Here is a 57,671-nt window from a genome sequence, read left to right as displayed (position 1 = left end):
CCAGGCGTCGTCAGAGTCTTCGTCGGTCTTCGGATCCCGCGCCACGCCGTTGACGGCGTTGGTGAAGGCCTCCAGCCAGAGTCCGGGGGGCTGTTCCTTGCCGCTGTCGTTCCCCGGGCCGTGGCCGTTGGTGTGGCCGTTGCGCTGTCCTGCGGTGGGGTCGACAGCCTGTGCGGGGAGGTTGTGCGAGCCCAGGGGGGCGCGGCCGCGGCTGCGGCGTTGCGGGAGGCCGCCGGCGGTCCACTCGGTCACCACGGGGACGTCGTCCTCCATGGCCGCCGTGGGTGCGACCGGCCGGGTGACGGGTGCGGCCGGCCGGGTGGCGGGTGCAACCGGTCCGGTGGCGGGGCGCTGGGCCACGGGGGTGCGGGGCTTGCGTCGCGCCGGCACGACGTGCTTCATGGCCTCCTGGTCGATGTCGCTGGTGGGCCTCGACGTGGCGCCGATGCCGTGGGCGATGCCGGGAGCGGGTCCGGTGGTGATCATGGCGCGGGGCACGATGAGTACGGCGCGGACACCGCCGTACGCGGACTGCCGCAGCGAGACCTGGAGGTCGTACATCCGCGAGAGCCGTCCGACGACTGCCATGCCGAGTCGCGGGGACTCGCCGAGGTCGTTCATGCTGGAGCCGGCCTGGGCCCTGGCGAGCATGTTCTCGGCCCGCGCGCGGGCCTCCTCGCTGAGCGAGACGCCGCCGTCCTCGATCTCGATGGCGATGCCGGTCTGCACCTCGACGGCGGTGACGTGCACCCGGGTCTGCGGTGGCGAGTAGCGGGTGGCGTTGTCGAGGAGCTCCGCGCAGGCGTGGATGAGCGGTTCGACGGCCGTGCCGATGATGGCGACCTTGGCGATCGAGTGCAGATCGACGCGCGGGTACTCCAGGATCCGCGACATGGCGCCGCGCAGCACGCTGAACAGCGGTACGGGCTTGGGCCATTGGCGACTGGGTCGGGCGCCGCCGAGAACCGCGATGGAGTCGGCGAGACGGCCGATCAGCGCGGTGCCGTGGTCGATGCGGAGCAGGTCGTCGAAGACGTCGGGGTTGCGCCCGTGGTGCTCCTCCATCTCCCGCAGTTCACTCGCCTGGCGGTGGACGATCGCCTGGACGCGCCGGGCGACGTTGACGAAGGCGCGCTGCGCGGAGTCACGCATCGCCTCTTCGTTGTCGATGATGTTCAGCACCGTGTAGACGAGGGTGCGCTGGGCGTCCGGCAGGTCGCGGTGGAGCTCGTCCGCGTCGACGACGTCCCGGAGCACCTCTTCGGGCGAATTGCCCACGCGCAGCCGGTGGATGGCGGCCGGCAGGAGCTCCTTGCTGATCCGCACGGTCTCGTCGTCGTGGGTGGCGATGCGCCGCTCCAGGTCGGCGAAGCGCCGTTCGTACACCGCGCGCTGGGTACGCAGATCACGTGCCCGGCGGGCGAGTTGAACGGTGAGTGCGGTGACCACGACGGTGGCGAGCGCGCCGCACCAGACGAGTGGTATCCGCGCGGCCGCGGAAACCAGCGCCACCGCGGCGGCGGTTGCGCCGCCCATCAGGAGCACGGGCAGCAACATGGCGCGAACGACGGGGGTTTCTCGTTCGATCGGCGGTGATTCAACACGAACCATCTAAAACCTCTGGCGGTTGATTCGGGAGGTATACGCGCTTGTAGGACACTTGAGAACAAGCGCTCGAATTCATATCAACTCGGCTTCGCTGCGCGTGAGCTTAGTCAGATCGAATCAGCGCTTCGGCACATTCACCCAACCCTCTGCGCGAGCGCTCCCGCGGTAATACACTCACGAGTTTTTGCACGCACCGCCTTCGAACGTGCGCGGGGAGTAACGGGCGAGGGGGTTTCATGAGGCGTGACACCTTGCGTACCGCAGAGAAGGACGCTTTCAGCGAAGAAGCACGGTGGTTGCGGACGCGACCGAACGACTCGACCCCGGAAGTGATCCATTACGTCCCGCAGCAAGGGACAAGCGCACATGTGATCGAAGTGGATCGAAAGGAGCACATTCATGACTGAAGGGCTTCCGGACGATGAACGCCGTCGCCGTCCCGCCGACCGCGGCGAGCCGACGGGACCGGTTCGCCCTGATGGCATCGGCGCCCGCCGACCGCGGCGACGACGCGGCGCTCGTCCGTCGCGCCGAGGAACTGCGCCGGTCCGCGGCGCTGTTGGACACGGTCTGACGCCGGCCCCGTACCACCACCGCGGAGTCGCTGGTGCTGCTCTTCGTCACCACTACCAGGGGATGGCGCAGGCCGCCTGAGGGCCTGCGCCGGGGCTCAGTCCCAGAGTTCGGTGCTGTGGGCGCCGATGAGGGAGGCGATGTGGGCGAGGACGTCGCCGGCGGGCTGCGGATCGTGCCGGCGTCCGTCGCGCAGGCGCAGGGCGACATGGTCGTCGGCGGCCTCCCTGGCACCGATGACGGCTTGGTAGGGCACCAGGCGGGCTTCCCGGATGCGGGCGCCCAGGGTGCCGCGTTCCGGTCCGGCGATCTCGGACCGCAGCCCGAGGCCAGTGCACCGACGGGCGAGCGCCTCGGCATTCGGCAGCTCGGCTTCGGAGACCGGGAGGATCGCCAGCTGAGTGGGGGCGAGCCAGGCGGGGAACGCCCCACCGTGTTCCTCGATGAGGTGGGCGACGGCTCGCTCCACGCTCCCGATGATGCTGCGGTGGATCATGACCGGCCGGTGTTTCGCGCCGTCCGGGCCGATGTAGTGCAGGTCGAACCGGGCCGGCTGGTGGAAGTCGACCTGGACGGTGGACAGGGTGGACTCCCTGCCCGCACTGTCGGTGACCTGGACATCGATCTTGGGGCCGTAGAACGCGGCCTCTCCCTCGGCTGCCTCGTAGGGCAGGCCGGAGCGGCCGAGGACCTCGGTCAGCAGGGCGGTGGACCGCTGCCACATCTCGGGCGCGGCGACATACTTCCCGCCGGGGCCCGGGAGGGAGAGCCGGTAGCGGGCCGGGCTGATGCCCAGCGCCCGGTACGCCCGGCGGATCAGCTCCAGCGCGGCCTGCGCTTCCTCGGCAACCTGGTCCAGGGTGCAGAAGATGTGGGCGTCGTTCAGCTGGATGGCCCGCACGCGGGTCAGTCCGCCGAGCACTCCGGAGAGTTCGGAGCGGTACATGCCGCCCAGCTCGGCCATGCGCAGGGGCAGTTCGCGGTAGCTGTGGGAGCGGGAGCGGTAGATGACGGCGTGGTGCGGACACAGGCTGGGCCGCAGCACGACCTGCTCGCCGCCCAGGTCCATCGGCGGGAACATGTCGTCGCTGTAGTGCGACCAGTGCCCGGAGATCTCGTACAGCTCCCGCTTGCCGAGCACCGGCGAGTACACGTGCCGGTAGCCCGCCCGCCGTTCGGCGGTGCGGATGTACTCCTCCAGGGCGTGGCGCACGACTGCGCCGTCGGGCAGCCAGTACGGCAGTCCCGCGCCGATCAGCGGGTCGGTGTCGAACAGATCCAGCTCGCGGCCGAGCTTGCGGTGGTCATGCATGGCGGTCTCCTCGCGGTCGTCGGACGAGTGACCGCAAGGCGAAGCCCCGGGGCACTCGCCCCGGGGCTTCGGACTGAACAGCTGTCAGCGCGCCGGGACACTCTCCGGCGTCGTCGTCATGGCAGCGCGCTTCATGCGGCGGACGTTAGCAGCGACGTACCGATGTCCGCGCGGGATTTATTTCCGGTGCTGCCCGTCCTCCGGCCCTCCGGTGCCTGCCCCGGTTCACCGCCGGACGCCGCCGATCCGTCCCTCCAGCTGCACCAGCAACTCGCTGAGCTGGGCGCTGAGCCGGGTACGGGACTGCTCGTCGAGGCCGGACAGCACCGTGCGTTCGTACGCCAGCTGCCGGGGCAGCAGCCGGTCGACCAGGTCGCGGCCCTCCTCGGTGAGGCGGACATGGGCGACGCGGCGGTCGCGGGCGTCGCTGCGGCGGTCGACAAGACCGCGTTCCTGCAGGACCCGCAGGCGCTTGGTGACGGCGGCGCCGGAGGAGAACGTCTCCCTGGCCAGCTCGCCGGGGGTGAGTTCGCGGTCGGTACGGCGTACGGCACCGAGCAGGTCGAACTCGGCGCGGGTCAGGCCGGCGGCGCGCAGCGGGGCGTCCTCCGCCTGCTGGAGCAGGGCCGCGCAGCGGTTGATACGGCCGATGAGTTCCATCGGTCCGGTGTCCAGCTCCGGGTTGACGGCCTGCCACTGCCGTACCACCGAGGCGACGATGTCGTCGGTCACACCGCTCCGTTCTCCTGGGCGGGGGCGATCAGCCCCTGCCGTGTTGCTGTCGCCGCGAGCGTACGGTGTCCGGCCTGCTCGGCCGCGAGGACCTGCTCCTGGGGCAGGGCGCGCTGCCACCATTCGCCCGCTGCGGTGTCATCGGCCTCGCGCAGCTCGACAAGAGATCCGGTCAGCCTGCGGCGGGCGGCGTCGAGGGCGGCGGGCGTGGGCTGCGGGGCGGCGAGCGCGTGTACGGCGTGGGCGCGGGCCCGGTCGGTGGCGGCCAGTGCCTTTTCGAGGCGTCCGGCGGCCCGGCGGTTGGTCACCAGCATGGCGGCGAGGATGCCCACCCCGGCGCCGATCACGGTGTCCAGGACCCGGTCGCCGATGAGCTCACCGGCCGGGTGGGTGCCGCCGAACTCCATGACCAGCAGGGCCATCGGCGTGACGGCGATGGAGCCGAGCCAGTAGTTGCGGGTGATCAGGGCCTCGGCCGCGAAGCCGAAGAACAGGCAGAAGCCTATGAGGGCCAGCGGTCCGGTGCGGCTGACCGGGAGGACGGCGGCGAAGACGAGGACACCGAGGAGATTGCCGAGGGTGCGCTGGAGGGCCCGGTTCCAGGACAATGTCACATTGGCCTGGTAGAGGGAGGCGGCGGTGACGATCGCCCAGTAGGGGCGCCCGACGCCGGCCGCCTGGGAGACATATCCGGCCAGGGCGCAGCCGATGAGTGCGCGGGCGCCGATGGGGAGCAGCGGGGAGCCCGGGGCGAGGCTGCGCAGCAGTGCGCGACGGTGGTCGCGGCGGCTTCCGGTGCGCCGGGCGGCCCGTTCGGCGTCGATGCCGAACAGTTCCTCGGACGTTCCGGGGGCGGGCGGCGGGGTGGGGACGGGTCCGCGGGCACGGGTCTGCCGGGCCCAGGCGCGGAGCTGTTCGGGGCCGGAGGCGGGGGCGGCGTCGCAGGCGGCCGGGGAGGCGCCGAGGGCGAGGGCGGCTTCGGCATGGACGACGAGGCGTTCGAGCGCCTGGCGTACGGGGGTGGGGCGTCCGGCGGCGAGCAGGGCCTGCCAGGCCGCGTGCACGGCCGCGACCGCGGCGCGCCGGGTGCGGTGTCCGGGGTCGGCGACGTATGCCGCGGCTGCGTCGAGGGCGCGGGCGGTCGCCCGGCGTTCCGGGCCCTCCCTGCGAATCATCGCGGGGCCGACCGTGACCAGCCAGGAGATCACGCCCGCGGCCAGGGTCAGCGCGAGGTGACCGGGCACCTGCCCGAGGTGCTGCGGGGCGAAGAGCGCGGCCGAGGTGACGAACGTGAAGATCACCGGTCCGGGCGGGCCGATGCGGGTGGCGTCGCAGAGCGTCTTCTGCCCGGCGGCGAGCAGTGCGCCCACCGCGATCAGCACAGCGGTCGATCCGGTGAGCGAGGCCGCGACGAGGGATATCGCCATGCCGATGACCATGGAGATGACGACTCCGGCGACCGCTCGGGCGCGGCGGGCGTACGGCAGGTTGTGGCCGTACAGCGCACAGAGCGAACCGGCCATCGTGTACATCACGAGGTCGAGCCGGTCGACGGCGAACAGCAGCAGGTCCGGTACGGCGGTGGCGGCGACCACGCTCAGTGCCGGTTTGAACCACATGTCCGAGGGCCGGGCGAGGCGCAGGGGGGCCGCCAGCGGGAGTCTGCGGACGGAGGGCTGCCGGAATCGAATGGTTGTATCACTCACCCAAATACTTTAGCAGATGTTACACTCGTAAAACATTTTCCCCGCTGATGCCGCTGCTGCAGCACCGATGGCCGCCCCCTCCGCGAACCCATAGCGTTCAACTGCACGAGGCCAGACAGTCACGCGTCCATGCATCCACGAAGGAAACCGAAATGAAGCTCACCAAACCGGTGCCCGGCGGTCCCTGCTGGATCGAGCTGAGCACCCCCGACATCCCGGCTGCCAAGTCGTTCTACGCGGCACTCTTCGGCTGGCGCTCCGAGACCGATCCGCGTGAGGAGGCGGGCGGCTACACCATGGCGCACCTCGGAGATGCGCGTGTGGCCGCACTCAGCCCGGTCTATCAGCCTGGACAGCCACCCGCCTGGACGGTCTCGTTCGCCAGCGAGGACACGGACGCCACGGTCGAGAAGGTGAAGTCGGCGGGCGGCTCGCTCCTGGTCGGCCCGATGGACGTGTTCGACCAGGGCAGGTTCGCGGTGGTGGCGGATCCGTCCGGTGCGGTGTTCTCGCTGTGGCAGGGCCGCGCCTTCGCCGGCGCCGAGCGACTGAACGACCCGGGCGCTCTCGGCTGGGTCGAACTCGTCACCCGTGAGGCCGACCCGGCGCTCGCTTTCTATCCCGCGGTCTTCGGATGGACGGTGAACGACGCTTCGGAGAGCTACACGCAGTGGGGCGTGGCCGACGAGGACTTCGGCGGCATGCTGATCATGGACGACAGGTTCCCGCCGGAGGCGCCACCCAACTGGCTGCCGTACTTCGCCGTGACGGACGTCGACGCGACGGCGGCCATCGCGCAGGGGGCGGGCGGCGAACTGCTGATGCCGCCGACGAGCATTCCGGACGGCCCACGGATCGCGGTGGTACGGGATCCGCAGGGCGCGGTGTTCGGTATCCACCGGGCGGGCGACGAGGGCTAGGGTCCGTCGTCGGAGCCGGGTTTCGGACGAGGCGGAGGGGGTCCTCAGGGTTGCGGAGCCCCTCCGCCTCGTCCGACACCCGGCGCAGCAGGCCGAAGAAGGCCGCTGGACGCCGAGCGGCGGGCCACACTGATCGCGACACCCACGGACCCGCCTACCCACCGGTTCGACATCCGCCCGCGGGGGGACGACGAAACGGCCTTCCTGGAGTTCAGCTGATGTACGAGAGCGATGCCGGACTGCTCGCCCCCGGGCGGGCAGGCTCCCCCGCCGAGACGGCCACCGGCGACAGCGCCTTTCTGCAGGCGATGCTCGATGCCGAGACCGCGCTCACCCGCGCCCAGTCCGACTGCGGGCTCGCCCCCGCCGGGGCCGGGCGGGCGGTGACCGCGGCAGCGGCCGACGTGAGCCGATTCGATGTGCGGGATGTGGCGCTGCGCGCACGTGCGGGAGGCAATCCGGTCATCCCGCTGGTCGTCGACCTCGCCGCCGCGGTGGAGCCGGACGTCCGGCCGTATGTGCACCGGGGCGCCACCAGCCAGGACATCCTCGACACGGCCGCCATGCTGGTCGCCGCGCGGACCCTGGCACTGGTGCTCGACGATCTGGCGCGGGCCGCGGACTCAGTGGCACAGCTCGCCGCCGCACATCGCAACACCCCGATGGCCGGCCGTACGCTCACCCAGCACGCCGTGCCGACCACCTTCGGGCTGAAGGCGGCCGGGTGGCGGGCGCTGATCCTCGACGCACGGGACAGGCTGTCGGCCGTACGGGAATCGCTTCCCGCACAACTCGGCGGCGCGGCGGGAACGTTGGCCGCCTTCGAAGCCTTCGCGCCCACCGACAGGGCTGACGTCGAGGACACGGACGACGACGGACCGGGGCTGACCCTGCTCCAGGCGTTCGCGAACGAACTCGGCCTGGCCGAACCGCTGTTGCCGTGGCATTGCCTGCGCACCCCGATCGCCGATCTGGCGGGCGCGCTCGCTTTCACGGCAGGCGCGCTCGGCAAGTTGGCGGCCGATGTGCTCACCCTGTCCCGTACCGAGATCGGCGAGGTCACCGAGGGACAGGCCGGTGGTTCGTCCACCATGCCGCACAAGTCCAACCCGGTGCGGGCCACGCTGATCGCGGCGGCGGCCCGTCGCGCCCCCGGCCTGGCGGCGACGCTGTACGGCTCGCTCGTCGCCGAGGACGAGCGGCCGGCCGGGGCCTGGCACGCCGAGTGGGAGCCGCTGCGGGAGCTGCTGCGGCTCGTCGGCGGGGCCGCGTACGACGCCGCCGAACTCACCGGCGGACTGCGCGTCGTCCCGTACGCCATGCGGGAGAATCTCCAGCTCACCGACGGGCTGATCGTCTCGGAACGGCTGGCCGCCGTGTTCGCCGACCGGATCGGCCGCAACCGCGCCAGGGAGGTCCTGGTGAGCGCCGCCGCCCGGGCCCGTGCGGAGACCACGGATCTGGCCGACGTCCTCGGTGATGTGCTGGACGAGGAGCCCGAACTCGCCGGTCTCGATCTGGCCGAACTGACCGATCCCGCCCGGTACACCGGCTGCGCGGGCCCCCTCACCGACCGTGCACTGGACCGCGGATGACCGCCCTCCCCGATGGGCCGGCGGAACCGGCGTCCTCGGCGTCGTGATCATGCAGGTGGCGGCGAGCACGGCCGCCCGGCGCATGGTCAGCCGGGGACGTCGTCCCCACGGATCCGGGCATGAATGTGCATGTCGTGCCAGCCGTCGGCATGCAGATGGCCCCGGCGCCTGGTGCCCTCCAGGGCGAAGCCCGTTTTGACCGCCACCCGGCAGGAGGCCTCGTTCAGCACGGAGTGGGCGAGTTCGAGGCGCTCGAACCCGATCTCGTCGAAGGCCCAGCGCGCCAGCACCGAGACGGCTCGGGGCGCGACGCCGCGTCCGCGGGCGGCCGGCAGCATCCAGTAGGCGCATTCGGCCTGGCCGATGGCCGGCGTCAGAGAGCGGAGCGAGACCCGGCCGAGCACTTCCCCGGCTCCGTCAGCCGCGCTCCCGGGGCGGACGACGGCCCAGTGGGCTCCGGTCTCGGAGTACCAGGCGTTTCGCCACTGGTCGATCCAGTCGCGCGCCTCGTCCTCGGAGTCGGCCCGGCGCAGATGCCAGCGCTGGATGGCCGGGTCGGCGAAGGCGGCGAGGACGGCCGGCACGTCCGCGTACCGCCACGGCCGCAGGAGCAGGTCGTCGGCGACAGGCAGAGCGGGTTGCACGGAGTCCGCGAGGCGCCCCGGAGGGATAAGGGGCGGCACCAAGTACGGCATGGACGCATCTTCGCACGGGGACGGAACCGTTCCGGCGGTACGCGGGAGCCCCCTTGTGCGGAAGATCGCGCAAGGGGGCTCCCGCGTACCCGCGTCAGCCGAGGCCGCGGGCGTCCTGCTTGAGGGCGGTGTCCACGGTCAGCGCCGTCGCGACGACGAGGCTCAGCAGCGGCTCGGGCAGCTGGTAGTGGATCTGCAGCACGTAGTTGTCCGCCGTGGTGAACAGCGTCTTCGCGAGGCCTTCCCAGGTCTTGGTGATCCGGGCTATCTCGGCGTCGTTGTGGTCGACGATCGCGAAGTTCCAGGCGCGCCAGTTCTCCGCCTTGATCGCGCCGATCTGCTGACCGTCCACCATGATCGCGAAGTTGATCTTGCCGATGGCATTCTGCTGGACGATCTCACCGACCGGCTGCCCGTCGGGGCGCTGCACGATGACCTTGGACTTGATGAACTTCGCCGGGCGGGTCAGCAGAAGCTGCGGCTGACCGTACGCGTCACGGATTTCGAGGCGGTGGGTCAGGTACTGGTCGATGCTGGTCAGGAAGCGCAGCACCTTGCGCAGGGCACTCTGGCCGACCTGGACGACCGAGCCGACGGTGTTGCCGTGCTGGTCGAAGACGCTGTACTCGTTCGTCACCTCGATCAGCTTGGCCTTCTGGTTCACGACCAGGACCTGCTGGTTGAAGAGCGAGCCCGCGCCGGGAGCGCCGCCCTGCTGGGGCTGGACCGCCTGCTGCGGCGGAACCCCGGGCTGCTGATGGGCGACCTGCTGGGACGGAACCCCCGCCTGCTGATAGCCGGCCTGCTGCTGAGGAGCGACCTGCTGGTACTGCTGGGCGGCCTGCTGATACTGCTGCGCGGCCTGCTGCGGCGGTACCTGAGCCTGTGGCTGAGCGGGTGCCTGTGCCTGGGCGGGCATCGCCTGCGCCTGGGCCGCGACCTGGGGCTGCCGGCCGCCGGCCGGGTTGGTGTGCTCGGTCCACTGGGAGCCGTCCCAGTAGCGCAGCAACTGGGGCGCGCCGTGCGGATCCGGATACCAGCCCGCAGATACGTTCGAGTGCGTTGTCACCGGGGCACACTATCCCGCCCCTCCGACAACGGAGGCTCCATCGCGCACATCCACGGCATCCGCCCCTCATTGAAACTTCACACACCGCGTACGATGTCGGGGATGAACAGGCTGAGCGAACGGACGCACCGACGACGGCAGAGCGCCTACGCGTCGGCCGTTCTCGGCTGGCTGTTCGTACTGCTCGCCATGGTCTCGTGCTGCTCGATCGCGGCCCCGGGCTCGTCCGCGCACCGGTCCGGCGCCCACATCGCAGCCGCTGCCCGGGCCATGACACCCGCGCATCCCATGGTCGTACGGACCGTGGTGGCCGATGCCCCGGGGGAACGGGGCATCGGAAGTTCCTGCCACGGAACCTCCGAGCATGCGACACCCGTCGTACTGCCCGGCCAGAGCGGACCCGTGGCCCTTCCCGCTGCGACAGCCACAGCCCCCGTCGCCCCGCTCACCGGCGCCGCCGCGATCCGAGGTCCGTCCAACGACGCCGTGCGGGAAGTCGACCGTCTCCGTCTGCAGGTTCAACGGATCTAGAGGCAGGGCCCGTTCCTCGGGACACCGAGGACGTTCTCCCGCATGCCCTCAACTCCGTCAGTCTTGTTGAACCGAAGGACGACTCTCCATGGCTTCCGCCAAGAAGCAGAACACCCCTGCCACCGCACGCCGCGCCAAGCTGGAGGAGGCCCGCCGCAAGGAGCGTGCCCGCGAGCGGCGCAGTCGCATCATCACCCTCACCGCCTCCGTCGCCGTGATCGCCGCACTCGTCGCGGGCGGCGGCTATCTGATGTCCGCCGCCGACGACAAGGAAAAGGCCGAGGTCGAGGCCAAGTCCGCGCCCGTGCGGGGCGAGCGGACCTGGGACAAGCTCTCCCAGAACCATGTCGAGAAGAAGGTCGACTACCCGATGAACCCGCCGGTCGGCGGCGATCACAACCCGGTGTGGATGAACTGCGACGCCGATGTCTACACCAAGGCGATACCGAAGGAGAACGCCGTGCACTCCCTTGAGCACGGCGCGGTCTGGGTCACATACACGAGCAAGGCGAAGCCAGCGGACATCAAGAAGCTCGGCGAACGAATCGAGTCGACGCCCTACTCCCTGATGAGCCCGGTCGAGGACCAGGCCGCCCCGCTCATGCTCAGCGCCTGGGGCAAGCAGGTGACGGTGACGAGTGCCACCGACACACGCGTGGCGCAGTTCTTCACCAAGTACGTGCAGGGGCCGCAGACCCCGGAGCCGGGCGCGGCCTGCACCGGCGGGGTCGCCCAGTGATGTCCTCGGTCCGCTCCTCGCGCCCGATGGTGATGGCGGGCGGTGTGGTGCTGCTGCTGGCGCTGGGCCTGGTCGCGCTGATGCTCGTACAGCCGTCGTCCTCCGCGGGGTCCGCCGCTCCGGCGGCCGCGCCCTCGGACACGTCGGCCGATGTCGGGTTCGCACGCGACATGTCGATCCACCATCAGCAGGCGGTCGAGATGTCGTTCATCGTGCGGGACCGTACGTCCGACGTGGCGGTGCGCCGGCTCGCGTACGACATCATCAACACCCAGGCCAATCAGCGCGGCATGATGCTCGGCTGGCTGGAGATGTGGGGCCGGGCGAAGTCGTCCGGCGCTCCTCCCATGGAGTGGATGGGGCACACCGTCACGCCCAGGGGCGACGGTTCGCTGATGCCGGGCATGGCGACCGACACCGAACTCGACGCACTGCGGGCGGCGAAGGGCAAGGACGCCGAGGTGTTGTACCTGAAGCTGATGACCGCGCACCACCGTGCCGGTGCGGAGATGGCGCAGGCGGCAGCCACCGCGGCCGGGACCGAAGAGATCAGGAATCTTGCGGCGGGCATGGTCCGGGGCCAGCAGTCGGAGATCGCACTCATGGCGGACATGCTCAAGGAGCGCGGTTCGACGGCCTGAGCCCAGAGGTTTCCGGGCAGCCGTTGCCTGTGTGACTCCCCGGGCCGGTTCCGGCCGGGGGAGTCACGCGTTCAGCGGGTGTGCGAGGCGAGCCGGTCCGGGCTCAGCCGCACATGCGCGATGGTGCGGCGGTGGCGGGTGTATGCGATGTGCAGGGCCCCGTCGGGTGTCAGCGCGATCGTCGGGTAGGGGAGTTCGCGATTCAGCCCGTTGCGGGAATCGTTGCTGAGGCAGTACCCGTCACCCGACTCCAGATCGTGGCGCACGGGCCAGGTGCGCCCGCCGTCGGACGAGAACGCAAGGGTGAGCGGCGCCCGCGGGGCACCCCAGAACGCGGCGTGGTTCTGCACGGCCGGGGCGCAGAGCCGGGCCTCGGCGCGCCCCGGCAGGCCGGCCCGGGCGCGCACCACACCGTCCGCGGCTGCCTCCGGGCGCGCATCGCCCACGTCCGACACTGCCCGGGCACCGTGCACGGCGGACTCCGGCGCGGGCGTCATCCGGCGTCCTGAGCGCCGCGCGCGGCGCTCAGATGCTGGTTCGCCGCCTGTTCCAGGTGGACCAGGTCGCCGGAGACGGTTGCGAAGGTGTAGCCCTCGGCGAGCCGCTTGGCGGCGCTCTGGTGCGGGTACGCCTTCCAGCGGGTCTCCGGGCACGGAATGTGGACCTGGCAGAGCAGGGCGATGCCCTTCTCCCTGACCTCGGCCCGGGAGAGTCCGGGGTGGCGCAGACGAAGGGCGTCGCCCAGCTGACGTCCGACGGTGTGGACGGGGCTGAGCGCTGTCATCGGGTCCTGCGGTATCAGCGAGACGGTCCGGCCGCGCAACCCGCATACGGCCCCGGGTCGGCGACGACGTCCGTGCCGGCGATCCTGGCGCTGCCGGAGAGCACCGCGAGCCCTTCGGGCAGCAGCCGCAGAACACCCATCGCGGTGGTCGACTTGCCTGAGCCGGACTCGCCGATGAGAGTGACGGTCTCGCCACGGTGCACGGTGAAGCCGACGCCGTCCACAGCACGTACGACGCCGTGTGCGGTGATCAGTTCGATTGCAGGTCCTCGACCTGGAGCAGGGGTGCATCGGTCATGACTCAGGCTCCTTTCGCGGTACGCGCAAAAGTACGGGTACGGGTGCGGCCGCGGCTGCGGGTCCGGGCGGGACGCTGCGCCCGCTGAGCCAGGGCTTCGTCGGCCCGCTGACCGAGGCGGCACTGGAGCGGATGACCTACGACCGGGTCTTCCTCGGCACCGATGGGGTCTCCCCCGAATGCGGCATCTGCGAGGCGGACCTGCGGCAGACCCGGCTCAAGGAACTGATGGCCCGTCGCGCCGACCGGGTGTACGTACTGGCCCACGCGGGGAAGCTGGGGCGCAGCCCCTTCCACGCCTGGGCCATGTTGCCGGAGGGGTGGACCCTGGTCACGGACGACACCGCGGACGGCACCCTGGTGGCGGCGCTGCGGGCGGCGGGTACGGAGGTCGTGCTGACCCGGCCCGCGGGCGCGGGCGGGGCGGCGCAGGGCTGAAGCGGGGGGCCGGGTCCCGCTGCGCCGGTCCCGGTCGCAGCGGGACCGTACTGACGTACGGCATCGCATAGGCTCAGCACCGATATGAAGAGCAACCTCACACCGCTGGGGCCCAAGGCCGACAAGGACACCGTGCGCCGGAGCAACCTCAGTCTGGTGCTGCGGGCCGTCCGTGACGAGGGCGAGGCGACCAGGGCCGGGGTCGCCGCGCGGGTGGGGCTGACCCGGGCCGCGGTGTCCTCGCTCGTCGAGCAGCTCATCGACATCGGGTTCCTCACCGAGTCCGGCAAGACCTTCAGCGGGCAGGCGGGCCGCCCCGGGACCGCGCTCAAAGTGGCGCGCACGGGGCCTGCCGGGCTCGGTGTGGAGGTCAACATCGACTATGTGTCGGTGTGTGTCGTCGATCTGGCGGGCACCGGCCGGGTACGGCTCACCGAGCACCTCGACAACCGCGGCGCACCGCCCGCGGAGGTACTGGCGCGGGCGGCCGGGATCGCGGCGCGCACCCTGGAGTCGGCGCGCGAGCAGGAACTGTTCCCGGTCGGGGTGGCGCTCGCCCTGCCCGGTCTGGTCTCCGGCGGTGCGGTGCGCCAGGCGCCCAACCTGGGCTGGAACCAGGTTCCGGCCGAGGAACTCTTCGCCGCTTCGCTCGCCGCCGAGCGACCCGGTCGCGAGGCGCTTCCGGTGGGTTCGGAGAACGAGGCCAATCTGGCGGCGCTGGCCGAGCTCTGGTTCGGCGGACTCGACGCGGTCCGCAGTTTCCTCTATCTGACGGGCGAGATCGGCGTCGGTGGTGCCCTGGTCATCGACGGTGAGCTCCTGCGCGGTGCGCACGGGTTCGCCGGGGAGATCGGGCATGTGGTGGTGGACGCGGAGGGACCGCAGTGCCGGTGCGGCTCGCGCGGCTGTCTGGAGCAGTACGCGGGACAGGCGGCGCTCCTGCGGGCGGCCGGGATCGAGGAATCCGGCAGCGGCGTCGGGGTGGCCGAGCTGGAGCGGCGCATCCGGGCCGGGGACGAGCGGGCGGTGGCCGCCGTCGCCGAGGCCGGCCGGATGCTGGGGCGGGTGCTGTCGGGGGCGGTGAATCTGCTCGACCCGGACGCGGTGGTGCTCGGCGGGATATACCGGAACCTGATGCCGTGGCTGTCACCACCCGCCGATAAGGAGCTGACCGGCCGGGTGGTGTCCGGGCTCTGGTCCCCCGGGAGCGGCCGTCTGCGCGCCTCGTCGGTCGCGGGTGACGCGGCGCGGGGCGCTGCGGCGCTGGTGATGACGGGGGTACTGGCCGACCCGGTGGCGTACTCGGGCGGCCGGGCAACCGGCTGATCCACCCCTGTGCGGGTGCGGGCCGGCAACCGGCTGATCCGCCCGCACGGGTACCGGCCGCACAACCGGCCGATCCGCCCGAGCCGCGGGTACGGGCCGGACAACCGCCTGATCCGCCCGCACCGGGTGCGAGCCGGGCAGCCGGCCGGTCTACTGGAATGCGAACGCGAACGGGTGTGGGCCGGACACCTGGTGTCCGGCCCACACCCGTGGCAACGCATCACTGCAGGCCGAGATCAGCGGACCCCGAGCAGGTGGTCCATCGCCAGCTGGTCCAGGGCCTCGAACGCCATGCCCCGTTCCGCTGCCGCGTTCACATCGAACTCCTCGAACGCCGACCGGTCGGCCAGCAGCCCGGCCACGCCGTCCTCGGCAGTCGGGCGGGCCAGCTCGTCGAGCCGGGACGCGCGCAGCGCCTCCTGCACGGCGGGGTCGGCGCGGAAGGCGGCGGCGCGCTCCTTGAGGATCAGGTAGTTGCGCATGCAGCCCGCGGCCGAGGCCCAGACACCGTCGTAGTCCTCGGTCCGCGGCGGCTTGAAGTCGAAGTGCCGCGGGCCCTCGTAGCCGGCCGTCTCCAGCAGGTCGACGAGCCAGAACGCCTGGCGCAGGTCACCCGCGCCGAAGCGCAGGTCCTGGTCGTACTTGATGCCGGACTGACCGTTCAGGTCGATGTGGAAGAGCTTGCCCGCCCAGAGTGCCTGCGCGATGCCGTGCGGGAAGTTCAGCCCGGCCATCTGCTCGTGCCCGGTCTCCGGGTTGACTCCGACCAGCTCCGGGCGCTCCAGACGCTCGATGAAGGCGAGGGCGTGACCGATGGTCGGCAGCAGGATGTCGCCGCGCGGCTCGTTCGGCTTGGGCTCGATGGCGAACTTCAGGTCGTACCCCTGCTCGGTGACATAGTCGCCGAGCAGGTCGAAGGCTTCCTTCATACGGTCGAGGGCGACCCGGATGTCCTTGGCGGCGCCGGACTCGGAGCCCTCACGGCCGCCCCAGGCCACATAGGTGGTGGCGCCGAGCTCGACGGCGAGGTCGATGTTGCGCAGGGTCTTGCGCAGGGCGTAGCGGCGTACGTCCCGGTCGTTGGCGGTGAACGCGCCGTCCTTGAACACGGGGTGGGTGAAGAGGTTCGTCGTCGCCATGGGGACGACGAGTCCGGCCGCGTCCAGCGCCTGCCGGAACCGCTTCACGATCCCTTCGCGCTCGGTGTCCGTCGAGCCGAACGGGATCAGGTCGTCGTCGTGGAATGTCACACCGTACGCACCGAGCTCCGCGAGCCGCTGCACGGAGTCGACCGGGTCGATCGCCGTGCGGGTCGCATCGCCGAACGGGTCGCGCCCCTGCCAGCCCACCGTCCACAGTCCGAAGGTGAACTTGTCCTCGGGGGTGGGCGTGAAGCGTTCCGTCATGGTCTGGCCGCCTTCAGTGCTGTCGGGTTCCATGACCGGTCGAGGTGGCCGAACCCTATTTGTTTACTGTCATGACTAATCATGCACCGAGCACGCCCGGCACGTAACCCCCCATAGCCAGAAATCCGGAGAGATCACTGTTCCCGGCGGACTCGATCGCGTAATTTGTTTTCCGTACGATCAAATATCCGTGGCGGCACCCCAGCAGCTACGCCCCGAAGCGATGTACGCCCCGCAGCCATCTCCCCGCGTCCATCTCCCCACAGCCATCTCCCCGCAGCACAGGAATGAGGTCACCCATGCCGCCGCGTACCGTCGTCATCGGTGTGGACAGCTCCACCCAGTCCACCAAAGCCGCCTTCGTCGACGCCGGGACCGGTCGGCTGCTCGCCGTCGGCCGGGCACCGCATGTCGTCACCGGCGAGGCGGGTGCCCGCGAGAGCGACCCGGAGGTGTGGTGGCAGGCGCTGTGCGACGCCGTCGCCGCCGGGCTGAAGGAGTCCGGCGTCGCCGCCTCCACCGTGACCGGTATCGCGGTCGCCGGGCAGCAGCACGGGCTGGTCGTCCTCGACCGGGCGGGACGTCCACTGCGCCCGGCAATGCTGTGGAACGACACCCGCTCCGCCCCGCAGGCCGCCGCCCTCACCGCGGCACTGGGCGGGGCCGAGGCCTGGACCACGCGGACCGGATCCGTGCCGGTGGCCTCCATCACCGCGTCGAAGTGGCAGTGGCTGCGGGAGAACGAACCGGAGAACGCCGCCGCTGCCGCGGCCGTCCGCCTCCCCCACGACTTCCTGACCGAACGCCTCGCGGGCACCGCCGTCACCGACCCCGGTGACGCCTCGGGCACCGGCTGGTACTCCACCGCGACCGGCGCGTACGACCCCGAGCTGCTCGAACTCATCGGCCTGGACGCCGCGTTGCTGCCCGGGGTGGCCGAGACCGGCGCGGCCCGCATCGGCTCGCTGACCGCCGAAGCCGCCGACGCGCTCGGCCTGCCCGCCTCGGTCGCCGTGGCAGCGGGCACCGGGGACAACATGAGCGCCGCCATCGGCCTCGGACTGGGTGGCGCCGGACTGCTGGACCACCCCGTCCTCAGCCTCGGCACCTCGGGAACGGTCTTCGCCGCCTCCCGGACCCGGCCCGCGTCGACGGCGCTATCCGGCTTCGCCGCGGCGGACGGTACGTACCTCCCGCTGGCCTGCACCCTCAACTGCACGCTCGCCGTGGACAAGGTCGCCGCACTGCTCGGCCTGGAGCGCGACGACACGGCCCCCGGCGGCGAGGCGGTGTTCCTCCCCTACCTCGACGGCGAACGCACCCCCGATCTGCCCACCGCCTCCGGCCTGCTCACCGGGCTGCGGCACGACACCACCCCGCAGCAACTCCTGGGGGCCTCCTACGAGGGCGCGGTCTTCACCGTGCTGCGCGCCCTCGACGAACTCCTGCGGGCCTGCGGCCTCGACCCGGCCGACCCGGAGGTGGCCACCCGGCCGCTGCGCCTGATCGGCGGCGGCGCCCAGGGGCGCACCTGGGTGGAGACGGTACGGCGGCTCTCCGGCCGGCCGGTGATCGTGCCCAGCAGCGGCGAACTGGTGGCTCTGGGCGCGGCCGCGCTGGCCGCCGCCGCGGCAACCGGCGAGGACCCGGTCGCGATCGCCACCGGATGGAAGACCGGCGAGGACACCCAACTGCCCGCCGTCCAGCGGGACTCGACGACATGGAAGCGGGTCGGCTCGGCGCTGGAGCGGGCCGCGGGGCCATTGATGGGCGGGGCCTGACACCCGTACACCCAGCACACTCCGCACCCCTGCGCCGCACTGCACAGCCCTGCACACCGTGAGCCGGCCCCACACACCCTGCAAGGGTCACTGACTGGCTGTCACTTCCCCTCGACCGGCCCGGGTGACGGCCCCCCGGCCGTCTCCGGACCGGTTTGGGGAAGCGAAGCGATCTTCACTAGTATCCGGCGATGATCATAAGAAGAAGGCTGACGGTCGGGGTGGGCATCCTGCTCGCCACCCTGACCGCCGGGCTCGGTTCGGCGCTCCCCGCCGCAGCCGATGAAACCCCCACCAAAGCCTCCCCCAAGGTCGAGCTGGTGCTCGACGTCAGCGGCTCCATGCGGACCCGTGACATCGACGGCCAGTCCCGGATGGCCGCGGCGAAGCAGGCGTTCAACGAGGTCCTGGACGCGGTGCCCGAGCAGGTGGAACTCGGTATCCGGACGCTCGGCGCCGACTACCCGGGCAATGACCGGAAGGTCGGCTGCAAGGACACCAAGCAGCTCTACCCGGTCGGCCCGCTGGACCGCACCGAGGCGAAGACCGCGGTCGCCACTCTGGCCCCCACCGGCTGGACCCCGATCGGCCCGGCTTTGCTGGGCGCCGCCGACGACCTCGAAGGCGGCGACTCCACCCGCCGGATCGTGCTGATCAGCGACGGCGAGGACACCTGCGGCCCGCTCGACCCGTGCGAGGTGGCACGTGACATTGCAGCCCGTGGCATCCACCTCGTCATCGACACGCTGGGCCTGGTGCCGAACGCGAAGATCCGCGAGCAGCTGACCTGTATCGCCGAGGCCACCGGCGGCACCTACACCGCCGTCCAGCACGCCGATGAACTCTCCGGCCGCGTCAAACAGTTGGTCGACCGGGCCGCCGATCCCGTCGTCACACCGGTGGCGACCGAGGGCGCGGACCGCTGCTCCACGGCGCCCCGGCTCAAGGCGGGTCTGTACACCGACCGGGAGAAGTTCGGCGAGCACCGCTGGTACCGGGTGGATGTGCAGCCCGGTCAGGAGCTGCGCACCTCGGTCAGCGTCTTCGCGGACCGTGCCGTGAACAATGACTACGGCGTGCTGCTGCGGGCGGTGACCGTACACGGCCGGGAAATCGTCCGGGGTTCGGAATCGGGCACCGGCCGCACCGATGCGATCTCCTCCGGCCTGCGCTACCCGAAGCCCGAGCAGGACGACACGGACAGCGGCGACAAACCCGCTGCCGAGACCGTGTGCCTCCAGGTCAGCAACTCCTACTCGGCCCCCGCCTCGGTCAAGACCGCGCCGGGCATGCCGATCGAGCTGACCGTGGACCTGGTGGACGCCCCGGACGACGCGGCCGATGTCGCCGCGTTCGGTCTCGGCCGCGGCTGGTGGCTGCTGGGCGTACTGGTGCTCACCGGACTGGTCGCGGGTCTGCTGACCGGCTGGATCTCGCGCTGGCGCGTCGCCGTCTGGAGGACCAACTGATGCGTACGACACGTGTACTCGCGGGTGCGCTGCTGACCGGCCTCGCCCTGCTGACTTCGGCGGGCGCCGCCGCGGCCGACGACCCGTCGGCGAGCCCGAGCCCGAGCGCCTCGGACAGCGGGTCCGGCCCCACCGAGGCCGGCACCACCTTCCGTACGGCCACGGCGATCCAGCAGAACCAGCGCGCCACCGCCGGGGCGTCCACGGGCGACTACCTGTACTGGGTGTTCCCCGCCGACGCGGGCCAGCGGGCCACCGTCAAGGCGAAGATCACCCTGCCGGAGAGCGCCGCCCGGCACGGTGCGTCGACCTGGCAGGTCGATGTGTACGACGGGCTGCGGCGCCGTCAGGCCTGCATGTACGGCCGCCAGACCGGGAAGGCGGCGGCCGACGCGTCGACGGTCGAGCTGACCTGCGTGCTGCGGACCGTCCGCGCCTGGTCCGAGCCGTGGGCCAACGACCCGCTGCCGGGCAGCTACTACGTACGCCTCACGGTCGTCGACCTGCCCTCGGCGGACCTCGGTCTTCCGGTGCAGACCGAGGTCGAGGTCACGGCGGCCGACAAGGGCGGCGCCGGGGATGTGGACGGCACACTCGCCGAGCCGCTGGTTCCCGGCGTGTCCTCCGTCGAGCAGGCCTCGGACACCGGGGGCGCCTCGGCCACGAGTGGCGATGACGCGCCGGCCAAGGTCGCACTCGGCAGCGAGCCGGAGGACGGCTGGGCCTCCGGCTGGTGGACCGACCGCTGGCTGTGGACGGTCGGCGGCGGAGTACTGGGGGCGCTCGCGGCCGTCTTCGGCTACTCCCTCACGCGCGGCAACGGCCGCCCGTCCCGGGTCCCGCCGGGCGTCTGACCCGCACATCGCGGGGCGGGCTCCGGACCACGAGCCCACCGGACCGCACCGCCGGACGGGCTCAGGACCCGGGCCCGTCCGGCGACGGCGGACACATCCCCTCGACCGCCCAGCCGCCCGCACACTCCCGGCGCGGCGGCCGCTACCCTCGACAACTCACGTACCGCACAAGGCCGATGACGTCTTCCGTGCCGTGTGGTACCGCTGAAATCAGGTCGCTGCGCACCAAGTCGGGTGCGCCACAAGGGAGCGGAGACTTTCATGTCCACGGAGACCGGCCCTGCCGTCGATGCCGAGCCGCGAGGCCACACGCTCGTGCCCGGTCCGAAAGGGCTGCCGTTCCTCGGGAGCCTGCCACAGTTCGCGAAGAATCCCCTCGCCTTCTTCGAGCGACTGCGCGGTCACGGCGACATGGTCGGCTGGCGATTCGGCCCCAACCCGTGTGTGTACATAGCCGATCCGAAGTGCATAGGCGAGCTGCTCACCGAGACGGAACGCACCTTCGACCAGCCCGCACTCGGTATCGCGTTCCGCACCGTGATGGGAAACGGTGTGGTGGTCGCCCGCGGTACGGACTGGCGGCGGAAGCGGTCGCTGGTACAGCCTTCCGTACGCCCCAAGCAGGTGCGGTCGTACGCGGCGACGATGGCGAGCAGCACGGTGGAGCTGGCGGACACCTGGTCCGGCGGTGAACGCATCGACATCAAGCGGGAGATGGCGACGCTGACGCAGCGGATCGCGGTCCGTACGATCTTCGGCGTCGACACCCCGGCCGACGCCGACGCGATGGGCCGGGCGATGGATGTGGCACAGCAGGAGATCGGCAAGGAGTTCGCCGGTATCGGCGCGCTGTTGCCGGACTGGGTGCCGACACCGGGCCGGGCCAGGATCAGGAAGGCCTCCGCCGTCATCGACGCCGAGGTGGGCCGGGTCGTCGCCCGTCACCGCGACGGCGGGGACGATCGCCCCGATCTGCTGAGCCGGCTGCTGACCGCGGTCGACGAGACGGGTGCGCACCTCACGGACCAGGAGATACGCGACGAGACGGTCACCCTGTACATCGGCGGGCACGAGACGACGAGCTCCACTCTGGTGTGGGCCTGGTATCTGCTGTCCCGCAACCCGCGGGCGCGCGCCGCGCTCACGGAGGAGCTGGACCGGGTACTCGGTGACCGGGAGCCGGAGTTCGACGACTATGCCCGGCTGACATACACCCAGTCGGTGGTCAAGGAGACCCTGCGCCTCTATCCGACGATCTGGCTGGTGACCGGCGTCGCCAAGGAGGGTGCGCGGATCGGCGGTGTGCCGATGCCGGAGGGCACCAGGGTGTGGACCAGCCAGTGGGCGACGCACCGCGACGAGCGGTGGTTTCCCGAGCCGGAGGAGTTCCGCCCCGAGCGCTGGGATCCGGAGGAGGGCGACGACATCGCGGAGTACGCCTGGTTCCCGTTCGGCGGCGGCCCCCGGGTCTGCCTGGGCACACGGTTCGCGATGGTCGAGGCGGTGCTGATCCTGGCCGTGCTGGCCCGCCGCTTCGAACTGGAGGTGGACCCGGGCACCGTCAACCCCGTACCGACGCTGACGCTGCAGCCGGACCGCGAAGTGATGGCCACGGTCCGGCCGCGGTAGCGGTGTACGGGGTGGGGTGGCCGCGGCGGTCCCCCACACCCCCGCCCCGTAGGCTGCTGCGACGCGAACCGCCGTACGCCACCGCTGTCGGCGCGTTCCCCGGCCGAGGAGGATGACACCGTGGGCGGTTCCAGGAAGCCCCGCAGACGAAGGGCCGCGTCCGGCTCACTCGCGTACACCGCGCGCCCGCCGCGCGGGTCCGACGCCCCGTCCGGCCGCCGCCGGGACACCGTCCTCGGCTGCGGCTGCATGGTGGCCGTCGTCCTCGGCATCGTCGTCCCGGCCATCGGGTCCACGCTCGGCGGCCCCGGCCTGTGGAGGTGGGCGCGCGACAGCTTCCCGGGCGGGGGTTACGGCTTCGCCGTGGCGGTCGGTGCGTTGATACCGGTGGTGTTCACCGTCGGGGCGATATCGCTCGGCAGGCTGAACCGGGCTGCAGGGAAGGCCCGCTCAGCGGTCAGGATCGGCGTTGCGGTGCTCTGTTTCGCACTGCTGATGCTGCTCGGCGCGGCATGTGTCGAGATGATGGGCCCGAGCCGCAAGCACCATGACCGAACGGGCGGCTGGGCCTATGAGCACTACGCGTGGGTGTGGGCCGTGGCCCTCCTGTCGGCGCTCGTCATGGGGGCGCTGATCGTGACCGCTCTTGTCCTTCGTGCCCGCAGCCGTACGGTGCGGGACAGCTCGGCCGAGACGGCGTAGCACTCCCGCCCCGCAGTCGCGAGGCCCCGGGCTCCATCCCGTCGCCAGATATATCGAACCGATATGTCTGATCTGTCGCGAAGATCGGGGCATACCGGTCACACTGGCGATGTCGGCCTCACCGGCCGCCGGGCCGTCCGGCCGTATCCGCAGGCTGTCGATCCAACGGGAGAAACACCATGCGTCTCCGCTCCGCTCTCGCCTACGCCCTCACCGTCGCGGCCGCACTGACGCTGACCGCCACCACAGCGTCGGCCACGACCGGCACCGCATCCGCCGGAGCCGTGAGCCGCCCCGGAATCTGTCCGGAGAAGGCCCTCGATGTGCGTGCCGCACCCGGCGGGCTGCGGAACGTTGCCCGTATCAGCGTCACCAACCATGGCGGCCGGGCCTGCGTCGTGGACCGCGTCCCGACGATCACCTTCCGGGGCCTGGACGGCTCCGCCGAGACCGTGCCGCCTGCCGAGAGCGGACCGTACGTCCTCTCACGGGGTGAGCGAGCGTACGCCGCCGTCCGCACCGCGGACCCGGCGGCAACCGAAGGACACGTCGTCGGCAGCCTGTCCGTCTCGGCCGACCCCTCCCACCTGGGCGTCACCTTCCGTGCGGCCACCGTCGGCATGCCCAGGGGGGTCCATGTGTGGGTGCCGGTCACCACGCTGTGGCAGGAGTCGCGCGCCGCGGCGGACAGCGCCTTGGCTGACGCGCTGGGCTGACGGGCGGGACGGGCACCCGTCCCACTCGAAGGGTCTGCGGGACGGGCGACCGTCCGGCCCGAAACAGTCCGCGGGAAGCCCGCCGCACTCTCACCCCACTCACCCCACCCGCACCGTCCCCACCCCCTCCCCCGCTGCCCCGGTGTCCTCCAGGATCACGCGGTCCGTGCCTCTGGCCGTGACCTGCACGGCGGCCCCGTCCCGTACAACATGAAATGTCACAGCGGGCTCACCCGTCGTGTCCGGCACCGTGACCAGCGTTTCGGTGGTCGCGGTCGCCGGGCCGAAGGCCCGCAGGGTGAGGCCGTCCAGCCAGTCACCGTCCGGGCGCTGGTCGTCGGCGCCCCAGGGAAGGACCGCGCCGGGACGGACCAGGACCGGAAGGCTGTCGAAGCCGTGGGTCTCGTGGCGCCAGGCAGGGCCGGTGACCGTCTCACCGGTCAGCAGGGACGTCCAGGTCCCCGCCGGGACGTAGAACTCGACCCGGCCGTCCTGCGCGAAGACCGGGGCGACCAGCAGGTCGGGGCCGAGCATGTACTGGCGGTCCAGCATCCGGGTCGTCGGGTCGTCCGGGAATTCCAGCAGCATGGGGCGCATCACCGGGATGCCGATTCGGTGCGCCTCGGCCGCCGCTCCGTACAGGTAGGGCATCAGCCGGTGCTTGAGCAGCGTGAACTTGCGGGCGACGTCGACCGCCTCTTCGCCGAACGCCCAGGGCACGCGGTACGACACATTGCCGTGCAGCCGGCTGTGCGAGGACATCAGGCCGAAGGCGAGCCATCGCTTGAAGACGGCCGGGTCGGGGGTACCTTCGAAGCCGCCGATGTCATGGCTCCAGAAGCCGAAGCCGGACAGGCTCAGCGACAGACCGCCGCGCAGTGACTCGGCCATCGCGGTGAACGATGCGAAGCAGTCGCCGCCCCAGTGGACGGGGAACTGCTGGCCGCCCGCCGTGGCCGAGCGGGCGAAGAGCACCGCCTCGCCGTGCCCGCGCTCCTTCTCCAGGAGCTCGAAGACCGTGCGGTTGTAGATCTGCGCGTAGTAATTGTGCATCCGCTCCGGATCCGAGCCGTCGTGCCACACCACGTCGGTGGGGACGCGCTCGCCGAAGTCCGTCTTGGCCGCGCTGGCCGCCCTCATCGGCTTCGCCGCCGCCCCCGCCCAGGCCGCGATCTGGTCCTCCTCGGACCAGTGGGGCAACTACACCACCTCCGACGGCTACACCCTCTACAACAACATCTGGGGTTCCGGCGCGGGTTCGCAGTCCATCTGGGCCAACTCATCGAGCAACTGGGGCGTCCGGGCCGATCACCCGGACACCGGCGGCATCAAGTCGTACCCCAACGCCAAGAAGGTGGTCGGCAGGTCCATCACGTCGCTGGCATCGCTCACCAGCAGCTACAACGTCACTGTCCCGTCGGTCGGCGACTACAACACGTCGTACGACATCTGGGACACCGACTACGACTACGAGGTGATGCTCTGGGTGAACTACAACGGTGACGTCGGCGCGCTCGGCACCTCGCAGGGAACGCTGACGCGCGGCGGCCACACCTGGACGGTCTACAAGGGTGACAACGGGTCCAACCAGGTCTTCTCGTTCCTGCGCACCTCGGACTCCGCATCGGGCACCGTGGACATCCTGCCGATCCTGAAGTGGATCAAGGACACCAAGGGCTGGTGGGGCAACGAGACCATCGGTGACGTCCAGTTCGGCTACGAGATCACGTCGTCGCCCGGCGGCCTGGACTTCACGACGAACGGATTCAGCGTCTCGTCCGGCTGACCCGCCCGGAGCCAGGAGGAGCCGGCCCTCGCACGGGGGCCGGCTCGTGCGCACGACGGTCAGCCGACGGGCGCCGGTCCACTGCTTTCCCGGACCGTCAACTCCGGAGCCAGCAGCTCGACTTCATCCGTTCCGCGACCGCCCAGCTTCGCGACGACCTGCTCGACGGCGCGCCGCCCCATCTCCTGCGCCGGAATGGCGACCGAGGTGAGGTGGACCGAGGCCTGCGATGCCACCTGCTCGGGGCAGATGGCGACCACCGACACATCCTCCGGCACGGCCCGTCCCTGCTGGCGCAGCAGATTGAGCAGTGGTTCCACGGCGGACTCGTTCTGCACGATGAATCCCGTGGTACCCGGCCGCTCGTCGAAGATCCGGGACAGGGTCTGGGCCATCGCCGCATACCCGCCCTCACAGGGCCGGTGCAGGACCCGCACACCGGTCTCCTGCGCCTTGGCCCGTACACCGTCGACGGTCCGTTCGGCGAATCCGGTGTGGCGATCGTAGACGGCGGCCGCTTCGCCGATCACCGCGATCTCGCGATGCCCGAGTGCGGCAAGGTGCTCCACACAGAGCGCCCCGGTCGCCTCGAAGTCGAGGTCCACACAGGTGAGCCCGCCCGTTTCTGCGGGCAGACCGATGAGCACGGTGGCCCGGTCGGTCTCGCGCAGCAACGGGAGCCGCTCGTCGTGCAGTTCCACGTCCATCAGGATCATGGCGTCGGCGAGCGAGCTGCCCGCGATCCGTCGCACGGCGGCCGGCCCTTCCTCTCCCGTGAGAAGCAGGACGTCGTAGCCGTGCGTGCGGGCCGTGGTGGCGACCGCGATGGCGATCTCCATCATCACGGGCACATACATGTCGGTGCGCAGCGGCACCATGAGCGCGATGGTGTTCGACCGGCTGCTCGCGAGCGCCCGCGCACCGGCATTGGGGTGATATCCGAGCTGCTGGATGCTCTGTTCCACCCGCTCCCGGGTGGACACCGAGATGGACCGCTTCCCACTGAGGACATAGCTCACCGTGCTCGCGGAGACTCCGGCATGCTGGGCGACCTCGGCAAGGGTGACCATTCAGGGCTCTCCATCACGGGACGAATTTCGGGTACCGGACCACACACCGCCGCGTACCGACCGGCTGGGCGAAGCGCTTCGAATTCGACCGAATCAGTCGGTGACATGCACGGATGAATCCGAGCCTAAACCCGTCCGTACGGCCTGTCCAGAGAACTGTCGAAGCGCTTCGACACGGTTCTGCCGATCATTTCCACCAACCCTGCACCGCGGCAGGACCGGGCTGCGCCCCGGGCTGGACCGGTGCGTCCACCATAGGCGGACCGGTGGGCTACAGGCCGTACGTCGTGCCGCCAATGGTCCGCCGCGGGTCGGGCGCCTCGGTCGCGCACACCGGGCCGCCCTCGAAACCGGCATTGACCAGTGCCGTTGCCCGGCCGCCGGAGTCCACCAGCTTGAAGGCATGCCACCGCGGGAGCCAGAACACGCGGCCACGGTGCCCGGCGAGCAGTTCATGGAGGAGTCCCGGCGCGTGAGTCCACACCTTCGGCAGGTCTTCGGCAAGGTCGAAGGCGGGGCGCAGCTCGATCCACCCGTCGGCGCTGACGTCGCCCGAGGTGAGCAGGAGTTCCACGGCCTGGCCGGGCTCCTGGTGGCACTTCTTGGCGTGGATCCAGTGGACGTGGTGGCCGGGACCGTGGCTGGGGCATTCGTCGTTCTGGATGAGGTGGGGGAGCATGGTCGTTCGCCTTCCTGGGATCATGGACCCCAGGTGCTCTGCCCCTATGGTCCGCTGTTCCCCGTGCGTCGAGCACGGGGCAGGTCGTCACCCGGAGCACCCGCAGCGGAGCGGGGTGCCGTCCAGTTAGCCGGGGCTGTGCACTGGAACTCATGACCTACGAGAACTGTATCCCACGGACAGCAGTGGCCGACGGGCGGTCAGATGCCCAGACCAGTCAAGGGGGGCGAGGGCACGTACACCTGCCCCCGCCCCGGTCCCTCCGATTCAGTCTGCCATCAGGGCCGGATCGCTCGTACCCGCCTGGCCCGTCTCGACGTGTCCGGCGAAGCGCCGCAGGAACGTGGTGTCCGTGTCGGAGACCACCGAGATGTCGTACCAGCGGCTGCTCCCCCGCAGGTCCACCGAGTGGGTCACGGTCGCGCCCGCGCGCACCGTGAACGTCTGGGCAGATCCGCCGTATGCGTCGCTCACCGTCAAATGAGCGTCGCCAGAACCTGTATGAGTCATCGTCAGGTCAAGTTGGCCATTTGTGGCGTTGTGGCGGGCGGTCACCTCGGGCCCTGCCGACTTGCCGGGCCCCTTGAAGGTGCGCAGGAAGCCGTTCGGCCCGTACACGCTGAGGTTGGTCGCCCCGTTCGAGTAGACCGTGTTCCAGGTGTCGGTGAGCGACTTGCCGGCCTCGGTGGTGTACGTCCACGGTCCGTCGGTACGGTTCGCGGACGTCACCAGGAACTGCGCCCCGGCAGCGGCGCCGCCGCTGAAGGTGAGGCCGTACTTTCCGGTCGCCGGATTCGCCGAGCCGTCCACGAACGGCGCGTAGGCAAGCGGCCGGGTGGGCCGGGAGCCCGGTTCCTGTTCGGGGACGCTGCCTACGGCGGGCGGGACGGGCACGTAGTCGGGATGCCGGTTGCGGTCCGGCGGCAGGTACCCGGCCGTGGAGGGCAGGGCGACGGGGGCGGTGTCCCTACGGCCGAAGTCGAACGCGGAGGTGAGGTCGCCGCAGATGGCGCGCCGCCAGGGTGAGATGTTCGGTTCCTTCACCCCGAAGCGACGCTCCATGAACCGGATGATCGAGGTGTGGTCGAAGACCTCGGAACAGGAGAACCCTCCGGTGCTCCACGGCGAGACGACCAGCATCGGCACACGCTGCCCCAGACCGTACGGGCCTGCGGCGTAACTTCCGTTTCCTGCAAAGAAGTCTGCGGAGGTCGCCACGGTGGAAAGCCCCTGCGCGGCCCCGGACGGCGGGTACGGCGGCACGATGTGGTCGAAGAATCCGTCGTTCTCGTCGTACGTGATGAACAGGGCGGTCCTGCCCCACACCTCCGGGTTGGACGTCAGCGCGTCCAGCACCTGCGCGATGTACCAGGCACCGTAATTCGCGGGCCAGTTGGGATGCTCGGTGAAGGCCTCCGGGGCGGCGATCCAGGAGATTTTCGGAAGGGTTCCGGCCTTCACATCGGCCCTGAGCCTGTCGAAGAGCCCGTCGCCGTTCTTGGCGTCGGTGCCGGTGCGCGCCTTGTCGTAGAGCGGGTCACCGGGCTTGGCGTTGCGGTAATTGTTGAAGTAGAGCAGCGAGTTGTCGCCGTAGTTCCCCCGGTACGCGTCGCTGATCCATCCCCAGGACCCTGCGGCGTCGAGCCCGTCGCCGATGTCCTGGTAGATCTTCCAGGACACCCCGGCCTTCTCCAGCCGTTCGGGGTACGTCGTCCACCCGTACCCCGCCTCGTCGTTCCCGAGCACGGGGCCGCCGCCGGTGCCGTCGTTTCCGGTGTAACCCGTCCACATGTAGTAGCGGTTCGGGTCCGTGGAGCCGATGAAGGAGCAGTGGTACGCGTCGCAGACGGTGAACGCGTCGGCGAGGGCGTAGTGGAACGGTATGTCCTCGCGGGTGAGGTAGGCCATCGTCGTCGCCGACTTGGCGGGCACCCACTGGTCGTACGCGCCCTTGTTGAATGCCCGGTGGCCGCCCGCCCAGTCGTGGTTGAGGTCCTGGATGAACTGGAGCCCGAGGTTGTCGGCCGTGGGCCGGAACGGCAGCACTTCCTTGGTGCCGGACGATTGGTGCCACACCGGTTTGCCGCTGGGCAATGTCACCGGGCGCGGGTCACCGAAGCCGCGTACACCCTTGAGCGTGCCGAAGTAGTGGTCGAACGAGCGGTTCTCCTGCATCAGCACGACGATGTGCTCGACGTCCTCAAGGGTGCCGGTGGCGCCCTTCGCCGGGAGGGAGGCGGCGCGGGCGATGCTGTTCGACAGCATGGTGAAGGCGGCTGCGCCTCCGGCGAGTTGCATGAAGCGGCGTCGGTCGAGTTCAGCCATGGGTGAGGACCTCTGTGGGGTGAGGAGGTGTGGGGCGAAAACGACTGGAGTGTTCCAGAGTCCGCCGGGCCGCGAAAGAGCGACGCGGTGTGGACACGGTGGCGATCCGCCGAACAGCAGTCGGCGGGGCGGTGCACGACCGGCACGGCGGACTGGTGCGCCACCGGCGCGGCGGGCGCGGTCGCGGTGGCCTGTCCGCCCTCATCCTCCGGACAGGCCGCAGGGCCGCCCGGACGTTTCGGGCGGCCCTCGGCGTCTCTTCTCTACGCGTCAGCCGTGCAGCAGGACCGGGAAGGCTTCCATGTCGTTCTGTGTCATCACCGGCAGCTTGCGGATCTCCTCGTCCGCGACGGCCGGCCGCAGCCCGGGGAAGCGCCCGAACAGTGCGGGCAGGGCGATGCCGGCCTCCACCCGCGAGAGCGCCGCTCCGGGGCAGATGTGGGGACCGTGGCCGAAGGTCATGTGGCGGATCGGGGCCGGCCGGGTGATGTCGAAGGCGTCGGCGTCCGGCCCGTGCTGCTCGATGTCACGGCCGATGGCGCGATAGGAGATCACCACGCCCTCGCCCTTCGCGATCACGTCGTCGCCGACCTGAATGTCCTCGGTGGCGAACCGCATCAGCAGATGTGTGGTGGGGGTGTCCCAGCGCAGCGTCTCCTCGATGACCGTCTCCCACGGGATCTCGCCGTCGAGAACCTTACGCAACTGCTCGGGGTGGCCGAGCAGGGCGCGTACGGCATTCAGGATCAGCCCGATGGTGGTCTCGTGCCCGGCGGCCACCATCGCCTTGAGATTGCCCACCACCTCTTCCTCGGTGAGCGGCTCCCCGCCTTCTTCGGCGAGGATGAGCGCGCTGGTGAGGTCGTCGGTCGGCCGGGCGGTCTTCTCGCGTACGAGGGCGGCGTAGAAGACGTCCAACTCGGCCAGCAGCGCCAGGCGTTCCTCCTGCGGTGTGAGCATGGAGAAGAATGCCTTGTACCGCTTCATCAGCATGGGGTGCTCGGCCTCGTCCACCCCCATCAGCATGCCGACGACCCGCATCGGCAACGGCTGCGCGAACACGGACTTGAGGTCGACCACACCGCCCTCGTTCTTCTCGCCCTGCTCGGCGAGTGCATCGAGCAGTTCCTCGGTGAACTTCTCGATCTCCGGGCGTATCTCCTCCAGCCGGCGCGGTGTGAGCGCCTGGGAGGTCTTGGTGCGCAGCCGTCGGTGCTCCGACCCGTCCACGGTGAACATGGAACGCCCGGCATCGATCATGCCGATCAGCGGCCAGGCATGCGTGACCTCCCCGCGCTGCCAGAGCTCCCAGGCGTCGAGATCCTTCACCAGGCGCGGGTCGACGAGCAGTTGACGGGCCACGGCATGCCGGGTGACGGTCCAGGCCGGAACGCCGAGCAGTTCGATCCTGGCGAGCGGACCGGCGTCACGCAGCCGCGCGGTCTCGCCGTCGAGATCCTGCACCAGCGGGTCGATGACGACGGCCCCGCCACCTGAAGTGGCCTCGTGGGCAGCAGCATGCGGGCAGTTCAAGAGAAGTCTCCTGTCGGACGTACGGGGGTGAACCGGACGGGCAGTGCGGTCATCCCGCGCAGGAAGGCGGACTGTCGCCGGACAAGCGCCTGCGCGGGAACGGACAGCTCCAGGTCGGGCAGCCGGTCGAGCAGCACCTCGATGCCGGTACGGGCGATGATCTCCGCGATCTCCTGGGCAGGGAAGGGGCAGCGGTATTCGCCGTGGCTGAACGCCAGATGCGCGCTGTTGCCGCCCTGGCCGGAGGTCCCCGCCGAGGTCGAGAGATGCTGCCGGATGTAGGGATCGGCGTTGGCGGCACCCAGACCGAGCAGCACCATGTCTCCGGCGCGGATGCTCCTGCCACCCAGCCGGGTGTCACGGGCCGCCCAGCGACCGGCGAGGATCTGTGTCGGACCCTCCTCCCAGAGCACCTCGTTCATGGCCTCGGCGACACTGTGCCGCCCGCCGGAGAGTGCGACGGCGAACTGATCGTCGGTGAGCATCAGCCGCAGCGAGTTGCCGATCCAGTCGGCGGTGGTGAGGTGCCCGGCGGCCGTGATGGCCATCAGGTCGAGCACGTACTCCTCGTCGGTGAACTCACCGGAGTACGCCAGCATTCGGGAGGTCACATCGTTCCCCGGCACGGCCCGGCGGGCCGCCAACAGCTGCTGCATGTGCTCCCCGAACCGCTGATGAGCCTCCTGCGCACCCGGTCCCCCGTCGGCGAGATCCCTGAGCACTTCGGCGATCCGCGCCCCGTCCTCATCGGGGAAGCCGATCAGACGGGCGAGGACGAGCACGGGCAGCGGTACGGCGAAGTCGGCGATCAGATCGGCCGTACCGCGTTCGCAGAACCTATCGGCGAGACGGTCGGCCAACTGCTCACAGTGCCCGCGGAGTTCGAACGGCTCGACCTCTTCCAGGGCCTCCCCCACCATCGCGGCGTGACGCCGGTGCTCGGCCCCCGCCGTGAAGTAGATGGACGGCATCGGCCGGCCGACCATCGGCAACAGCGGCCAGTCCTCCGGGATGTGCTCCCACTGGTTCCACAGCCCGACATCCCTGGGGAACAACTCGCCGTCGGTAGTGACCTGGTGGAGTTCGCGGTATCCGATGACCAGCCAGGCCGGGAACCCGCCCGGCAGCTCGACGGGCACGACAGGCCCGTATTCGCTTCGCATGGCGCGGTAGACGACGTGGGGTTCGGTATGGAATTCGGGGCCGCCGAGCGGGACGGCGGACGCACCGGCGCGCACCGGGCAGCCTCCGCCGGACGCCGAAGCGGACGAGCGCTCGGGCACGGCGGATGCGGGCGTCGTCATCGTACGGACTCTCCTGTGCGGAAGGCTTCGCGCGTTGCGGTCTGACGATCAACGCGGCTTCACTATAGGGAAATTCGGTGAGCCCTTCGGCACCAATCACGACCATTCTCACCACTTATACGATCACTTGAGCCCGTTTTCGGTACATTGTTGACCATAAAGGCAGAAATGCGCCGCGCCGCAGCCACGGCAGCCCACCACGAGCCGGAAGTCGGCCGATTCGGCCCCCATCCAGCGCACGGGCCCCGCAGGGATGAAGCACCGGCATGAAGCACCGGCATGAAGCACCGACGCGAAGGACTGACACGAAGCACCGACCCGGAACGTTGACATGCACCGGCCGTACGGTGAATTCTGATGCGCGAATCTCCAATGTTCCAAGCATGTCTGCGCAGACATCACCTACTTCAATGTTCGGTACGAACGGAGAACACTCCTTGCGGATCCTTCAGAACCGTTCCAGCCAGGCGGCGGTCGGCTCGCTGTCGGTGATCGTCCTCGCGCTCACCGCCCTGACCGTCCCGGCCACGCAGGCACAGGCCGCGGCAACGCCGTCGGGCACCCTCGACAGCACCACGAAGAATGTGACATGGCAGAGCCCGGTCTACGCCAAGGGCACCGTCGACTCGCCCGCCAAGTGCGGTGCGGCCGCCGACGACCCGGACAACGCCGTCTGCGCCCGCTTCGACCTGACCGTGAACCCGCCCGCGGGCCAGTGGGACGACAATCCCGAGGGCGGCGTCCCCGTCTCCATCCAATGGGAGACGCCCAGCGACGACTTCGACATGTACATCTATGACTCGGCCAATAAGCAGGTGGCGTCCAGCGCGGGAACAGCCGACCCCGAGGCCACCGTCATCCCGAAGGCCTCCGGTACGTACCACGTGGTCGTGGTCCCCTACGACGTGCACAACAATTCCTTCAGCGGAAAAGCGTACCTCCCCGAGGCCACCGACGCCGGAGACCTCACCGGTTTCAGCGGCTCAAACGGTACGTACGAGATCGAGGCCGGCGCGCTCAAGGCCCGCGCCGAGTTCTTCACCGATGACACACTGCGGCTGCAGGCATCCCCGGACGGCGTCCTCGCCGACCCGAAGGACAGCCACATGATCCGGCAGCAGCCCACGGCCCAACGGCACACCAAGTCCTTCGACGCGGGCACCTATTACGGCATCCGCTCCAAAGACGTGGTGATGCGCGTCTACAAGAAGCCGCTGCGCTTCGGCCTCTACAAGGCCGACAACCGCACGGCCATCTGGCAGGAGGCCGACCCGCTGCGCTGGACCGGCGGCGGCATGCGGCAGAGCCTGAAGCGCGGCGCCGATGAACAGTTCTTCGGCGGTGGTGAGCAGAACGGCAGCTTCTCGCACCGCGATCAGGTCATGAACGTCGGCAACAACACCAACTGGAACGAGGGCGGTTACAACAACTCCCAGCCGTTCTACATCTCCACCGCCGGCTACGGCGTCTTCCGCAACACGATGACCCCCGGCATCTACGACTTCAACTCACCGGTACGGACCGGCCAGCAGGAACGGCGCCTGGACGCCTACTATTTCACCGGTGACACCAAGTCGGTCATCGGCAAGTACACCTCTCTGGTCGGGAAGCCGTTCATGCCGCCGGTGTACGGGCTCGAACCCGGCTCCGCCGACTGCTACCTCCACAACGCAAACCGGGGCGAGCGCCACACCCTGGACGCGCTGAAGGTCTCCGACAGCTACGTACAGAATGGGATGCCGCTGGGCTGGATGCTCGTCAACGACGGCTACGGCTGCGGTTACGAGAACCTTCCCCAGTCGGGCGTGGGCCTCAACAAGAACCATGCCCAGCTCGGCCTCTGGACGCAGAACGGTCTGCCCGACCAGACCGAGGAGGCCAAGGCCGGCGTCCGCGTCCGCAAGCTCGATGTCGCCTGGGTCGGCGGCGGCTACGGCTTCGCGCTGGACGCCTGCGACCAGGCCAAGGCCGGCATCGAGGACAACAGCGACGCCCGCGGCTTCGTCTGGCTGCCCGTCTCCTGGGCCGGCGCACAGCGCTGCGGTGTGCTGTGGAGCGGTGACCAGAGCCTGTCCTGGGACTACATCCGCTGGCAGATCCCGACGTACGCCGGTGCGACCATGTCCGGCATCGCGTACAACACGGGTGACGTCGGCAGCATCTACCGGCACGACCCCGAGATGTACACCCGTGACCTGCAGTGGAAGGCATTCCTTCCGGCCATCATGACCATGGACGGCTGGGCGAGCGACATCACCACCAAGAAGCCGCACGACCAGCAGCCGTGGCTGGACGGCGAGCCGTACACCTCCATCAACCGCAAGTACCTGCAGCTGAAGGAGCGGCTGCTGCCATACATGTACACCTTGTCGAAGGACGCCACGAAGACCGGCGTCGGTGCGGTCCGACCGCTCTCGCTGGAGTACCCCGACGACCCGGCGGCACTGGGACCGAACGCGAAGTACGAGTTCCTGGCCGGACCGGACTTCCTGGTCGCACCGGTGTACAGCGACACGGACGTCCGCGACGGCATCTACCTGCCGAAGGGCACCTGGACCGACTACTGGACGGGCAAGACCTACCAGGGCCCGACCACGGTCAACGGTTACAAGGCACCGCTCGACACCCTGCCGCTGTTCGTCAAGGGCGGATCGATCGTGCCGATGTGGCCCAAGGGCACCCTCTCCTGGGAATCACGGGACAAGAGCCAACTCGACTACGACATCTACCCGCAGGGCACCACGGACTACACGCTCTACGAGGACGACGGCGTGACGAGGAAGTTCACACAGGGCGCCTCGGCCACCCAGCACGTACGGGTCCAGGCACCCACCCACGGCAAGGCGGGGCGCACCACCATCAAGATCGGTGCGAGCGTGGGCAGTTACGAGGGGAAGCCGTCCGCCCGCTCGTACCATGTCACCGTGCACGGCAAGAATGTCCCGTCGCAGGTCGTCATGGACCACAGCCGCCTGCACCGGCTGAACTCGGCGACGGAGTTCGCCGCAGCCGAGTCCGGCTGGTTCACCGACCCCGCTACCGGGGTCACGGAGATCAAGACGCCATCCGTGTCCACGGGTCGCGGCTTCACGGTGGAGCTGCAGAAGTAACGGGCACCACCACCTGGCAGGAACCAGCTCAGGGGCCGTCTCCGGACGGCCCCTGACACATGCCCCGCCCTACAATTTGCGGGCAACGCCCCCATAGATCGGTACCGGCTGCGTCTGCACCGGAAGCTCGCCGAGGTTGAGCTCCGGATGCCAGTCGGCGACCTGGACGACGTCCGGCTCCACCACTTCCAGCCCGTCGAAGAACCGGCTGAAGCGGCGGAGCGACCGCGGGACGAGCGTCACGCCGCCCGCCGCGTACGAGGCCACCCCCTTCTCCACGTTCTCGGGGTCGAAGTCGCTGGTGAGCTGTGACAGGACGAGACAGCTCCCGGCAGGAAGCCGCGCCACGAGCCGTTCCACCAGCTCGTACGCTCCCTCGTTCTCGCCCTCGCCCCCACCGTCGCCGTCGCCGACGAAGTGCAGCAATGCGATGAGAGACAACGCGACGGGCCGGCCGAAGTCGATGACGTCCGCGGCAAGCTCCAGGATCTTCTCCGGCTCCCGCACATCGGCATCGACGTACGCCGTCGCCCCCTCAGGCGTACCACGCAGCAGCGCCTCCGCGTGGGCCAGAACAATGGGGTCGTTGTCCACATACACGACCCGCGCATCGGGAACCACACCCTGAACGATCTGATGCAGATTGGGCTCGGTCGGAATACCGGAACCGATGTCGAGGAACTGCCGTATCCCCGCCTCACCCGCCAGCCAGCGCATCACACGGTGCATGAACCACCGATTGTGGCGCGCAATGCGCTTCGTGTCCGGCGACAGCGCGGCGATCTGGTTGCCGAGCTCCTCGTCGACGGGGTAGTTGTCCTTCCCGCCCAGAAACCAGTCGTACACCCGGGCGGAGTGCGGCCTGGTGGTGTCGATCCGGTCCGAAACCGGCGTGGCAAGCCGACTGGTGGACGGCTGCTGCTGCTCACTCAAGAAGACCTCCAAGCCCCACAAACGATCAAACGATGGCCACAACCTACCTGTACGTCCATGTTGTTGCCGCTGGTTCCGGACGCTGGGGGCGCTGTTCAAGGCCCTGGCGCGGCAGCACGACCCCGTGCTCTGTCTCTGTCCTCGGGTGTCGGACCCAGGGTTCTCTCGGGGTTGTCCCGCACTGAAGTCGGGGGTTTATCCGGTCGCTCGGACGATGCCGGCTCCGTAGGTTCTGCGGTGGAATCGAAACACCACTCCACACATCAGCCTACGGAGGCCCCCCAGTGACCGCCCCATCGCGCCGACAGACGCGCACCCTTCACCCGCTCGTCGCGGCCTTCGTGCGGTTCGTCGTGTGTGGTGGCGGTGTCGGGCTGGCGTCGAGCGGGGCGCTCGTACTGCTCAGCGACCGGATACCGATGGCTGTTGCCAACGCTCTGGTCACCATCGTTTCCACCGTGATCGCGACCGAGTTGCACGGGCGGGTCTCCTTCCGGAGCGAGCGGAAGGGGTGGGGGGTCCATCTTCAGTCCGGGGTGACGGTCGCCGTGAGCTATGCGTTCACGACGGGAGCGTTGCTCTGTCTGTACGCCGTCCGGCCCGAGCCCTCGGCCCTGGTCGAGCAGACGGTCTATCTGTCGGCGTCCGCTCTGGCGGGGGTCGGGCGGTTCGCGCTGCTGCGGGTTGTCGTGTTCGGCGACCGGAAGCAGACCCCTTCGCGCGATGACTCGCTGGGCAAGGCTGCGGTTGCGATGGCTGCGTGAGGGACGTCCTGGGGCGTCGTGTGCGCGTCGCTCCGTCATCCCGCTTCAGCCTGCTCCGCCCCCGTGGTCGGCGCGGCGATCGCACTGGTTGACTATCCTGGCCGGTCGCGTGGGCGGCGTGGGTCCCACGGGTGGGCCGGGGCGGATGAGGGGCGTGCGGATGGAGTACGGGCGGGCCGAGTGGGTGCGGGTGCCGGTGGGGGATGATGCGGCGCGGTGGGCGACCCGGGGGAAGTGCCTGCGGGTCCTCGTCGTCGTGCACAATGTGACCGCCGCGACCCGGCTGCTCGATGTGCTGCCCTTGTTCGACGACGATTGGCGCGTCCAGCTGCTGGTGACCTGTACGGGCTCCTCGGCGTTCGCGGCCGGCACGGCCGAGTTGCTGGCCGACACCGGGGTGCCGGTCCTGCCGTGGGAGCAGGCGGCCGAGAGCCAGGTGGATCTGGTCGTCTCCGCCAGTTTCGGCGGTCAACTGGACCTCTTTTCCGGGAAGTTGGCCATCCTCTCGCACGGTGTTGGATATACTAAGAGGCTGGCAACACCGGACACCGGACACCGGACACCGGACACCGGACACCGGGTCGGGGGCGGCGGCGGTGCCTGCGCCTGTTTTCGGGCTTGCGCCGGAGTGGCTTCTGTCGCGCGGTGCTCCCGTCGCGGACGCGCTCGTCCTCTCCCATCCCGAGCAGTACGAACGGCTGCGTATCGCCTGTCCCGAGGCGGCGCCGACCGCCGTACTCGCCGGCGACCCCTGCTTCGACCGGATACTCGCCGCCCGGCCCTATCGCGAGCGCTTCCGCCGTGCGTTGGGTGTGCGGCCTGGGCAGCAGTTGGTCCTGCTGAATTCGACGTGGAACTCCGAGTCGCTCTTCGGTGACGGCGGAAGCGGCGGTGATGTCGTTGCTGCCCTGCTGGATCGGGTCTCTGCCGAGTTCCCCGTGGACGAGTACCGGTTCGCCGCCGTACTGCACCCCAATATCTGGCACGGCCACGGACCCGGTCAGATCCGTGCCTGGCTCGATCGCGCGCGGCGCGGCGGGCTGGCGCTGATCGATCCGCTGAAGGGGTGGCGGCAGGCTCTGCTGGCTGCCGATGCAGTGATCGGGGACCACGGTTCCGTCACCTACTACGCGGCCGCCCTTGGCATTCCTGTGCTCCTGGGGGCCGCGCCGCTCGACGCCCTCGATCCCGATGCGCCGATATCCGCGTTCATGCGGGAGGCGCCGCAGCTCGATCCCGACGCGTCGCTGGCGGTGCAGGTCGAGAGACTCATCGGCCGTCACCGGCCGTTGTCGGGGCCTGCCGAGTTCACCACGTCCGTGCCGGGTGAATCCGCGGTCCGGTTGCGTCGGCTCTTCTACTCGATGATGGGTGCGCCGGAGCCCGGTTGGCCGGCTTCGCTGAAGCCTCTCCCGCTGCCCGATTACGAGGCCGGAACGGCCACCGTCCCCTTTCACGTACTGTCGCAGGTCCTCGGGCCGGGAGAGGTCGCGGTCAGTCGCCGGGCGGCGGCTCCGCGGCCGATGGTGGGACCGGATCACGAGGGGGAACTGCATATCGCCGTGCACGAGGACACCCGTGACGTGGACCGGTTGGATCTGGCCGATGTCATCTTCCGGGACGGGGCACCCGACGATCCGCGCTTCGGGTCCCCGTCGGTCTGGACCTCCGAGGTGCTCCGGCGCTATCAGGGCTGTTCCCTTGCCGCCTATGTGACCGGGCCGTCCGCGTGTGTGGTCCGGGTACGGGGCGAAGAGCCGCTCCGGGTAGTCGCGGCGCCCAGTGCCGATGCGGGAGGCGTGTCGGGTGTGGACCCCGCCGCGTACGCCTCTGCCCTGTACGCCTGGCTTGCTACGGGCAGCCCCGCCGCGGCCGCAGCCGACAAGCGGCTCGCGCAAGCGAAGGCCGACGGGCTCTGCGTGCGGACAGGCACTCGGCTTCACCGGGTGCAGGTTGTTCCGCTGACACTCCCGGAATGAGGGGAGTGTCAGCGGCGGGAAGAGTTACGGGGTGACGCAGCGTTCGCGCATGCGTCGCAGATGTGACAGGTGATATTCCGCACGCTGGCCGTCGAGTGTCGTGATCGCCTCGTCGATCAGCGGCAGCGCCGCTTCGGTGTCCTCCTCGTCCAACCAGGTCTCGGCCAGATCGGTGAGCGTCCGGGCCGTGTTGTACGTATCGCCGCTCGCCCGGAAGTGGCGCAATGCGCTCTCCAGCCTCTCGCGGGCCTCCTCGCCTTGTCCGAGCCCGCGCAGGGCCCGTCCGCGATGGCGTTCCAACAGGGCCTGGGCGCGCGGCTGGTCAGCGGTTCCCTCGTCGTGTGCGCCGATCGTGCTCAGGATGCCGCCCGCTTCGTCAAAGCACTCGTACGCCTCCTGGTAGCGCCACTGACGAAGCCTCAGCAATCCCAGGAACTCCACGGCCGAGGCGTGGCCTCGCTTGTGGGCGGCCGACTCCTCGTCCCGGGCAGCTGCCAGGGTCTCCGTCTCCGCTTCCTCCCAACGCCCCAACTCGGTGAGTGAGTGCGCCAGTTGAGCGTGGAGCGCTCCGGCGTCGAGGCTTCCCGGGAGATGAGTGTCGGCGAGACGCGCTCCGATGCGCAGCGCCGGCAGCAGCATCTCGTGGTGGCCCGCCTTGAGCTGCAGCGGCCACACGGAACGGCTCAGGCGTACGGCGGTGTCCGGGTCGCCGGACTCCTCGGCGCAGCGAACAGCCTCGACCAGGTTGCCCAACTCCGCGAGCAGCGCGTCGAGGGCGGCGCCCCGGTCTTCGTACCTCTGCCCGATCCGGTCATCGGCGGGTGCCGGGACGCGCCAGCTCTCCGGGAGTGCCTGGTGGGCCGCCGATGCCGCCAGATCCGCATAGGCGAGCAGCGTGCGGGTGAGAGCTGCGGAGCAGGCCGCGATTCCGTCCTCGCGGATCGCTGTCGCCTCGGCGTGTGCGCGGACTCCGGGACGGTAGTGGTAGCGGCCGTTGTCGGTTCCGCTCCGGCTGTGCTCCAGGAGCATCCTGTCTGCGAGATCCGCCAGGAGCTCCGCCGTGACCGCGGGGTCCTGGCCGGTGGCCCTTCCGGCCGTCGCGGCGTCGAAGGCGGGCCAGCCGCGCAGCGCCATCAGCCGGTACAGCTTGGCGGATTCCGGCGTCAGGAGCTGGTAGGTGTCCTCTGCCGCCCCTTGTACCGGGTCGCTGTCCGCCGCGGCACGACGCGGAGGAAGCGTGGGGGCGGAGAGGCGGTCCGCTGCGGCGCGCAGGGCGTACGGCGATCCGCCGCATCGTGCGAGCAGCGAAGGCAGCGCGGCGCGGGCCGCGGCGACGGTGGATTTGTCGGTGATGTCGGTGAGCAGACGCACGGCGTCCCTGTCCGTGAGCGGACCGACGGGAACCCGTACGGCGTCGAGGCCGGGGAACGGGGTCCGGGCGACGACGATCGTGAACACCCCGGGCGCCGACGTGAGGAACGGCCTGACCTGCGCCGCGGAGTGCGCGTGGTCGAGCACGACCAGGAGTTTGCGGTCCGCTGCGCAATGGCGGAAGAACTCACCGAGCCGGTCGGTAGCGGTCGGCATCTCTTCGTCCCGCACGCCCAGTTGGCGAAGCAGTGTGCGCAGTACGGTACCGACGTCGCGTGCGCCCCCGGCGCCCCCGCCGCCGAGGTCGGCATAGATCTGGCCGTCCGGAAAGAGCCGGGTCGGCTTGGATCCGAAGTGTACGGCGAGCGTGCTGGAACCCATGCCGTCCGGGCCGTGCACCAGGGCGAGCCGGGGCCTTCCGTCCGCGCGGCGGGATGCCTCGCGCTGGAGCTGCTTCATCGCTTCCTTGCGGTCCGTGAAGAACCTTATGGAGGCGGGGAGATGTGACCGCACGGCCCGGGCCGAATTCGGTCCGCCGCGCACTCTTGACGCGAACGCGCTCCAGGAAGCTGCGAGTTGCGGGTTCGTACGGATCTGCTCGTAGACCATGCGGGCCACGTCGTCCCGTTCCTCCGGGGCGACGGGCGCAGGGACCTCCCGGCCGACGATTCTCCGTACGACGCCGCCGGTCGACTCCCAGGCCCACTTGCCGGCCTCGTTGGCCATCCCCGAACCAACTGCGCCGAGTACCGCCGAAATAGCCGCCACCGAAGTGGGATCCAGCATGTCGCGCACTCCTCGTTCCCGGTGTTCCGCGCGATGCGCCCTCCCCGGCACCGCCGCTGCCACCCTGCGGATCAACGTTAGCGTCAGACGGGTCGATATCCCTTGGACATGGCGATGATGATCGTCCTGGCTTGACGCGGGAAATCCGCCCGCCCCTCAGGGCGCCTTGAACAGCTCCGGGAAGCGGGGAGCGAGCCAGGGTTTGCGGCCCCAGGCAAGGACACGGCCGCGGGCCATGGCTCCCCATGGGTTGCAGCGGCCGAGCGCCATCAGGAGGAAGGTGACCGGCTCGATGAGGATGGTGCAGTCCGGTCGGGTGGGCGGCTGCGGGGTGACGGATACGACGCCGTCGGTGAAGGTGACGCCGAAGCGGGCGCCGCCCCACAGGCGGATCGTGTAGCGGGCGGTCAGCCGGGCGATGGCAGCGGCGTCGGTCACCCGGGGCATCGCCGTCATCATGAACGGCAGCGACAACTCGACGCGGGTGCGGTCGATCATGTGCGGGCGGCCCACCGCACGGGCGAGGTCGTAACCGTGGCCGAGCATGTGCGTCAGCAGGTACGACCCCAGCACCGCCTTGCTCATAGGGCCCAACGGAGTGACCACATTCTCGTCCGTCGTGCACCGGTCCATCGCCGTGAGGTACGCGTCCGCGTGCGTCACGATCATCCCGGCCAGCGGATCGGCGTCCCGTTCCCCGAAGCCGGCGAGCGCGCGCTCATTCGCCTCGGCCAGACTCTGCGGCGTTCCGTCGCCGTAGCTGCGTTCCTGCCCGGCCGCGATGTCGGCCATCAGCTCGTTCGCCTGCGCCAGATGCGCTGCCGCCTGCCCGAGTGTCCACTCCGAGCCGGGCACCGGAACGCCCGTGTCGGCAACCCCGCGCAGCACCGCGGCGATCTCCTCGGCGCTGGCGCGTATCGCCTCGCCGAGCCCTTCGGGCAGCGTGCCTCGTACGTCATGTCCGGTCACAGATTCCACGTTTCTCCCCGCCTCGACCGCGTCTGTGCGCCGGATGCGCGTAGCCCGGCCGCGGACCTCGTCACGGATCACCCACGGTGCCCGCGGTACACAAGACCAGGTGGCGGGGCCTGCGACAAGAGCCGGAGCACCGGAACCGGAACCATCGGTCTCCCCCGCACCGGCCGGCCACGCGCCTCTTGGCAGGGTGAGGAGACAGCCCATCACCGAGACGTGGCCCGCTTGAACCGCGTACCGGATCCATGGCGGCGCTGCGTCCTTGCTGACGTACTCGGCCCAACCCGGCCGACACCCCGGCCGTGTCGAAGAACCCGGCAGTCCGCCGCCATGAGGGGTCCGGGGTGAGCTCATCTACGATCGTCCGTGTGTGCGCAAACGTCATAGTCGCCGAAGACGACGAGAAGCAGGCCGAACTCGTACGCCGCTACCTCGAACACGAGGGCCATGCGGTCACGGTCGTCGGGGACGGCCTGGCTGCCCTCGCCGAGGTCCGGCACCGGGAGCCCGATCTGCTGGTGCTCGATGTGATGATGCCGCGGGCCGACGGTCTGGACGTGGTACGTGTGCTGCGCGCCGAGCACCGGGAGTTTCCGGTGCTGATGCTGACGGCTCGCAGCACCGAGGACGATCTGCTGCTGGGTCTGGATCTCGGTGCGGACGACTATGTGACGAAGCCGTACAGCCCACGTGAGTTGATGGCGCGGGTACGGACGCTGCTGCGTCGCACCCGGCGGGTTGCGGCAGGCACCGATCCGGCCGCGGATCACGTACTGGCGGTGGGTGCGCTCATGGTCGACCCGGTCCGGCACGAGGTGTCGGTCGAGGGCCGGTTCGTGGAGTGCACGCCCGGTGAGTTCCGGATTCTCGCCGCCATGGCGGCCGAGCCCGAGCGGGTCTTCACCCGGCAGCGGCTCCTGGAGGAACTGCATGGCTTCGACCGGTACATCAGCTTTCGCACCGTCGACGTGCACATCATGAACCTGCGCAAGAAGATCGAGCCCGCACCGCGTCGGCCGGCCCGGCTGCTCACCGTTTTCGGTGTCGGTTACAAGCTGACGGACCCGGCGAGGAATGCTTCGCGTGCGTCGTCGTAGCCGGGTGCGTGGCGTGCCCCTTCGTCGTGAACAGCGGGCGCGGCTGCCGCTCCGCAAGAGTCTGTTCGGTCGTCTGCTGGCGGTATCGGCGCTGGTGGCGGCGTGTTCGGTGGCCGCCACCGCCTGGCTTGCCGTCCAGACCACCTCCGGCGCCATCAAGCAGGAGCAGGGTCAGAATCTCACCGCCGACGCCCGCATTTACAACACTCTGCTCGGATATGCGGCGGCCCACCCCACCTGGGACGGCGTCGACCGCACCGTGCGTGAGCTGGCACAGCAGTCCGGCCGGCGGATCGCCCTCACCACCGAGCAGCACCGGCCCCTCGCCGATTCCGCCACCCGGACATCCCCGCCCGCTCTGCCGCCCCAGGCATCGGCGATCGTCGATCCGCTGTCCGTGGACACGGCCCTGTCCCAGACGGTCGGCCGCGCCGGTACCACGGCGGACCGTGTCGACCCGCGCGCGGTCGGTCCGTTCCTGCTTCCCAGGGCCGAACGTACGGCGCTGCTGCGTGCCGCCGACCGGAGTGTGGCGTGCCTGAATCGATCCGGGGTCGCGGCGGATGTGGTCCAGAGCCCGAGTGGGCGCCCGCGTATCGAGGTCGTGGGCAACGATCCCGACCGGGCGCAGGGCACCAGGTGCGCGTCCGACAACTTGAACGAACCGACAGCGACCGAGCGAAAGGCCCTGGGAACGCTCAATCAGCTCGCCAATGCCTGCCTGAAACGTCAGGACCGCACGGGCGTACAGCTCAATCTGGACCTGTCCTGGGGCGACGGTTCCGCACCGGAGCCGAGCACCCGTGCCGACGGCCCGACGGCCGCCCCCGAACCGAGCGTCCGCACCGGCGACGACGACCGGGCCACCGCCTCCTGCGTGGGCACGGCCCGCCGCGAGCAGCTCAGTTCCTATGTAGCCTCGCCCGCACTGCTGTTCATCGGCGACGAGGGCGGCACGACCGTTCCCGGCTTCGATCTCTCCCCCGCGAACACCGCCAAGATCGCGGGTACCGCGGCGCTCGTTCTGGCGCTCACGGTCGGAGCGACGGTGCTGGCCGGGGCCCGGCTCGTAAGGCCCCTGCATGCCCTCACCGGTGCGGCACAGCGGATGCGGGACGGGGAGGACTCCGCGCCCGTGCTGGTCACCGACGACAACGAGATCGGGCGGCTCGCGGCGGCCTTCAACGACATGTCCGCCCACCGCGCCCGCCTCGAAGGACAGCGCAAGGACATGGTCAGCGACGTCGCCCATGAACTGCGCACCCCGCTGAGCAATATCCGCGGCTGGCTGGAGGCGGCACAGGACGGTCTGGCGGATCCTGACCCGGCGTTCATCTCGTCGCTCCACACGGAGGCCGTGCAGCTGCAGCACATCATCGACGACCTCCAGGATCTGGCCGCGGCCGACGCGGGTGCGTTGCGGCTGCACCCCGAGCCGGTACGCATCGAGGACGTTTTGGGCCAGGTCGCCGCGGCCCACCAGGGGCGGGCGGAGACGGCGGGAGTCACCTTGGCCGTCTTCACGGCGACGGCCGGCGCTCCCTGTCCCGAGCTGACGGCCGACCCGGTCCGGCTGCATCAGGCCATCGGCAACCTGGTCTCCAACGCGGTGCGTCACACTCCGGCGGGCGGAAATGTCACCTTGCACACATACGGCTCCGAGTGCGCGGACCAGGTCGTGGTGGATGTCACCGATACGGGCATCGGCATCTCGGCCGATGATCTGCCCCATGTCTTCGACCGCTTCTGGCGCGCCGAGAAGTCCCGCAGCCGCCGCACCGGCGGCAGTGGGCTGGGTCTGGCGATCGTACGGAAACTCGTCGAGGCGCACGGCGGCTCGGTGAGTGCGGTGAGCGTCGAGGGACAGGGCTCGGTGTTCACGCTCCGGCTGCCGGCGGACCCTGCGCGAACGGGGCCGGGTGAGTCGGGCGAGGCGTGCGGGCTGGGAGAGGCCTCGACGGGCGGGCCGATCGGGCCGGGCGGAGCCTCGACGGGCGTGTCGGGAAGCTCGGCAGGCGGCTGCGGGCGCGGGAGCAGTGCGGGCGGACAGAAGCGTGCCGTGGGCGGCCGCGGAAGCGGTGCGAGCCCGGCCTGATGCGATGACCACAGCGTTCTGACAGCTTCTTCATAACTTCACGCCAGCCTGTCGGCATGCCTCGCGCCCGGTGCGATCCGGTTTCCGGGCACCACCGAGGCCGACCTGGAATGGAGCCATGCCCATGCACCACCGTCTGTCCCTGCGTACCGCCGTCCTTGCCGCTGTCGCGGCCGGGGCGGTGCTCGTCCCGTCCGCCGCGGCCTTCGCCGACAGCACGCCCGCGCCTTCGGCCCCGTCCGTCGAGCGGTCCGCCGCACCCGCCGGGAGCGGTGCCACCGCCACGCCCACGCGGGGCTCGGAGCCGTCGGTGACGCCCCGTGGCGGTGTTGCTGCGGGCGACAGTCCCGCCCCGGCCGTGGTCGAGCGTTCGGCCGCGGGCAAGCGTTCCGCCGCCGCTCCGCGCGGTGGCGTCGCCGCGGGCGAGCGACCGGCCGGGACCTCGGGCGACAGCACCACCGCCCTTGCCGGGTCGGCCGCAGCCGCTCTTCTGCTCGCGGGAGCGGGAACGGTCGTGCTGCGCCGCCGCTCCGCCGCACAGCAGGGCCGCTGAGCCGCCGACGCGACAGTCATTTCACAGCAACTGACATGCACGGCAATTGACATACAAGGCAATTGACCGCGCACGACAACTGACCGTGCAGAGCAGTTGACCTTTCCTCGTGGCGCCGCCCCGTCCCGGGCGGCGCCACTGCCCATCTCCGTCCCGTTCTGGAGCCCCCATGTCCCGTACACCCATGTCGCTTTGGCATGTCACACTTCCGGTGCTCGCCTGCCTCGCCCTCACCGGCTGCTCCTCGGACGCCGTGGACTCCTCGTCCGCCGCCCAGCACAGCAGCGGCAGTTCATCCAGCGTCCCGGGCTCCGTCAACTCCCCGAAGGACACGGGGCCCAAGGGGACGGAGAAGTCCGGGAAGCCGAAGTCCGCGGCGAGCCCCACCCATGTCAGCATCCCTTCGATCGGGGTGAACAGCTCACTGATGCGGCTCGGTCTGAACGAGGACGGCACCGTCCAGGTCCCACCCGCAGAGAAGGGCATGACGGTCGGCTGGTACACCGGTGGCGCCGCCCCCGGCGAGCGTGGCGCCGCGGTCCTCATCGGGCACAACGACACCCGCTTCGGGAAGGCCGTCTTCCACGATCTGAAGAAGATCGGCAAGGGTGCGGACATCGCGATCCGCAACGACCGGGGAGCGGAGATCCACTTCAGGGTCACCGGCACGGAGACCGTCAGCAAGAAGGCCTTCCCGACCAAGAAGGTCTACAGCGCCACCAACGAGCGCGTCCTGCGTCTCATCACCTGCGACGGCGCCTTCGACGCGCAGGGCCACCCCGTGGACAACCTCATCGTGTACGCCGCCCGGAGCTGACGTCGAGGGCGGGTGCCGGAACCAGGAGGGAGCGGGCCAGGACGGAGCGGACCCGGAAGATGTCTGACAGCGAACGTCGCTTCGAGGACCGCGCCCGCGACATACATCTGAACGTTCGACCTGCGCCGCGACACACATCGGGGCCTTCGGCTGACGGGGGACCTGTTCCCCCACACCGGCGCTGCGAATGGCCGGACTCCTGTTCACCGGCTCCGGGGCCATCCCACTCGGGTCAGAAGAAGACCCCGCACCGCAGCAGCACGTTCGCGTACGGCCGCGCCTCCCCCGTCCGCACCACCAGCCGGGCGCCCGCCGAAAGGTCCTTGAGCTCCTCGTGCGGTACGTGGACGAGTCCCGGGAAGTGCTCGTCCAGGAGGCGTGCGGCCTCCGGGTTGGCCTCCCGTACCTCCTGCGCCGCTGTCGCGCCCTCCACCACCAGTTCGTCCAGCAGTCCGTCGAGCACCTCGGCGAACGACGGGACGCCGGCCCGGAAGGCCAGGTCGACGACCCGGGGGCCGGCCGGGATGGGCATGCCCACGTCGCAGATCAGGACCCCGTCGCCGTGGCCCAGCTCGGCCAGTGCCCCGGCGAGATGGCGGTTGAGAATTCCTGCCTTCTTCACAGCGCGAAGACTTCCTCTGCGGTCGGGAAGGACGCCTGCGCGCCCTGCCTGGTGACGGCCGCCGCGCCCACCCCGACGGCGAACGCGGCAGCCTCGCTGAGCTCCTCGCCCAGGCCGAGCCGCCAGGCCAGGGCTGCGGTGAACGCGTCACCCGCCCCGGTCGTGTCCACGGCTTCGACCTTGGGGCTCGGTACGCGTACGACGTCGTCCCGGCGGCTGTCGGCGACGAGTGCGCCCGCCGCCCCCAGCGTGACCACGACCGACTGCGGGCCGAGCTCCATCAGTGCTCGCGCCCACTCCTGAGGCGTGGTGCCTGCGGCTTCGCCCAGGATGTAGCGCGCCTCGTGCTCATTGACCACCAAGGGGTCGCAGGCGGTCAGCACCTGGTCGGGCAGGGGTGCGGGCGGGGACGGGTTCAGGACCAGCCGGGTGCCGGGCGACATTGCACCGGCCACTTCGGAGACCGTCTCCAGCGGAATCTCCAGCTGTACGGAGACCACCCGGGCCGCCCCGAACAGGGATCCGGCCGCCCTGATGTCCTCCGGGGTCAGCCGGGCATTGGCCCCCGGGGACACCACGATGCTGTTGTCGCCCGAGGGGTCGACCGTGATCAGCGCGACTCCCGTCGGTGCCCCGCCCACGAGGACGCCGCTGGTATCGACGCCCGCCGCCCGCTGCGATTCCAGCAGCAGGCGGCCGTGGGCGTCGTCGCCGACCCGGGCCAGCAGGGCAGTGACGGCCCCGAGCCGGGCTGCGGCCACCGCCTGGTTTCCTCCCTTGCCGCCCGGGTGGACGGCAAGATCGGAACCGAGCACGGTCTCACCGGGTGCGGGGCGGCGTTCGACACCGATGACCAGGTCGGCGTTGGCCGAGCCCACGACCAGCAGGTCGTACCGGTAGTGGTCGTTCTCGTGCATTGTTCCTGCCTTACGTGGTCGGACACTGCTCAGGTCCCGCTCAGGAGAAGTCGGCGACGTTCTTCTCGGTGACGACCTTGACCGGCACCTTCACCATGCTGTCGACCTTCTTGCCCTCTGTGGCCCTCACCGCGTTCTGCACGGCGATCCTGCCCAGTTCCTTCGGCTGCTGGGCCACGGACGCGTACAGCGTGCCTGCCTCAACCGCCTTCAGCCCGTCCGGAGTTCCGTCGAATCCGACGACGGACACCGACTTACCTGCCTTGCTGCCGAGTGCCTTGACCGCGCCGAGCGCCATCTCGTCGTTCTCGGCGAAGACACCGGTGATACCGGGGTGGGACTGGAGCAGATTGGTCATGACGTCCAGGCCCTTGGTGCGGTCGAAGTCCGCGGGCTGCCTGGCGACGACCTTGATGCCGGGGTACGCCTTGAGCCCTTCGGCGAAGCCCGCGCCGCGCTCGCGGCTGGCGGAGGTACCCGCGGTGCCCTGCAGGATGACGATGCTGCCCTTGCCACCGAGCTTGTCGGCCAGCGCCGCGGCGGCGAGTTTGCCTCCCGCGACGTTGTCGGAGGCGACGAGCGTCGCGGTCTTCGCCTTGTTGACGCCCCGGTCCGCGGCGATCACCGGAATGTCCGCCTTGTTGGCGCTCCGTACGGCGGGGCCGGCCGCGTCCGAGTCCACCGGGTTGACGATGATGGACTTCACTCCGGAACTCGTGAAGTTCTGGAGCTGGTTGGCCTGTTGTGAGGCGTCGTTCTGCGCGTCGGTGACGGTGAGATCGACCCCGGCCGCCTTCGCCTCCGCCTGCGCGCCTGCCTTCATCTGCACGAAGAAGGGGTTGTTGAGCGTGGAGAGCGACATGCCCACCTTGGTGTTGCCGCCGGAGGAGCCGGAGTTGAAGTAGGACACCGCGCCCACGACGACGGCCACGCAGAGTGCGGCGATCCCGAACTTGACCGCTCCCGCTCGCTTGCCGCCGGATCCTGGTGATCCCGGTGCGCCGGAGGAACCGGCCGACGAGGCGGCTTTGGAACCGGCCTTGCGGCGCAGCGTGTCCAACAGCACCGCGAGGGCGATGACGACACCGATGACGACCTGCTGCCAGAAGGCGGACACGGACAGGAGGTTGAGTCCGTTGCGCAGCACGGCGAGGATGAGCGCGCCGATCAGGGTGCCGGACGCCTTGCCGACGCCGCCCGCCAGGCTGGCGCCGCCGATGACGACCGCTGCGATCGCGTCGAGCTCGTACCCCTGCGCGGCCTGCGGCTGTGCAGAGGTCAGACGGGAGGCGAGGACGATGCCCGCGACCGCGGCGAAGAGGCCGGACAGGGCGTAGATGGCCAGCTTCTGCCGCTTGACGCGCAGTCCGGAGAGCCGGGCCGCCTCCTCGTTGCCGCCGATCGCGTACATGGAACGGCCGATGTAGGTACGGGCCAGGATCAGTGCCGTGATCAGGCCCATCGCGATCATCACGAGGACCGGGACGGGCAGCCAGCCGCCCAGCGTGTCGCCGAGCACGGAGACCGAGTCGGGGAAGGCGATCGGGCTGCCCTGGGAGATGACCAGGGACAGACCGCGCGCGATGGAGAGCATGGCCAGTGTCGCGATGAACGGCGGCAGTTTGCCGTACGAGACGAGGGCGCCGTTGACGAAGCCGCAGGCGATGCCTGTGGCTACGGCGAGGACGACCGCCAGCCAGACCGGCACACCTTCCGAGGTTGCCGACCAGGCGAGGACGGTCGCGGAGAGCGCGGCCACCGAGCCGACGGACAGGTCGATGCCGGCGGAGACGATGACGAACGTGACGCCGAACGCGAGGATCGCGGTGACGGCGGCCTGCACGCCGACATTCAGGAGGTTCTGGGTGGTCAGGAAGTCGCCGGAGAGCAGTGACATCGCCACCAGCAGGACGACCAGAGCGCTCAGGGCGCCGTTGTCGAGCAGGAGGCGGCGGACCGTACGTCCTGCGGCGCCACTCGCGCCCGTATTGCTCTTGAGCGTGTCAGTGGCCACGGGGGCTCTCCTCTTCGTTCACAGCCGGAGTTGTTGCGGGAGTTGTTGTGGGGGCGGTACTGACGGCGAGCGCCATCACCGCGTCCTGGGTCGCTTCGTGCGCGGGGAGTTCTCCGGCGATACGGCCCTGCGCCATGACCAGCACCCGGTCGCTCATGCCGAGGACTTCGGGCAGGTCGCTGGAGATCATCAGCACGGCGTGGCCGGAGGCCGTCAGCTCGTTGATGAGCTGGTAGATCTCGACCTTGGCGCCGACGTCGATACCGCGCGTCGGTTCGTCGAGAATCAGCACTCTGGTGTCGGCGAGCAGCCACTTGCCGATGACGACCTTCTGCTGGTTGCCACCGGAGAGGGTGCGGACATGCTGGCCGAGGCCCGCCATCCGCACCCCGAGCTGTTCGGCGATCCGGGCGGCGGCCGTGCGCTGTCCCTTGAGATCCACGAGCCCGGAACGGCTCGCCGAGCGCAGGGTGACCAGGCCGAGGTTCTCCTGCACGGAGGCGTCGAGCACCAGGCCCTGGGCCTTGCGGTCCTCGGGCACGAGGCCGATCCCGGCACCCATGGCCGCGGTCACGTCGTACTTGGCCAGCCGCTCGCCGCGTACGTCGACGGTGCCCGCGTCATAGGGGTCCGCGCCGAAGACGGCACGGGCGACCTCTGTGCGTCCGGCGCCGACGAGGCCTGCGAGGCCGACGACCTCACCCGCCCGCACGTCGAAGCTGACGTCATGGAAGATGCCGTTCCGGGTCAGCCCGCGTACGGCGAGCAGGGGTTCTCCGGCCTTCGGGCGCTCCCGCGGGTACTGCTGCTCGATGCTGCGTCCCACCATCAGCTGTACGAGCTCCGCCTCGGGGGTCGAGGCGGGCACCTGGTCGATGCTGCGGCCGTCGCGCAGCACCGTGACCCGGTCGCCGAGCGCCGCGATCTCTTCGAGGTGATGGGTGATGAAGATGACCCCCACACCCTCTTCGCGCAGCTGCCGCACGATCCGGAAGAGCTTGTCGACCTCCTCGGACGTGAGGACCGCCGTCGGCTCGTCCATGATCAGGACGCGTGCGTCGAGACTGAGCGCCTTGGCGATCTCCACCATCTGCAGCCGGGCGATGCCCAGTTCGCGCACCTTGGCCTTCGGCGAGACGTGCAGGCCGACCCGGCGCAGGAGCACCTCGGCGTCCGCCTCCATGCGACGCCGGTCGATCATCCCGAAGCGGCGCGGCTGCCGGCCGAGGAAGATGTTCTCGGCGACCGTGAGATCGGGTACCAGGTTGAACTCCTGGTAGATCGTGGCAATTCCGAGCCGTTCGGCGTCCTGTGCGCTGTGGATGCGGACCTCACGCCCCTGGGCGAAGATCCGGCCGCTGTCCGGGCGGTAGGCGCCGGAGAGCATTTTGATGAGGGTGCTCTTGCCCGCTCCGTTCTCACCGAGCAGGACATGCACTTCGCCGCCGTGCAGGTCGAAGTCGACGCTGTCGAGCGCGACCACGCCGGGGAAGGTCTTGCGTACGCCTTCGATGCGCAGCAACTCGTCCTGAGTGCTCACGGGTTGCTCCTCCGGTTCGACGCGTGCTCGCCGCAGGAACTGCGTACGACAAGGCTGGCGGGAAGGGTGACCGACTGCGGGGACCGTCCCTCGATGAGGTCGACCAGCGCCCGCACGGCGGCTCGGGCCAGCTCTCCGGTCGGCTGGGCGATTGCCGTGATCGGCGGGTCGGTGTGCAGGAACCACGGGATGTCGTCGAAGGCCGCGAGCCCGATGTCCTGCGGGACGCGCAGCCCGCGTGCGCGGATCGCGTCCAGCGCGCCGAGTGCCATCAGATTGTCGGCGGCGAATACGACCTCGGGGGGTTCGGGAAGGGCCAGAAAGCGCTCGGTGGCGCGGCGCCCGCTGTCCGCCCGGAAGTCGCCCTGGCCGATGTAGGTGTCGGGCAGCGCGAGTCCGTGCTCGCGCAGCGCCTCGCGGAAGGCTTCGACTCGCTCGTTGCCCGTGGTGGTGGCCGCCGGGCCCGCGATGATCGCGAGCCTGCGGTGGCCGAGGCGGTGCAGGTGGGCAACCAGGTCCCGGATGGCGTCGCGGCCGTCGGCACGCACGACGGGGACATCCACACCCTGGATCCAGCGGTCCACGAAGACCATCGGTGTGCCGCTGCCCGCAGCACCCGGCGTGAGCGGGGAGCTCCCGTCGGCCGGGGAGACGAGGAGTCCGTCGATCCGGCGGTCGAGGAGCGTACGAACGTGATGTTCCTGCAGGTCGGGCCGCTCGTCGGCGTTCCCGATGATGACGCTGTAGCCGAGCGCGCGGGCCTCCTCCTCGACGAAGCGGGCCAGCTCGGTGAAGTACGGGTTGAGTACGTCACTGATGACCAGGCCGAGGGTGCGCGTCTGATCGGTGCGCAGCGAACGGGCAACGGCGTTGGGCCGGTAGCCGAGGACATCGACAGCGGCGAGGACGCGTCTGCGCGCGTCGGGGCTGACGGAGGGATGGCTGTTGAGAACGCGGGAGACCGTGGCGACGGAGACTCCCGCCTCGGCCGCGACATCCTTGATGCTCGCCATTTCCGGACCACCTCCTTGTGGTTTCCGTGAGCCTCGAAACCAGCGGTCCAGAGCCGTGGAATCGATTACACGCATGATTGGAATCGATTACATGGCTGAAAACAAGACCTCACCGGGTGTCCGAGACCTGATCGTGACGAAGGGGGAAGCCGGGGCGAGGGTCGGAGCGGCGCAAGGGGCGGCATACAGAGCGGCAGCAGCCACGATCGTCGGCGTTCACGGACCCGGATCCGGACAGGGCCACGCCGCGCCGTCGGAGCGCGGCGGATCTCCGCCACCATTGGTACGCCGATGGAGAGACTCCGGACACCCGACGTCTACCCATGGGTAACTCCCGCTGATTGGATGTGTTTCGCCTGTTCCACCCCCCTCAGCAGAAGCAGGAGACCCCGTGCCGCTCACCGCGCTCCGCCGCACCTCCGGCGTGACCCTGTCCGCCGCACTCGCCGCCGTCACGCTGATCGCCAACGCCCCTCAGGCGTCGGCGGCCGACGTCCCCTCCTTGCGGGTACTCACGTACAACACGTTCCTCATGAGCAAGAACCTCTACCCGAACTGGGGACAGGACCACCGAGCGGCGGAGATACCGAAGGCGTCCTTCTTCCAGGGCCATGACGTGGTCGTGCTCCAGGAGGCGTTCGACAACTCCGCCTCCGACGCACTGGCGCGGAACGCGTCCACGCAATACCCGTATCAGACACCGGTGGTGGGCCGGAGCGAGAGCGGCTGGGATGCCACGGGCGGCGCCTACTCGGCCACCACCCCGGAGGACGGCGGCGTCACCGTACTGAGCAAGTGGCCGATCGTCCGCAAGGAGCAGTACATCTACAAGGACGCCTGCGGCAGCGACTGGTGGTCCAACAAGGGCTTCGTCTACGCCGAACTGAACGTGAACGGCACGAAGGTCCATGTGGTGGGGACTCACGCGCAGTCGACCGACTCGGGATGCAAGGCGGGCGAGGCGGCGCAGATGCGCAGTCGGCAGTTCAAGCAGATCGACGCCTTCCTCGACGCCAAGAACATCCCCGCTTCCGAACAGGTCATCGTGGCAGGCGACATGAACGTCGACTCCCGCTCCCCCGAGTACGGGTCGATGCTCGCCGACGCCGGGCTGACCGGAGCCGATGCCCGCACCGGGCACGCGTACTCCTTCGACACCCAGGAAAACTCGATCGCCGCCGACCGCTACCCCGACGACCCCCGCGAGGACCTCGACTACGTCCTGCACCGCGCCGGGCACGCGAAGCCGGCCGGCTGGACGAACGAGGTGGTCAAGGAGCAGAGCGCACCCTGGACCGTCTCCAGTTGGGGCACGGACTACACGTACACGAACCTCTCCGACCACTACCCGCTGATCGCTTCCGCGGCGCGGTAGCGGGACGCCTCAGGCAAACCGGTCGGACAGATTGAGGCGGAGCGCCACCACCCCTGCGCTCCGCCTCACCCCCTCCCGGAACCGACCCGCCGCAGCGATTTGCACTCGTCGAACCGAAAGAAGTGGCGCCACGGTCACCCGGTGCCCCCGCCGCCCCGTCGCACCGGGGCACCCCCTTTATTTACTGACCCGTAACCTCTGAAGTACCTCAGATTTGTTCCTGAGTGATGTTGGGCACTGCCAGAATCACAGGACTCCCCGATGATGTCCGTTGAGCCGTGCACGGTGACGACTCCCTGGCCGGCCATGGCCGGGACCGCCCACCTTCCCCTCACAAAGGCGAATCTCCTCCATGAGTGACCGCACCACTGCGGCCGAAACGCTCGCCGCCGCCCCACCGGCAACGAGCTCCCCCCACCGGGACGCCGGCGATGCCGGTTACAGCAAGGACCTCAAGTCCCGACACATCAACATGATCGCCATCGGCGGCGCGATCGGCACCGGCCTGTTCCTGGGCGCGGGCGGGCGACTGGCCGGTGCGGGCCCCTCGCTCGCCATTGCCTACGCGGTCTGCGGTGTCTTCGCCTTCTTCGTCGTCCGCGCACTCGGCGAGCTGGTCCTCTACCGGCCCTCCTCCGGCGCCTTCGTCTCGTACGCCCGCGAGTTCATGGGCGAGAAGGGCGCCTTCGCAGCCGGCTGGCTGTACTTCCTGAACTGGTCGACCACCGCCGTCGCCGACATCACCGCGGCCGCCACCTACGCGCACTTCTGGGCGATGTTCAGCGACATCCCGCAGTGGATCCTCGCGCTGATCGCCCTCGCCGTCGTCCTCACCGCCAACCTCATCTCGGTGAAGTACTTCGGTGAGATGGAGTTCTGGTTCGCGATCATCAAGGTCTCCGCCCTGGTGGCCTTCATGCTCATCGGCATCTTCCTGGTGGTCACCCAGCACCCGGTGGACGGTCACACGCCGGGCATCTCCACCATCTCCGACAGCGGCGGCATCTTCCCCACCGGCATGCTCCCGATGCTGATGGTGATCCAGGGCGTCGTGTTCGCGTACGCCTCCGTCGAGCTGTGCGGCGTCGCCGCGGGTGAGACGGAGAACCCCGAGAAGATCATGCCCAAGGCGATCAACTCGATCATGTGGCGCGTCGGCCTCTTCTACGTCGGTTCGGTGGTGCTGCTGGCCCTCCTGCTGCCGTACACCTCGTACTCGGCGGACCAGAGCCCCTTCGTCACCGTCATGGACAAGCTCGGTATTCCGGGCGCGGCCGGTGTGATGAACCTGGTCGTGCTGACCGCGGCGCTCTCCAGCCTGAACTCCGGTCTCTACTCCACCGGGCGCATCCTGCGCTCCATGGCACTGGCGGGCTCCGCGCCCAGGTTCACCGGCCGGATGAACAAGGGCCAGGTGCCCTATGGCGGCATCCTGCTGACCGCCGGTTTCGGTGTACTCGGCGTCGTACTCAATTACGTCATGCCGGGCCAGGCGTTCGAGATCGTCCTCAACTTCGCGTCGATCGGCATCCTCGGCACCTGGGGCATGATCATGCTCTGCTCGCTGCTGTTCTGGCACCGCTCGCAGGACGGCAGAGTCACCCGCCCCTCGTACCGGCTGCCCTGGGCCCCGTACACGCAGATCGTCACGCTGGCGTTCCTCGCCTGTGTCGTGTTCCTGATGTGGTGGGGCGGCGGAGTGGGCCGCACGACCGTGCTGTGCCTGCCGCTGATCGCGGCGGCGCTGGTCGGCGGCTGGTTCGTCGTCCGCGGCCGGGTGAACGACCTGGTGCAGGAGCGCGAGAACGCCTGACCTCGCTCGGTAACGGCGACGGCCCCCGCGGTGACAATTCCGCGGGGGCCGTTCCCGTACCACCGCCCAGAAACGCAAAAGACCCCAGATCAACTGGGGTCTCAGCTTGTGTCCGAGGGGGGACTTGAACCCCCACGCCCGATAAAGGGCACTAGCACCTCAAGCTAGCGCGTCTGCCATTCCGCCACCCGGACCAGGTGGTCGGCCCCGGTTTCCCGCGGCGACATGGAAAACAATACCAGGGGTTCGGGGCGCCTCTCACCTGCGTTTCCGGTGGTCAGTGCGGTGCGCCGGACGCTGGAGGCGCGATCCGGCGCACTTCGCCCTGTCGTGCGTACGGTCCGTCGCCGTGCACGTACGCATGGTGCTGTCCGGCGGTCAGGGCATCAGGTGATAGTCCGGGAAGTTCCCCGGCAGCCTCTCCCCCGCCGGGCCGTCCGTCACCGCGCGTACCAGTAGCTCGCCGCCCACGAACGCGCCCCGCCAGGAGCCGCCGAAGCCGCCGAAGAGTTCGTCGCGGTCGCCTCGGGACCGGGGGGTGCCGTGGCCGGTCTTGAAGGCGCGGATCTGTGGGGCCAGTCGTTCGTACGTGGCCGGGTCGTCGGTCGACAGGGTGGCGACCAGCGCGCCGTTCGAGGCGTTCATGGCGGCCAGCAGCTCCGCCTCCGTGTCGACCAGGACGATCGTGTCCACCGGGCCGAAGGGTTCCGCATGGTGGAGCGGGGAGGACGGCGGCGGGTTGAGGAGGGTGACCGGGTGGAGGTACGCGCTGGTGTCCTGCCCCGGGAGGAAGTGGGCGTCGGACGCCGCCCCCCGGTGCAGCGGGACCGCGCCGCGGTCGATCGCCTCGGCCACCTGGTCGGCCAGCTCCTTGGCCTTGGCCGCGTTGATCAGCGGGCCGAAGTCCAGGGTGGGGAGCGGGTCGGCGGGGTCCGCGACCGCGAGCGGGTGACCGATGCGCAGGGAGCGGACGGCCGGAAGGTAGGCGGAGAGGAACTGGTCGAAGGCGCTGCGCTGCACGACGAAGCGCGGGTAGGCGGTGCAGCGCTGCTTGCCGTAGTCGAAGAGTTTCGGGATCACGGCGGTCAGGGCGTCCCAGTCCGTGTGGTTCCAGATGCCCCAGGTGTTGAGGCCCTCCTGCTCCAGGATGTGCCGCTTACCGAGGTCGGCGACTGCGGTGGCGATACGGGCTCCGGTGTCCCGGCCGCCGACGAAGGAGACGCAGCCGACCTCGGGTGAGCGGACGAGGGGCGCGGAGAGTTCGCTTCCGCTGCCGCTGACCAGGGTGAGGGGGATGCCCTCGCGGGCGGCGAGCGCGCAGGCCAGGGTGAGACAGGCGACGCCGCCGTCGGTCGGGGTCTTGGCGATGACCGCATTGCCGGCCAGGGCCTGCACGAGCATCGCGTGGACCAGCACGGACATGGGGTAGTTCCAGCTGGCGATGTTGGAGACCGGGCCGGGGAGCGGGGTACGGGAATCGAGCATCCGGTCGATGTTGTCCACGTACCAGCGCACGCCGTCGATGGCGCGGTCGACGTCGGCCTGGGCGAGGCGCCAGGTTTTGCCGATCTCCCAGACGAGGAGGAGGGCGAGCAGCTCGCGGTGTTCGGTGAGGGCGTCGAGGGTGGCTGCCACGCGGGCGCTGCGCTCGGGGAGGGGGATGTGGCGCCATGCAC

At 69.9% G+C, this 57,671-nt stretch carries 48 protein-coding genes, 1 tRNA gene, 1 pseudogene and 1 riboswitch (2 of these 51 running past the window's edge); of the genes and pseudogenes, 24 read left to right on the top strand and 26 right to left on the bottom strand.

What is annotated here, in order from left to right; translation table 11 throughout:
- Window positions 1-1,611, bottom strand: the 5' portion of a protein-coding gene (locus ACGFU7_RS15420; protein WP_393695950.1) for an ATP-binding protein. Its footprint begins 21 nt before the window's first position; 1,611 of the gene's 1,632 nt are visible here — the first part of the coding sequence; the start codon lies at window positions 1,609-1,611; the stop codon falls past the left edge of the window.
- Between the two features lie 418 nt (window positions 1,612-2,029).
- Here ACGFU7_RS15420 and ACGFU7_RS15415 point away from each other — a divergent pair, with 418 nt between their 5' ends.
- On the top strand, window positions 2,030-2,182 hold the full coding sequence (locus ACGFU7_RS15415) for a hypothetical protein (RefSeq protein ID WP_393695948.1): 153 nt from the start codon (window positions 2,030-2,032) through the stop codon (window positions 2,180-2,182).
- Between the two features lie 96 nt (window positions 2,183-2,278).
- Here ACGFU7_RS15415 and thrS read toward each other — a convergent pair whose 3' ends face one another.
- From thrS to ACGFU7_RS15400, 3 genes are all read right to left on the bottom strand, one after another.
- Window positions 2,279-3,574, bottom strand: a complete 1,296-nt coding sequence (gene thrS, locus ACGFU7_RS15410; protein ID WP_393696170.1) for a threonine--tRNA ligase — start codon at window positions 3,572-3,574, stop codon at window positions 2,279-2,281.
- Between the two features lie 144 nt (window positions 3,575-3,718).
- Window positions 3,719-4,225: a MarR family winged helix-turn-helix transcriptional regulator gene (locus ACGFU7_RS15405; protein WP_393695946.1), complete on the bottom strand. Its 507-nt coding sequence runs from the start codon at window positions 4,223-4,225 to the stop codon at window positions 3,719-3,721.
- Entirely contained in the window at window positions 4,222-5,931 is a 1,710-nt protein-coding gene (locus tag ACGFU7_RS15400; protein WP_393695944.1) for an FUSC family protein, read from the bottom strand. The genes ACGFU7_RS15405 and ACGFU7_RS15400 overlap by 4 nt, the downstream gene beginning before the upstream one ends.
- A 152-nt stretch (window positions 5,932-6,083) precedes the next feature.
- Between ACGFU7_RS15400 and ACGFU7_RS15395 the strand changes: the two genes are divergently transcribed.
- A complete protein-coding gene (locus ACGFU7_RS15395; protein ID WP_393695942.1) occupies window positions 6,084-6,851 on the top strand; it encodes a VOC family protein in 768 nt (255 codons plus the stop codon).
- Window positions 6,852-7,069: 218 nt separating this feature from the next.
- On the top strand, window positions 7,070-8,446 hold the full coding sequence (gene pcaB / locus ACGFU7_RS15390; RefSeq protein ID WP_393695940.1) for a 3-carboxy-cis,cis-muconate cycloisomerase: 1,377 nt from the start codon (window positions 7,070-7,072) through the stop codon (window positions 8,444-8,446).
- An 86-nt stretch (window positions 8,447-8,532) separates the two neighbouring features.
- Here pcaB and ACGFU7_RS15385 read toward each other — a convergent pair whose 3' ends face one another.
- Complete coding sequence (locus ACGFU7_RS15385; protein ID WP_393695938.1) at window positions 8,533-9,141, bottom strand: GNAT family N-acetyltransferase; 609 nt, start codon at window positions 9,139-9,141, stop codon at window positions 8,533-8,535.
- A 94-nt stretch (window positions 9,142-9,235) separates the two neighbouring features.
- Complete coding sequence (locus tag ACGFU7_RS15380) at window positions 9,236-10,210, bottom strand: phospholipid scramblase-related protein (protein WP_393695936.1); 975 nt, start codon at window positions 10,208-10,210, stop codon at window positions 9,236-9,238.
- A 102-nt stretch (window positions 10,211-10,312) separates the two neighbouring features.
- On the opposite strand from ACGFU7_RS15380, the gene ACGFU7_RS15375 reads away from it, so the two are divergent.
- From ACGFU7_RS15375 to ACGFU7_RS15365, 3 genes are all read left to right on the top strand, one after another.
- Window positions 10,313-10,741 (top strand): hypothetical protein, encoded by a 429-nt coding sequence (locus ACGFU7_RS15375; protein ID WP_393695934.1) that lies wholly within the window; start codon window positions 10,313-10,315, stop codon window positions 10,739-10,741.
- 88 nt (window positions 10,742-10,829) lie between these two features.
- Window positions 10,830-11,480: a DUF3105 domain-containing protein gene (locus ACGFU7_RS15370; protein WP_393695932.1), complete on the top strand. Its 651-nt coding sequence runs from the start codon at window positions 10,830-10,832 to the stop codon at window positions 11,478-11,480.
- Window positions 11,480-12,121 (top strand): DUF305 domain-containing protein, encoded by a 642-nt coding sequence (locus ACGFU7_RS15365; RefSeq protein ID WP_393695930.1) that lies wholly within the window; start codon window positions 11,480-11,482, stop codon window positions 12,119-12,121. The genes ACGFU7_RS15370 and ACGFU7_RS15365 overlap by 1 nt, the downstream gene beginning before the upstream one ends.
- Before the next feature lie 71 nt (window positions 12,122-12,192).
- Here the strand turns inward: ACGFU7_RS15365 and ACGFU7_RS15360 are convergent, their stop codons facing one another.
- Genes ACGFU7_RS15360 through ACGFU7_RS15350 form a run of 3 tightly spaced genes read right to left on the bottom strand, consistent with a single transcriptional unit; the run spans window position 12,193 to window position 13,129 of the window.
- A complete protein-coding gene (locus tag ACGFU7_RS15360; RefSeq protein WP_393695928.1) occupies window positions 12,193-12,618 on the bottom strand; it encodes a hypothetical protein in 426 nt (141 codons plus the stop codon).
- A complete protein-coding gene (locus ACGFU7_RS15355; RefSeq protein ID WP_393695926.1) occupies window positions 12,615-12,905 on the bottom strand; it encodes a hypothetical protein in 291 nt (96 codons plus the stop codon). Before ACGFU7_RS15355 ends, ACGFU7_RS15360 begins: the two co-directional genes overlap by 4 nt.
- 14 nt (window positions 12,906-12,919) lie before the next feature.
- Complete coding sequence (locus ACGFU7_RS15350; RefSeq protein ID WP_393695924.1) at window positions 12,920-13,129, bottom strand: ATP-binding cassette domain-containing protein; 210 nt, start codon at window positions 13,127-13,129, stop codon at window positions 12,920-12,922.
- A 35-nt stretch (window positions 13,130-13,164) separates the two neighbouring features.
- On the opposite strand from ACGFU7_RS15350, the gene ACGFU7_RS15345 reads away from it, so the two are divergent.
- Both ACGFU7_RS15345 and ACGFU7_RS15340 read left to right on the top strand, forming a co-directional pair.
- Window positions 13,165-13,641 carry a hypothetical protein gene (locus ACGFU7_RS15345; RefSeq protein WP_393695922.1) on the top strand — a complete coding sequence of 159 codons (477 nt, stop codon included), beginning with the start codon at window positions 13,165-13,167 and terminating at the stop codon, window positions 13,639-13,641.
- A gap of 84 nt (window positions 13,642-13,725) precedes the next feature.
- Window positions 13,726-14,967: an ROK family protein gene (locus ACGFU7_RS15340; RefSeq protein ID WP_393695920.1), complete on the top strand. Its 1,242-nt coding sequence runs from the start codon at window positions 13,726-13,728 to the stop codon at window positions 14,965-14,967.
- A 236-nt stretch (window positions 14,968-15,203) separates the two neighbouring features.
- On the opposite strand, the gene xylA is transcribed toward ACGFU7_RS15340, so the two are convergent.
- Window positions 15,204-16,373 (bottom strand): xylose isomerase, encoded by a 1,170-nt coding sequence (gene xylA, locus ACGFU7_RS15335; protein WP_393695918.1) that lies wholly within the window; start codon window positions 16,371-16,373, stop codon window positions 15,204-15,206.
- A gap of 299 nt (window positions 16,374-16,672) precedes the next feature.
- Here xylA and xylB point away from each other — a divergent pair, with 299 nt between their 5' ends.
- The 6 genes from xylB to ACGFU7_RS15305 all read left to right on the top strand — a co-directional run bounded on the left by xylB (window position 16,673) and on the right by ACGFU7_RS15305 (window position 23,524).
- Window positions 16,673-18,154, top strand: a complete 1,482-nt coding sequence (gene xylB / locus ACGFU7_RS15330; RefSeq protein WP_393695916.1) for a xylulokinase — start codon at window positions 16,673-16,675, stop codon at window positions 18,152-18,154.
- A gap of 191 nt (window positions 18,155-18,345) precedes the next feature.
- Window positions 18,346-19,623 (top strand): VWA domain-containing protein, encoded by a 1,278-nt coding sequence (locus tag ACGFU7_RS15325; protein WP_393695914.1) that lies wholly within the window; start codon window positions 18,346-18,348, stop codon window positions 19,621-19,623.
- Window positions 19,623-20,477, top strand: coding sequence for a hypothetical protein (locus ACGFU7_RS15320; RefSeq protein ID WP_393695912.1), 855 nt, complete (start codon window positions 19,623-19,625; stop codon window positions 20,475-20,477). Before ACGFU7_RS15325 ends, ACGFU7_RS15320 begins: the two co-directional genes overlap by 1 nt.
- Before the next feature lie 261 nt (window positions 20,478-20,738).
- The gene (locus ACGFU7_RS15315; protein ID WP_393695910.1) at window positions 20,739-22,106 is read left to right on the top strand and encodes a cytochrome P450; all 1,368 of its coding nucleotides are present in this window, start codon (window positions 20,739-20,741) and stop codon (window positions 22,104-22,106) included.
- A 120-nt stretch (window positions 22,107-22,226) separates the two neighbouring features.
- Window positions 22,227-22,808: a hypothetical protein gene (locus tag ACGFU7_RS15310; RefSeq protein WP_393695908.1), complete on the top strand. Its 582-nt coding sequence runs from the start codon at window positions 22,227-22,229 to the stop codon at window positions 22,806-22,808.
- A 179-nt stretch (window positions 22,809-22,987) separates the two neighbouring features.
- On the top strand, window positions 22,988-23,524 hold the full coding sequence (locus ACGFU7_RS15305; RefSeq protein ID WP_393695906.1) for a DUF4232 domain-containing protein: 537 nt from the start codon (window positions 22,988-22,990) through the stop codon (window positions 23,522-23,524).
- A gap of 99 nt (window positions 23,525-23,623) precedes the next feature.
- Here the strand turns inward: ACGFU7_RS15305 and ACGFU7_RS15300 are convergent.
- Window positions 23,624-24,688: pseudogene (locus ACGFU7_RS15300) on the bottom strand (TIM-barrel domain-containing protein); the annotation flags it as partial.
- On the opposite strand from ACGFU7_RS15300, the gene ACGFU7_RS15295 reads away from it, so the two are divergent.
- Window positions 24,642-25,310 (top strand): hypothetical protein, encoded by a 669-nt coding sequence (locus ACGFU7_RS15295; protein ID WP_393695904.1) that lies wholly within the window; start codon window positions 24,642-24,644, stop codon window positions 25,308-25,310. The pseudogene ACGFU7_RS15300 and the gene ACGFU7_RS15295 sit on opposite strands and share 47 nt — an antisense overlap.
- Window positions 25,311-25,369: 59 nt before the next feature.
- On the opposite strand, the gene ACGFU7_RS15290 is transcribed toward ACGFU7_RS15295, so the two are convergent.
- The 5 genes from ACGFU7_RS15290 to ACGFU7_RS15270 form a co-directional block, all read right to left on the bottom strand.
- The gene (locus tag ACGFU7_RS15290) at window positions 25,370-26,380 is read right to left on the bottom strand and encodes a LacI family DNA-binding transcriptional regulator (RefSeq protein ID WP_393695902.1); all 1,011 of its coding nucleotides are present in this window, start codon (window positions 26,378-26,380) and stop codon (window positions 25,370-25,372) included.
- Window positions 26,381-26,651: 271 nt separating this feature from the next.
- Window positions 26,652-27,059 carry a hypothetical protein gene (locus ACGFU7_RS15285; RefSeq protein ID WP_393695900.1) on the bottom strand — a complete coding sequence of 136 codons (408 nt, stop codon included), beginning with the start codon at window positions 27,057-27,059 and terminating at the stop codon, window positions 26,652-26,654.
- A 48-nt stretch (window positions 27,060-27,107) separates the two neighbouring features.
- Window positions 27,108-27,217: riboswitch (SAM riboswitch) on the bottom strand.
- 109 nt (window positions 27,218-27,326) lie between these two features.
- The gene (locus ACGFU7_RS15280) at window positions 27,327-29,384 is read right to left on the bottom strand and encodes a phosphocholine-specific phospholipase C (protein ID WP_393695898.1); all 2,058 of its coding nucleotides are present in this window, start codon (window positions 29,382-29,384) and stop codon (window positions 27,327-27,329) included.
- A gap of 270 nt (window positions 29,385-29,654) precedes the next feature.
- Complete coding sequence (locus ACGFU7_RS15275; RefSeq protein WP_393695896.1) at window positions 29,655-30,917, bottom strand: cytochrome P450; 1,263 nt, start codon at window positions 30,915-30,917, stop codon at window positions 29,655-29,657.
- Window positions 30,914-32,221, bottom strand: coding sequence for a cytochrome P450 (locus ACGFU7_RS15270; RefSeq protein WP_393695894.1), 1,308 nt, complete (start codon window positions 32,219-32,221; stop codon window positions 30,914-30,916). Before ACGFU7_RS15270 ends, ACGFU7_RS15275 begins: the two co-directional genes overlap by 4 nt.
- 437 nt (window positions 32,222-32,658) lie before the next feature.
- Between ACGFU7_RS15270 and ACGFU7_RS15265 the strand changes: the two genes are divergently transcribed.
- Window positions 32,659-35,331, top strand: a complete 2,673-nt coding sequence (locus ACGFU7_RS15265) for a TIM-barrel domain-containing protein (protein ID WP_393695892.1) — start codon at window positions 32,659-32,661, stop codon at window positions 35,329-35,331.
- A gap of 69 nt (window positions 35,332-35,400) precedes the next feature.
- Here the strand turns inward: ACGFU7_RS15265 and ACGFU7_RS15260 are convergent, their stop codons facing one another.
- Window positions 35,401-36,264: an SAM-dependent methyltransferase gene (locus tag ACGFU7_RS15260; protein ID WP_393695890.1), complete on the bottom strand. Its 864-nt coding sequence runs from the start codon at window positions 36,262-36,264 to the stop codon at window positions 35,401-35,403.
- Between the two features lie 284 nt (window positions 36,265-36,548).
- Between ACGFU7_RS15260 and ACGFU7_RS15255 the strand changes: the two genes are divergently transcribed.
- On the top strand, window positions 36,549-37,028 hold the full coding sequence (locus ACGFU7_RS15255; RefSeq protein ID WP_393695888.1) for a hypothetical protein: 480 nt from the start codon (window positions 36,549-36,551) through the stop codon (window positions 37,026-37,028).
- Between the two features lie 596 nt (window positions 37,029-37,624).
- Window positions 37,625-39,007, top strand: a complete 1,383-nt coding sequence (locus tag ACGFU7_RS15250) for a hypothetical protein (protein WP_393695886.1) — start codon at window positions 37,625-37,627, stop codon at window positions 39,005-39,007.
- A gap of 24 nt (window positions 39,008-39,031) precedes the next feature.
- Here ACGFU7_RS15250 and ACGFU7_RS15245 read toward each other — a convergent pair whose 3' ends face one another.
- Window positions 39,032-41,164, bottom strand: coding sequence for a tetratricopeptide repeat protein (locus tag ACGFU7_RS15245; protein ID WP_393695884.1), 2,133 nt, complete (start codon window positions 41,162-41,164; stop codon window positions 39,032-39,034).
- Between the two features lie 156 nt (window positions 41,165-41,320).
- Entirely contained in the window at window positions 41,321-42,142 is an 822-nt protein-coding gene (locus tag ACGFU7_RS15240) for a maleylpyruvate isomerase family mycothiol-dependent enzyme (protein WP_393695882.1), read from the bottom strand.
- Between the two features lie 365 nt (window positions 42,143-42,507).
- On the opposite strand from ACGFU7_RS15240, the gene ACGFU7_RS15235 reads away from it, so the two are divergent.
- The 4 genes from ACGFU7_RS15235 (at window position 42,508) to ACGFU7_RS15220 (ending at window position 46,701) form a co-directional block, all read left to right on the top strand.
- Window positions 42,508-43,236 carry a response regulator transcription factor gene (locus ACGFU7_RS15235; protein ID WP_393695880.1) on the top strand — a complete coding sequence of 243 codons (729 nt, stop codon included), beginning with the start codon at window positions 42,508-42,510 and terminating at the stop codon, window positions 43,234-43,236.
- A complete protein-coding gene (locus ACGFU7_RS15230) occupies window positions 43,214-45,331 on the top strand; it encodes an ATP-binding protein (RefSeq protein WP_393695878.1) in 2,118 nt (705 codons plus the stop codon). The genes ACGFU7_RS15235 and ACGFU7_RS15230 overlap by 23 nt, the downstream gene beginning before the upstream one ends.
- A 118-nt stretch (window positions 45,332-45,449) precedes the next feature.
- Window positions 45,450-45,884 (top strand): hypothetical protein, encoded by a 435-nt coding sequence (locus ACGFU7_RS15225; RefSeq protein WP_393695876.1) that lies wholly within the window; start codon window positions 45,450-45,452, stop codon window positions 45,882-45,884.
- 169 nt (window positions 45,885-46,053) lie between these two features.
- On the top strand, window positions 46,054-46,701 hold the full coding sequence (locus ACGFU7_RS15220; RefSeq protein ID WP_393695874.1) for a class F sortase: 648 nt from the start codon (window positions 46,054-46,056) through the stop codon (window positions 46,699-46,701).
- Between the two features lie 232 nt (window positions 46,702-46,933).
- Here ACGFU7_RS15220 and rbsD read toward each other — a convergent pair whose 3' ends face one another.
- The 5 genes from rbsD to ACGFU7_RS15195 are packed head-to-tail and all read right to left on the bottom strand — an operon-like array spanning window position 46,934 to window position 52,807.
- Entirely contained in the window at window positions 46,934-47,323 is a 390-nt protein-coding gene (rbsD, locus tag ACGFU7_RS15215) for a D-ribose pyranase (protein WP_393695872.1), read from the bottom strand.
- A complete protein-coding gene (locus ACGFU7_RS15210) occupies window positions 47,320-48,240 on the bottom strand; it encodes a ribokinase (protein ID WP_393695870.1) in 921 nt (306 codons plus the stop codon). Before ACGFU7_RS15210 ends, rbsD begins: the two co-directional genes overlap by 4 nt.
- 40 nt (window positions 48,241-48,280) lie before the next feature.
- Window positions 48,281-50,254 carry a substrate-binding domain-containing protein gene (locus ACGFU7_RS15205; protein ID WP_393695868.1) on the bottom strand — a complete coding sequence of 658 codons (1,974 nt, stop codon included), beginning with the start codon at window positions 50,252-50,254 and terminating at the stop codon, window positions 48,281-48,283.
- On the bottom strand, window positions 50,244-51,794 hold the full coding sequence (locus tag ACGFU7_RS15200; RefSeq protein WP_393695867.1) for a sugar ABC transporter ATP-binding protein: 1,551 nt from the start codon (window positions 51,792-51,794) through the stop codon (window positions 50,244-50,246). Before ACGFU7_RS15200 ends, ACGFU7_RS15205 begins: the two co-directional genes overlap by 11 nt.
- Window positions 51,791-52,807 (bottom strand): LacI family DNA-binding transcriptional regulator, encoded by a 1,017-nt coding sequence (locus tag ACGFU7_RS15195; protein WP_393695865.1) that lies wholly within the window; start codon window positions 52,805-52,807, stop codon window positions 51,791-51,793. The genes ACGFU7_RS15200 and ACGFU7_RS15195 overlap by 4 nt, the downstream gene beginning before the upstream one ends.
- A gap of 391 nt (window positions 52,808-53,198) precedes the next feature.
- On the opposite strand from ACGFU7_RS15195, the gene sph reads away from it, so the two are divergent.
- The gene (sph, locus tag ACGFU7_RS15190) at window positions 53,199-54,182 is read left to right on the top strand and encodes a sphingomyelin phosphodiesterase (RefSeq protein WP_393695863.1); all 984 of its coding nucleotides are present in this window, start codon (window positions 53,199-53,201) and stop codon (window positions 54,180-54,182) included.
- Between the two features lie 352 nt (window positions 54,183-54,534).
- Window positions 54,535-55,995, top strand: coding sequence for an amino acid permease (locus ACGFU7_RS15185; RefSeq protein WP_393695861.1), 1,461 nt, complete (start codon window positions 54,535-54,537; stop codon window positions 55,993-55,995).
- Window positions 55,996-56,104: 109 nt separating this feature from the next.
- Here ACGFU7_RS15185 and ACGFU7_RS15180 read toward each other — a convergent pair.
- Window positions 56,105-56,189: transfer RNA gene (locus ACGFU7_RS15180), tRNA-Leu, on the bottom strand.
- Between the two features lie 184 nt (window positions 56,190-56,373).
- Window positions 56,374-57,671 carry the 3' portion of an aldehyde dehydrogenase family protein gene (locus ACGFU7_RS15175; protein ID WP_393695859.1) on the bottom strand. Its footprint extends 262 nt past the window's final position, so only the last 1,298 of its 1,560 coding nucleotides appear in the window; the start codon falls outside the window, past its right edge; it ends in the stop codon at window positions 56,374-56,376.

This window comes from Streptomyces sp. NPDC048473, assembly GCF_043200155.1.
Lineage (GTDB): Bacteria > Actinomycetota > Actinomycetes > Streptomycetales > Streptomycetaceae > Streptomyces.
This window is presented reverse-complemented; position numbering and strand designations above follow the sequence as displayed.

Bases quoted from the DNA above. Each gene is read 5' to 3' on its own strand.
- ACGFU7_RS15415 (WP_393695948.1), top strand. From the start codon at position 2,030: ATGAACGCCGTCGCCGTCCCGCCGACCGCGGCGAGCCGACGGGACCGG.
- ACGFU7_RS15395 (WP_393695942.1), top strand. From the start codon at position 6,084: ATGAAGCTCACCAAACCGGTGCCCGGCGGTCCCTGCTGGATCGAGCTG.
- pcaB (WP_393695940.1), top strand. From the start codon at position 7,070: ATGTACGAGAGCGATGCCGGACTGCTCGCCCCCGGGCGGGCAGGCTCC.
- ACGFU7_RS15385 (WP_393695938.1), bottom strand. From the start codon at position 9,141: ATGCCGTACTTGGTGCCGCCCCTTATCCCTCCGGGGCGCCTCGCGGAC.
- ACGFU7_RS15375 (WP_393695934.1), top strand. From the start codon at position 10,313: ATGAACAGGCTGAGCGAACGGACGCACCGACGACGGCAGAGCGCCTAC.
- ACGFU7_RS15370 (WP_393695932.1), top strand. From the start codon at position 10,830: ATGGCTTCCGCCAAGAAGCAGAACACCCCTGCCACCGCACGCCGCGCC.
- ACGFU7_RS15365 (WP_393695930.1), top strand. From the start codon at position 11,480: ATGTCCTCGGTCCGCTCCTCGCGCCCGATGGTGATGGCGGGCGGTGTG.
- ACGFU7_RS15360 (WP_393695928.1), bottom strand. From the start codon at position 12,618: ATGACGCCCGCGCCGGAGTCCGCCGTGCACGGTGCCCGGGCAGTGTCG.
- ACGFU7_RS15355 (WP_393695926.1), bottom strand. From the start codon at position 12,905: ATGACAGCGCTCAGCCCCGTCCACACCGTCGGACGTCAGCTGGGCGAC.
- ACGFU7_RS15340 (WP_393695920.1), top strand. From the start codon at position 13,726: ATGAAGAGCAACCTCACACCGCTGGGGCCCAAGGCCGACAAGGACACC.
- xylA (WP_393695918.1), bottom strand. From the start codon at position 16,373: ATGACGGAACGCTTCACGCCCACCCCCGAGGACAAGTTCACCTTCGGA.
- xylB (WP_393695916.1), top strand. From the start codon at position 16,673: ATGCCGCCGCGTACCGTCGTCATCGGTGTGGACAGCTCCACCCAGTCC.
- ACGFU7_RS15325 (WP_393695914.1), top strand. From the start codon at position 18,346: ATGATCATAAGAAGAAGGCTGACGGTCGGGGTGGGCATCCTGCTCGCC.
- ACGFU7_RS15320 (WP_393695912.1), top strand. From the start codon at position 19,623: ATGCGTACGACACGTGTACTCGCGGGTGCGCTGCTGACCGGCCTCGCC.
- ACGFU7_RS15315 (WP_393695910.1), top strand. From the start codon at position 20,739: ATGTCCACGGAGACCGGCCCTGCCGTCGATGCCGAGCCGCGAGGCCAC.
- ACGFU7_RS15305 (WP_393695906.1), top strand. From the start codon at position 22,988: ATGCGTCTCCGCTCCGCTCTCGCCTACGCCCTCACCGTCGCGGCCGCA.
- ACGFU7_RS15290 (WP_393695902.1), bottom strand. From the start codon at position 26,380: ATGGTCACCCTTGCCGAGGTCGCCCAGCATGCCGGAGTCTCCGCGAGC.
- ACGFU7_RS15285 (WP_393695900.1), bottom strand. From the start codon at position 27,059: ATGCTCCCCCACCTCATCCAGAACGACGAATGCCCCAGCCACGGTCCC.
- ACGFU7_RS15280 (WP_393695898.1), bottom strand. From the start codon at position 29,384: ATGGCTGAACTCGACCGACGCCGCTTCATGCAACTCGCCGGAGGCGCA.
- ACGFU7_RS15270 (WP_393695894.1), bottom strand. From the start codon at position 32,221: ATGACGACGCCCGCATCCGCCGTGCCCGAGCGCTCGTCCGCTTCGGCG.
- ACGFU7_RS15245 (WP_393695884.1), bottom strand. From the start codon at position 41,164: ATGCTGGATCCCACTTCGGTGGCGGCTATTTCGGCGGTACTCGGCGCA.
- ACGFU7_RS15230 (WP_393695878.1), top strand. From the start codon at position 43,214: ATGCTTCGCGTGCGTCGTCGTAGCCGGGTGCGTGGCGTGCCCCTTCGT.
- ACGFU7_RS15225 (WP_393695876.1), top strand. From the start codon at position 45,450: ATGCCCATGCACCACCGTCTGTCCCTGCGTACCGCCGTCCTTGCCGCT.
- ACGFU7_RS15220 (WP_393695874.1), top strand. From the start codon at position 46,054: ATGTCCCGTACACCCATGTCGCTTTGGCATGTCACACTTCCGGTGCTC.
- ACGFU7_RS15210 (WP_393695870.1), bottom strand. From the start codon at position 48,240: ATGCACGAGAACGACCACTACCGGTACGACCTGCTGGTCGTGGGCTCG.
- ACGFU7_RS15195 (WP_393695865.1), bottom strand. From the start codon at position 52,807: ATGGCGAGCATCAAGGATGTCGCGGCCGAGGCGGGAGTCTCCGTCGCC.
- ACGFU7_RS15185 (WP_393695861.1), top strand. From the start codon at position 54,535: ATGAGTGACCGCACCACTGCGGCCGAAACGCTCGCCGCCGCCCCACCG.